A 53160-nucleotide genomic window follows, 5' to 3' on the forward strand; every position below is an offset into this window, starting at 1 on the left:
CAGTAGGCAGTAGGCAGTAGGCAGTAGGCAGTAGGCAGTAGGCAGTAGGCAGTAGGCAGTAGGCAGTAGGCAGTAGGTGTCCTGTTTCCTACTGCCTACTGCCTAAGCCCTACTCCCTTGCTGCTGTTAAGCAGCGAGATCTCGCAGCACGTACTGCAAGATGCCGCCATTCTTGAAGTAGTCGAGCTCGTCCAGCGTATCGATGCGGCAGACGATCGGCACGTTCTTCACCGTGCCGTCGCCGAAGGTCACCTTGGCGACCATCTTCTGGCGCGGCTTGATCGTGTCCAGGCCGTCGATCTCGACCAGCTCGTCGCCCTTCAAATTGAGCGAGGCCCATGAGGTGCCGTCCTCGAAGACAAAGGGGATGACGCCCATGCCGACCAGGTTGGATCGGTGGATGCGCTCGAAGGACTGGGCGATGACCGCGCGGACGCCAAGGAGATTCGTTCCCTTGGCCGCCCAGTCGCGCGAGGAGCCGTTGCCGTACTCGACGCCGGCGAAGATCACCAGCGGCACGCCTTCCTGCTTGTATTCCATGGCGGCGTCGTAGATCGACATCTCCTCCTTCGAAGGATAGTGGATCGTGTAGCCGCCTTCGCGGCCGTTCTCGCCCAGCATGTGGTTGCGGATGCGGATGTTGGCGAAGGTGCCGCGCATCATCACCTCATGGTTGCCGCGCCGCGTGCCGTACTGGTTGAAGTCGGCGACGCCGACGCCATGCTCGGTGAGATACTTGCCGGCCGGCGAAGCGGCCTTGATCGAACCGGCCGGCGAGATGTGGTCGGTGGTGATCTTGTCGCCGAAGAGACCGAGCACGCGCGCGCCCTTGATGTCGCCGATCTTGCCGAAGGCGCGGCCCATGCCGGCGAAATAGGGCGGGTTCTGCACATAGGTCGAACGGTCGTCCCAGGCGTAAGTCTGGCCTTCCGGCACCTTGACCTTCTGCCAATAGGCGTCGCCCTTGAAGACGTCGGCATATTTGCGAGCGAACAGCTCGCGGGTGACGTTCTTCTCGATGAACTCCTGGATCTCGGTCGAGGTCGGCCAGATGTCCTTGAGATAGACCGGCTTGCCGTCGCTGCCCTCGCCGAGCGGCTCGGTCGTCAGGTCCCTGGTCACCGTGCCGGCCAGCGCATGCGCCACGACCAGCGGCGGCGAGGCGAGGTAGTTCGCCTGCACGTCCGGCGAGACGCGGCCTTCGAAGTTGCGGTTGCCGGACAAGACCGCGGCGGCGATCAGGCCCTTGTCGTTGATGGTCTTCGAGATCGGTGCCGGCAGCGGGCCGGAATTGCCGATGCAGGTGGTGCAGCCGAAGCCGACCAGATTGAAGCCGATCTGATCGAGCTCCTTCTGCAGGCCGGACTTTTCGAGATATTCCGCCACCACCTGGCTGCCCGGGGCGAGCGAGGTTTTCACCCACGGCTTCTGCTTCAGGCCGCGCCGGTTGGCGTTGCGGGCCAAGAGGCCGGCGCCGATCAGCACACTCGGGTTCGAGGTGTTGGTGCAGGAGGTGATGGCGGCGATAACGACGTCGCCATGGCCGAGATCGTGATCGGTGCCCTCGACGGCGTAGCGCTTCGAGATCTCGGCGGCCTTCTTGTATTCGGTCTCCATCGCTTTGGCGAAGCCGGCAGGGATGTCCTGCAGGGCGACGCGGCCCTCGGGACGCTTCGGGCCGGCCATCGACGGCACCACATCGCCGAGGTCGAGCTCGAGCAGATCGGTGAACACCGGGTCGGCCGAGCCGGCGTCGCGCCACATGCCTTGCGCTTTCGAATAGGCCTCGACCAGCGCGATGCGGTTTTCCTCGCGGCCGGACATGGTCAGGTAGCGAATGGTTTCGGAGTCCACCGGGAAGAAGCCGCAGGTGGCGCCATATTCCGGCGCCATGTTGCCGATGGTGGCCCGGTCTGCCAGCGTCATGTTGGAGAGGCCGGGGCCGAAGAACTCGACGAACTTGCCGACGACACCCTTCTTGCGCAGCATCTGGGTGACGGTGAGCACCAGGTCGGTGGCGGTGACGCCTTCCTTGAGCCTGCCGGTGAGGCGGAAGCCGATGACCTCGGGCAAAAGCATGGAGACCGGCTGGCCGAGCATCGCGGCCTCGGCCTCGATGCCGCCGACGCCCCAGCCCAACACGCCGAGACCGTTGATCATGGTGGTGTGCGAATCGGTGCCGACGCAGGTGTCGGGATAGGCGACGGTTTCGCCGTCCTCCGAATTGGTCCACACCACCTGTCCGAGATATTCGAGGTTGACCTGGTGGCAGATGCCGGTGCCGGGCGGCACGACGCGGAAGTTGCGGAAGGCCTGCTGGCCCCATTTCAGGAACTTGTAACGCTCTTCGTTGCGCTCATATTCGAGCTCGACATTGCGGGCGAAGGCCATCGGCGTGCCGAACTCGTCGACGATGACGGAGTGGTCGATGACGAGATCGACCGGCACCAGCGGATTGATCTTTTCCGGGTCGCCGCCGAGCGCCTTGATGCCGTCGCGCATGGCGGCGAGGTCGACGACGGCCGGAACGCCGGTGAAATCCTGCATCAGCACGCGGGCCGGGCGATAGGCGATCTCGACGCCGGCGGTGCCCTTGTCGGTCAGCCAGGCGGCGACCGCCTGGATCGATTCCCTGGTGACCGAGCGGCCATCCTCGTTGCGCAGCAGATTCTCCAGCAGCACCTTCATCGAATAAGGCAGCCGGGCGATGCCGGTGAGGCCGTTCTTCTCGGCCTCAACGAGGTCGAAATAAACATAGTCCGCGCCACCTGCGGTCAGGGTGCGGCGGCAATTGAAACTGTCGAGGGATTTCGTCACGGCGATCCGTCCTTGTCTGTTCAGCCTGAAAGGGAACGGACGCCGTTGGCATGCAATCACGCGCAAAGGTGCGGGTACGGCCATTTCCGCTGTCCGCTCCCAAGCAACCCGAGCCGTTCAAGGCGGCGCGTGCGCTGGTTCGGCGCTAATTCTGATCCCGCGCCGACCGCTGGCACGGATGAACCGCATATAGAGAATTTCCCGGAATAGTTCTAGACAGTCGAAAGACGAATTTGCGTGAGGCGGCGAGCGCCGCGAAACGGTGCTTTCGGGACGGGCAAGAATGCGGCTGATCGCCGAAAATCTGGGCGGCGAGCGCGGCGGCGAGACGGTTTTCTCCACCATCAGCTTCGCGCTGGAAAAGGGCGAGGCGCTCATCGTCACCGGGCCGAACGGCGCGGGCAAATCGACGCTGCTGAGAATCGTCGCCGGGCTGCTGCCGGCCGCCGGAGGCAAGGTGCTTGTCGAGGGCGGCGGCGAGGCTTTCCCGACGGTCGCCTCGGCCTCGCACTATCTCGGCCACCTCAACGCAATGAAGACGGCGCTCAGCGTCGAGGAGAATCTCGGCTTCTGGCGCGCCTTCCAGGGCGAGCCGGGGCTGGACGTCGAAGAGGCGCTGGAGACGGTGGCGCTCGGCGGTCTCGGGCATCTGCCCTTCGGCTATCTGTCGACGGGGCAGAGGCGACGCGCGTCGATCGCCAAGCTTTTGGTGAGCCGGCGGCCGGTCTGGCTGCTCGACGAGCCGACGGCGGGGTTGGACAAGGCCTCGGAGAAGCGGTTCGCGGGGCTGATGCGGGGCCATCTGGCGGATGGAGGGATCGTGGTTGCGGCGACGCATCTGCCGCTGGGGCTGGAAGGGGCGAAGGTGTTGAGGATGGGCGATTGATGTCGGCGCGAGGCACCCCCCTCTGCCCTGCCGGGCATCTCCCCCTCAAGGGGGGAGATCAGCAGCTCAGGCGCCCCATTTGCCTTGCTACGCTGGAGATTGGCGAAAGCCGAGGCGACATCCAATCTCCCCCCTTGAGGGGGAGATGGCCGGCAGGCCAGAGAGGGGGGCCTGGGCGCGGGCATCTCAAATCATGCTAGCCCTCTTCCTCCGCGACATGCGCCTTTCCATCCGCGTCGGCGGCGGGGCACTGATCGGCGTCATCTTCTTCCTCGCCGTGATCGTCACCATCCCGTTCGGCGTCGGGCCCGATCTCAATCTGCTCGCCCGCATCGGCCCGGCCATCCTGTGGATCGCTGCGCTGCTTGCCTGCCTGCTCGGGCTCGACCGGCTGTTCCAGGCCGACCGCGAAGACGGCTCGCTGGATCTCCTGGTGCTGAACAACGACCGCCACATGCTGGCGCTGACGGTGCTGACGAAATGCCTGGCGCACTGGACGGGCAGCGTGCTGCCGCTGGTGGTCGCGGCACCTCTGCTCGGCCTGTTCATGAATATGGCGCCGCTGGGCATCGGCGCCACGGCGCTCACGCTTCTCGTCGGTACGCCGGCCATCACCTTCATCGGCGCGGCGGGCGCCGCGGTGGCGGTGGCGCTGCCGCGCGGCGGATTGCTTATTTCGGTGCTGGTGCTGCCTTTGACCATTCCGGTGCTGATCTTCGGCGTTTCGGCAAGCTATGGCGCGGTGGCCGATCCGGCGCCGTTCCTGCAGCCTTTCCTCATTCTTGCCGCGCTGACGCTGTTTCTTGCGGTGCTCGGTCCACTGGCGGCAGCGCTGGCGTTGCGGCACGGGACGGATTGAGGCGACGAAGACGTTGCCTCACTGCGGCACCGCGGCAAATTGCGGACCGGCCGACGCGGGGTTATGGAAAGACATGATCGGAACGGTTGACATGGCTACGAACAGGGAGCGATCGCTATGAGCGCGCACGCCCTGTTCGTCACCGCCGCCTATGCCATCACCGCCGTCGTGCTCGCCGGGCTGATCGGCTGGATCCTGCTCGACCAGCGGGCGCGCAGGCGTGAGCTTGCGGCGCTGGAAGCGGCCGGGGTGCGGCGGCGTTCCGACAAGGCCGTCAAGCCATGAGCCTCGAAACCGAAGCGCCGCGCCGCCGCCTGTTCGTGCTTCTGCCGCTCTTGGTGTTCCTGGGGTTGGCGGGGCTGTTCCTGTCGCAACTTCTCTCGGGCCGCGACACCTCGGAAATCCCCTCGGCGCTGATCGGCCTGCCGGCGCCACGGACCGACTTGCCGCCGCTCGAAGGGACGAGCCTGCCGGGACTCGCGTCAAAAGACTTTGCCGGCAAGGTGACGCTGGTCAACGTGTTCGCGTCCTGGTGCGCGCCGTGCCGCGAGGAGCATCCGGTGCTGCTCGGCCTGTCGCAGGACAAGCGCTTCACGCTCGCCGCGCTGAACTACAAGGACCAGCCGGAAAACGCCCGCCGCTTCCTTGGCGAGCTCGGCAATCCGTATCAGGCGATCGGCGTCGATCCAGCTGGGCGCGCGGCGATCGACTGGGGCGTCTACGGCGTGCCGGAGACCTTCGTCATCGGCAAGGACGGCAAGATTGCCTACAAGCATGTCGGGCCGCTGACGCCGGAGTCTGCGCGGGACCTGCTGTTGCCGCAGATCGAGAAAGCGCTGTCGGCGCCGGGCTGAGGCGCCTCCCGTCCCTCGTCATTCTAGGGCGAAGCAAGGAGCGAAGCGACGCAGCGCAGACCCTAGAATCCATTCCGTTACGTTGATCGTAGAACCCCGCGGTCAAGAACTGGCGCTTGTGGGCGCGCGTGCCTGCACCGCTGCGGCGCTCGAAGGTCACGGCATGGATCCTCGGGTCAAGCCCGAGGATGACGAAAGCGTCGAAGCTCAGCCGTAGATCTGCTTGTGGATCTGGTAGAGCATTTCCGAACGGTCGGCGCGCAGATCGGCGAGATCGCGGCTGGACAGGTTCTCGATTTCGGCGACAAGGCGGTTGTAGTGACGGCGCTTGGCGATGCTGGCGCGGGCGCGGGAGACAAGATTGTCGAACATGACAGGGTTCCTTTCATGCCGCATTGGCGCGGCCGGTTGTTCCTCCCTGACGATTGCGAGCATGACATAGGAATGGTGCGCTGCAAAAGAAAGATGTTGCAATGCACCATTGCAACCAGCGCATAGCCGGTTAACCGCAAGCTAACGGGCCATGCGTCCGGCGTGGCATACGAGACCGGTCCGCTTCACGCAGTTCTCATCCGTTTTGTCATACAAATTGCAGACTGCCGCCTTGCCAGATCGCCTTCGGGCTGGCTTGATCCGCCCGTCACGTGAATGCCGGGAGGAAATTGATGGCGGCCGCAGACTATTACGAAGTTCTCGATCCGCGCTTCGCGCGCCTGTTCAACGGCAACGCACAGGTGGAGAAGTTGTTCACCGGCTGCCGCTGGGCGGAAGGACCTGCCTGGTTCGCCGCCGGCCGCTATGTCGTCTGGTCCGACATCCCGAACAACCGCATGTTGCGCTATGACGAGACCGACGGGAGCGTCAGCGTGTTTCGCCAGCCGTCCGGCAATTCCAACGGCAACACGGTCGACCGGCAGGGCCGGCTGGTGACCTGCGAGCATTCCGGCCGCCGCGTCAGCCGGACGGAGTTCGACGGCTCGGTCACTACCATCGCCGACAAATGGAAAGGCAAGCGGCTGAACTCGCCCAACGACGTGGTGGTGCGCTCCGACGGCTCGATCTGGTTCACCGATCCGAGCTACGGCATCGACACCGACTATGAGGGCGACAAGGCCGAAAGCGAGATCGGCGCCTGCAATGTCTATCGCGTCGATCCCGAGACCGGCGATGTCGAGGCGGTCATCACCGACATGGTGCGGCCCAACGGGCTCGCCTTCTCGCTCGACGAAAGCCTGCTCTATGTCGTCGACACCGGCCGCACGCATGGCGAGAAGAATCCGGCGCATATGCGCGTCTTCAATGTCGGCAAGCACGGCAAGAAGGTTTCCGGCGGCAAGGTGTTCGCCGACTGCACCGCCGGCCTGTTCGACGGGTTCAGGCTCGATGCGGACGGACGCATCTGGACAAGTGCCGCCGACGGCATCCATTGCTACGACCCCGACGGCACGCTGATCGGCAAGGTGAAGGTGCCGGAAGTGACCGCCAACTGCGTGTTCGGCGGCAACAAACTCAACTGCCTCTACATCGCCGGCACCACCTCGCTCTACATGGTGCGGCTCATGGTGAACGGGGCCAAGACGTACTGACAGCGAGGCATATCAGCGGGAGAGAAAAATGCCGTTCGTCAACATCCGCATCGTCAAGGAAGTGATCGCCGCCGATCCGGCCGGCAAGAAGGCTGACATCGCCAGGAAGGTGACTGCGGCCATCATGGACGCCACCGGGCTCGGCAACGACGACGTCTGGGTGGTGTTCGAGGAGGTCAACGCCCGCGACTGGTATGTCGGCAAGACCGATGTCGAGACGCGGAGGAAGGGGTAGGTTCCTCCTTCTCCCCTTGTGGGAGAAGGTGGCCTCGCGAAGCGAGGTCGGATGAGGGGTGTTCCAGCTGGGAGACGCCGTTTGTCCAGCGACGAGGTCGCCGTCGTCTCACTCCGCTGGAACACCCCTCATCCGTCGCGGCGCTGCGCGCCGATCCACCTTCTCCCACAAGGGGAGAAGGGAAAGCGGCGCCACTCACCGCCCGCGTATAAATTCCACAAAATCCCGCACCGCACCACGCATCGCCTCCCGGTTCGCATCCTCGCTGAGGATCGCCTCCACCTCCGCCGGCTTCTTGCCCAGCAGCGCGATCTCCAGCGCCGTCTCCTCGTACATCGCGAAGGACATCGTCCGCATGACCTCGGCAAGCGCTGCCCGCGCATAGAGCGAACGGGGCGAGGCATGGACCAGCATTGCCGGCTTGCCAACCGCCGCGTCGCGCGAGACCAGCCAGTCGAGCGCGTTCTTCATGCCGCCGGGCACGCCATGCGCGTATTCCGGGCAGGAGACGATGACGCCGTCGGCGCGGGTGATCATCTCGATCAACTTAGCCGCTTCGGGCGGCATGCGCTCGCCCTCGTCGTCGGGGTTGAAGATCGGCAGCCGGCCGAGGCCATCATAGACCTGGACACGGCCGCCCGCGGGCGCGTTGGCGGCCAGCGCCGTGACCAGGGTCGAGTTGGTCGAGGCGGCGCGCAGGCTGCCCGATATGGCGATGATCTCGATCAAGGGAGAGCCGGACAAAGGGTTGAGTCGTCCGGCAAGCCTACCACATGGTCTGGCGGTAATCGTGGTCCAGCTCGCGGTCGACCGGCGCTTTCGCTGAGTGCCAGCTGGTCGCGGATGATCTGGCCGAGCGTCGGCAGGGTCGCGCGGTCATACCAGGTCTCCGGCTTCCACAAATCGGAGCGCATAAAGGCCTTGGCGCAGTGCATATAGGCGGCCTTGACCGTCACCAGGATCACGCTCTGCGGCTCCTTGCCGTCGACGGCCAGCCGTTCGCGCAAGGTGGGGTCGACAGTGATGCGGGCATCGCCATTGACGCGTAGCGTCTCGTTCATGCCGGGAATGAGGAAGAGCAGTCCGACCGATGGGTTGCGGATGATGTTTTCCAGCGTGTCCAGCCGGTTGTTGCCTGGACGGTCGGGAATGCGATGGTGGCGTTGTCGAGGATGGCGGTGAAGCCGGGCTTGTCGCCTTTCGGCGTCACGTCGGCATTGCCGGCGCCGTCGGAGGAGCCGATCAGCACGAAGGGGCTCTTGCCGATGAAGGATCGGCAATGGCCGTCGAGGACTTTGAGCTCCTTGCGGATAGAGCCGTCGGTCGGCCGGGGCGTCTTGTAGATCGTCCTCAGCTCGTCATGCGTGGTGAGGAATTCCATGCTGCCCCTCATTCTGGCGCAATTCCGGACGGAAACCGCTGCACTCTTTTCCTGGAATTGCTTTAATTCCCGGCCTTCTCTTCCTTGGCTTTTTCCTCCAGCGAGTGGCGCATGATCAGCGGCATCTGGCTGAAGGTGAACAGCAAGGTGATCGGGATCGTGCCCCAGACCTTGAAATAAAGCCAGGTCGCCTCGGAAAAGTTGCGCCACACGACCTCATTGAGCACGGCGAGGAACAGGAAGAACAGCCCCCAGCGGAAGGTCAGCTTGCGCCAGCCTTCGGCATCGAGCTGGAAGGCGGAATCGAAGACGTAGCCGAGCAGCGAGCGGCCGAACAGCAGCCCGCCGAGCAACGTGACGCCGAACAGCGAATTGATGATCGTCGGCTTCATGAAGGCGAAGGTCTTGTCCTGCAGGTAAAGCGCCAGCGCGCCGAAGACGAAGACGACGATCGCCGAGACCAGCGGCATCAGCGGCAGGCTGCGCGTCAGCAGCCAGGAGGCGCCGAGCGAAAGCGCGGTCGCCACCATGAAGAAGGCGGTGGCGATCAGGATCGGCTCGCCGAGATGGGCAAGCACCGGGAATTTCTCAGCCAGCCACTCGCCGCGAATGGTGGTGAAGAAGAACACCAGGCCAGGGCCAAGCTCGAGCAGGAACTTCAAGCCGGGGTTGATCGGCTTGCGGCGTGGATCGGACGGGTCGCGTTCGATGATGTTCATAAAAGTCCTTCTTGCGCACGATCTGGCCGAAAAGCAGGCGGCCTTGCAAGATCGCGCCTTGTTCAAGCCACGCCGGCGATGGCTCTCGCGAATTCGCTGGCGGAAAACGGTTCAAGGTCGTCGACCTGCTCGCCGACGCCGATGAAATAGACCGGCAGCCGGTGCTTGGCGGCGATCGCCACCAGAATACCGCCGCGCGCCGTGCCGTCCAGCTTGGTCATCACCAGGCCGTTGACGCCGGCGACGTTGCGGAAGATCTCAACCTGGTTCAGCGCGTTCTGGCCGGTGGTGGCATCGACCGTCTGCAGCACCGTGTGCGGCGCTTCGGGATCGAGCTTGCCCAGCACGCGCACGATCTTCTCCAGCTCGGCCATTAGCTCGGTCTTGTTCTGCAGGCGCCCGGCCGTGTCGATGATCAGCACGTCGGAGCCGGCCTCCTTCGCCTTCTCGAAGGCGTCATAGGCGAGGCCCGCCGCATCGGCGCCGAGCTTGGAGGCGACGACCGGCGATTTCGTGCGCTCGCCCCAGATCTTGAGCTGCTCGATCGCGGCGGCGCGGAACGTGTCGCCGGCGGCCAGCATCACCTTGAGGCCGCCATCGGTGAGCTTGGCGGCCAGCTTGCCGATGGTGGTGGTCTTGCCGGTGCCGTTGACGCCGACGACCAGGACGACATGCGGCTTGTGGCTGAGGTCGAGCTCGAGCGGCCTGGCGACCGGCGCCAGCACCTTCTCCACCTCCGCCGCCATCACGGCGCGGACTTCGACGTCGGAGACGTCGCGGCCGTAGCGGCTGGAGGCAAGCGAATCGGTGACGCGCAGCGCGGTTTCCAGGCCAAGATCGGCGCGGATCAGCACGTCCTCCAGGTCCTGCAGCGTGTCTTCGTCCAATTTGCGCTTGGTGAAGACGCCGGCGATGTTGCCGGTGAGCTCGCGCGAGGAGCGGGCAAGCCCTTCGCGCATGCGCTGGAACCAGGAGCGCCGCGGCGCCGGCTCCGGCGCCTTCACCGGCTCGGCCTTCTGCTCGACCTTTTTTGAGACCGTTACCTTGCCGACAGAGGGCGCGGGTGTCGGCGGCGACGGCAAAGTCTCCGGCTCCGGTGCGATCTCGGCATGGATCGGCTGCAGCTCGACGGGCGCGGGCTGTCGAATAGGAGGCGCGATTTCCGCTACGGCTTCGGCGGACGGTTCCACAGAGGGCGGCGCCGCTGGTGGCACCTCGATGGGCACTGGCGTTTCGACCGGGACTTCGGCAGGCGGCGTCGGCACTTCGACCGGTGGCTGCTCAGGCAGCGGTTCCGGACGCGAAGGCTCGATGTCAGGTTGCGTCGGCGCAGGTGCGGGCACTTCCTGCGGAGCAGGTTCGGGCGTCGGCGCAGGTAGAGGCTCGGGTTGTGCCGGCGGCACTTCCTCGGGGGCCGGCGGCTCCGGCTTCTCGGGCGTCGGCTGCGGCTCTTCTTCCGGCTCAGGCTGCGGCAGCGGTTCCGGCTCGGCGGGAATGGTGGGCTCTGGCACCGGCGGGATGGATGGAGCAGGCTCGGGCTTCGGCTCTTCGGGAACCGATTGAGGCTCAGTCTCCGGCTTCAGCGCGTCCAGCGCGTCCCACTTGATCGGCGGCAGCGCTTCGTCGACGCGCTCCTCGACGACCTCTTTCCTGCCGAACGAAAATATCTTCTTGAAGAAACCAGCCATACGTCTCGCAGTTCTCAGGCGGCTTGCGCGGCAAGCGGGGCCGCAATCAGCCGGGCGCCGTCATGGCCGGCGACCATGGCATCGACGATCTCGCCGGGCGCGCCGGCGTCGATCGCGGCCAGCGTAAAACCTTCGGTGCGGCCGAGCCCGTCGCGCTCGACCAGAATCGATTGCCGTGTGCCGGAGAGCGACGACAAATGACGGCGATAGGCGGCCTCGCCGGCGGCGCGCAGCCTGGCGGCGCGCGCCTTCACCACCTCACGGCGGACCTGCGGCATGCGCGCGGCCGGCGTGCCTTCGCGTGGCGAGAACGGAAAGACGTGGAGATGCGTCAGGCCGCATTCCTCGACGATTTTCTCCGAATTCTCGAACATCGCCTCGGTCTCGGTCGGGAAGCCGGCGATGATGTCGGCGCCGAAGACGATGCCGGGACGCAGCTTGCGCACGTCCTCGCAGAAGCGGATCGACTGGTCGCGCAAATGCCGGCGCTTCATGCGCTTCAGGATCATGTCGTCGCCCGACTGCAGCGACAGATGCAGATGCGGCATCAGCCTTTGCTCAGTGGCGATGGCATCCAGCAGGTCGTCATCGGCCTCGATGGAATCGATGGAGGACAATCTTAGCCGCTTCACGTCAGGCACCTGGCGCAGGATGGTCTTCACCAGCTTTCCCAACTTTGGTGTGCCCGGCAGGTCGGCGCCGAAGCTGGTCATGTCGACGCCGGTCAAAACGATCTCGGCATAGCCGTTGCCGGCCAGGCGCTTGACCTGCTCCACCACCGCGCCCATAGGCACGGAGCGCGAGTTGCCGCGGCCGTAAGGGATGATGCAGAAGGTGCAGCGATGGTCGCAGCCATTCTGCACCTGCACGAAGGCGCGCGCGCGGCCCTCGATGGCGTCGACCATGTGGCTTGCCGTCTCGCGCACCGAAAAAATGTCGTTGACGCGCGCCTTCTCGGTGTCGTTGACGCCGAAATCGGGCAGCGCGCGGTAGGAGTTGGCCTTGAGCTTCTCCTCATTGCCGAGCACCAGGTCGACCTCGTCCATTGCGGCGAAATTCTGCGGCTCGGTCTGCGCCGCGCAGCCGGTGACGATGATGCGGGCCGAAGGGTTCTCGCGGCGGGCCTTGCGGATCGCCTGCTTGGCCTGGCGCACCGCTTCGGCGGTGACGGCGCAGGTGTTGAAGATGAAGGCGCCGCCATTGAGCTCGCCCAGGCCGGCGCTTTCGGCCTCGCGGCGCATCACTTCCGATTCATAGGTGTTGAGGCGGCAGCCGAAGGTGACGACGTCGATACCTGTCGTGGTGGAGGCTTGGGATACCACGCCTTTTTGAAGGGCGGACATCAGGCGGCGCTTTCGGTGTCGCGGGCCCAGGCGCCGGTCGAGGGATCGAAGCTGCCGGAAAATTCCCATTCGGCGGCACCTGTCAGGATGACGTGATCGTCGTCGCGCCATTCGACATTGAGCTCGCCGCCGCCGGGCGCGAGCAGCGAGACGCTGCGGCCGGTGCGCCTGGTGCGAGCCGCCGCGACCGCGGCGGCGCAAGCCGCCGAGCCGCAGGCCTTGGTGAGGCCGGCGCCGCGCTCCCAGGTACGGATGATCATCGTTTCGGGCGAAGTCACCTGGGCAATGGTGATGTTGGCGCGCTCGGGGAAGATCGGATGGTTCTCAAGCAGCGGGCCGAAGCGGTCCAGCTCATAAGACCAGACGTCGTTGTCGACCCAGAAGATCGCGTGCGGGTTGCCCATCGACACCGCCGAGGGCGAATGCAGCACCGGAGCGTCGATCGGGCCGATCTGCAGCTCGATCATGCGGGTGTCGCGGAATTCTTCCGCCAGCGGGATCTCCTGCCAGCCGAAACGCGGCTTGCCCATGTCGACCGAGATAAGACCGTCCGCATGCTCCTGCGCGTTCAAGACGCCGGCGCGGGTCTCGAAGGTGAAGCTCTTGTTGCCCGTCTCGGCGGCCAAAGCCTGCACGACGCAGCGCATGCCGTTGCCGCAGGCCTGCGCGCTGGTGCCGTCGGAGTTCAGGATGTCGATATAATAGGCCGTGCCCGGCGTCTTCGCGTCGTGGATCGCCATGATCTGGTCGAACTTCGTCGCCGCGTCGCCATTGAGGGCGATCGCGGCCGCCGCCGTCACCTTGTCGGCGCGGCCGCGCATGTCGGCAACGATGATCTCGTTGCCGATGCCGTTCATCTTGGCGAAGGGGGCGCTGCCTGCCATCTAAACCGGTCGTTCCAATCCGTTGGCCAATCCGTTTGGGCGCTATATGGCGGAAACGGGCGGGAATTACCAGTCCGGCGTGGCTCTGGCGACGACGAAGAAGAGGCCGCGCAGCGACCGGTCGCGCCGCGACGACCTGGCGGTCGCGCCAGCGACGACCAAGTGGTCGCGCCAGCGACGACCAAGTGGTCGCGCTTATGTTACCGCGAAGACGCCGAGCACGATCAGCAGGAAGATGATCAGCACGATGCCGATGAGGATGCGCGCGCCGGTAGCGGCCGCGCCTGCCAAAGCCGGCATGCCGAGCAGGCTCGCGGCGGCGGCAATGATGAGAAGGATGATGATCCACCTGATCATGGGGAAGCTCCAGCGGTTTGCGTCGTCCGATCAACGCGTTTGGCCGGTTTGGGTTCCTTTGTAGATGGCCGGCACGTCCCATAGCTCTCCCGGTCGCATGGCACGGAAACGTTCTGGCGGCAGGTCTTCGGCGGCCAAAGCCTCGGCCAGTTTCCGGGCCGGCTCATCGACCGGCTCGTCGGTGAGGTGGAAGGTGCCCCAGTGGCAGCCGGCGGCGAAGGCGGCGTTGCACAGCTTCATGCCCTGAACGGCCTCCTGCGGATTCTGGTGCTGCGGCGCCATGAACCAGCGCGGCTCATAGGCTCCGATCGGCAGGATGGCGAGGCGGAAGCCGCCATGCTTTTCTCCCATCAGCCGGTAGTTGATGCCGTCATGGAAGCCGGTGTCGCCGGCGAAATAGATATTGCCGGCCATCGTCTCGATGACGAAGCCCGCCCACAGCGCCATGCGGCGGTCGCGCCCGCCGCGCGCCGACCAGTGATGCGCCGGTTCGACATGGATGGCGGCCGTGCCGGCATCGAGCCTGTCGCCCCAATCATGCACGCTGAGCCGCATGCCGGGCGCCGCGCGGCCGATGATGGCGTCATTGCCGAGCGGCGCGATCACCAGCGGGTCGTGTCTCTCCCTCAGCCGCTTCAGTGTGGCGAGGTCGAGATGGTCGTAGTGATTGTGGCTGATCAGGACCAGGTCGATCGGCGGCAGGTCGGCAAAGGCAATCCCCGGCGCATTGACCCTCTTCGGCCCGGCGAAGGCGAAAGGCGAGGCGCGCTCCGACCAGACCGGGTCGGTCAGGATATTCAACCCCGCCGTCTGGATGAGAAGCGAAGCATGGCCGACCATGGTGAGTCTCAGCGCGCTGCCTTCCACCCGTCTATCCGGCTTCGCCGGGGGAAACGGGCTCGGAACCGAAGCCGGCCATTTCGCCCGCCCGCCGCCGAATTGCCATTTGAGGAGATCGGTGAAGCTCCCGGGCGGCCTGCCGCCGGGATTGAAGAACAGGGTGCCGTCGAAATGATCGCTGGGCGGCCCGCTGTAGTAGCGGTTGGCGGTTCCTTTCCTCGCGGCCATTCTGTCTCCCGCCCGCTTGTGTCGTCTCCTGAGATAAGGACGCGCCGGCCTGGCGCAAGCATTTTGCCGCCGAATGCCAATGGCCGAAGCCGGGCTCGTCTAGGATCGGACAGGGGTGATCGTCATGGTAATGAAGCGAACCAAGACACCGTGGATGAAGGCGGAGGATTTCGGCCGCTCGCTGCCGCCTGGGGTCGGCATCAACCTGCTGGTTACCGACCTGACGGCGATGGAGGCTTTCTGCCGCGACGTGCTTGGCGCCCGGATCATCTATGGCGACGAGGATTTCGCGGCGATCGAGCTGTTGGGCTCGATCTTCATGCTGCACGCCGATCATTCCTATCTGGACAATCCGATGATCGGCGTCACCGCAGGCGCCGAGACTCGCGGGGCCGGTATCGAACTGCGCCTTTACGGCGCCGATCCGGACTCGGTCGAGAAAAAGGCGGCCGCGCTCGGCCACATCGTGCTGGCCGGCTCGATCGACAAGCCGCATGGCTTGCGCGAATGCTACATCGTCGGCCCAGATGGTTATGTGTTCGTGCCGAGCACCAGGATTTAATATTGATATTTCAATAGATTACAAGGTTTTCAATGGCGGCTTCCCGACTGTGGCCCTCCGCTGCGATAAATTTGCAACAGCCATTTCGAAAACCCTATTTTAACCATATCGGGTTGAAATTCTGCCACCTTCGCCGTCTTGGTGAAGCGGAGATTACGCGGATGGCTCCCCCCGGCCAGATCCGACGGAGGTGGTAAATGCATTTTTCAAGGACTGGCCTTGTGGCCGTATCGCTGGCCGCGCTCGTTGCGAGCGGCTGCTCGACTTCGCGCTTCTCGTCGATGGACGACCAGCAGCCGACACCGCTGACCCCGGCACCCTCCGGCACGGTGACGCAGAATCAGCTGCCGCCGCCGGCTTCCCCCGGCACCGCCGATCCGTCGCAATTTCCGACCGCTCCGAAGAACACTCAGGTCGCGTCGCTGCCGCCGGACGGCACGGCGCCCGCCGGCGCCACCGATCTCACCGCGGCCAGCGTCGCCGGCGTCTGGAACGTCAATGTCTCCGGGCAGAGCTGCAAGGTGGCGACGCCGCAGACCAAGTTCGGCGCCGGCTACCGCGCCGGTCCGCTGCACTGCCCGGCGCCGATCGACGGCATCAAGTCGTGGAATGTGGCCGGCAAGCAGCTGACGCTTTACGACGAGAACGGCGGCACGCTGGCCAGGCTCTATTCCTCCGGCGGCGAAAAGTTCGACGGCCAGACTTCCAACGGGCAACCTATCTCGCTTACAAGATAACGCGAGGGTGTGCTGATGTTCAGGTGAGGCCGGCCTGCAAATGCCGGTTTCCTGCGCTTCCGGCCTTCGCCGGCCGAAGCACTTAGGAGTGGCGTGGTAGTTGAATTAAGGCTATGGCCGGCGTAGACCGGTGCTCACGTACTTCAAGTACGCTCCGCTCCGGTTCTTGGAACCCGCCATTTTCGACTCGGCCTGACCTGAAGCTCAACACACCCTGGCCTTTCCTCAGGCGTTCCGCGCAAAAGAATGCAAAAGACCGGACCCATGCACCTGCGCGACGGTATCCAGACCCACGCCACCGTCAGGCAGCGCTACGAGCATCTCGTCCAAAGCGGCGCGGCCGAGCGCGACCCGGCGCAGGAGCGGATCGTCGCTGCGCTCGACCGGTTGATAGACGAGATCTCGGCCAAAAGGCTGGCGCATAAATCGAGCGCACTGGGCTGGCTGTTCGCGGCCAAGCGTCAGCCGCGCGAGCCGGTCAAGGGCCTCTACATCCATGGCGGCGTCGGTCGCGGCAAGACCATGCTGATGGACATGTTCTTCGAGCTGTTGCCGGTCCGGCGCAAGCGCCGCGTGCATTTCAACGACTTCATGGCCGATGTGCAGGATCGTATCCACAAGCACCGGCAGGCGCGCAAGAATGGCGACGTCAAGGAAGACGACCCGATCCCGCCGGTGGCGCGGGCGCTGGCCGATGAAGCCTGGGTGCTGTGCTTCGACGAATTCTCGGTCACCGACATCGCCGACGCGATGATCCTGTCGCGCCTGTTCTCGGCGCTGTTCGGCAACGGCGTGGTGCTTGTCGCCACCTCCAATGTGGCGCCGGAGAACCTTTATCGCGACGGGCTGAACCGCCAGCTCTTCCTGCCGTTCATCTCGCTGCTCGAGCGCAATGCACAGGTGATGACGCTGGATGCCGAGAAGGACTACCGCCAGGAAAAGCTCAACCGCCAGCCGGTTTATGTCACGCCGGACGACGCCGCGGCCGAGCGCGCGCTCGACGAGGCCTGGAAGGCGATGACGCATGGCCAGCCGATCGGCGAGGTGACGCTGACGCTGAAAGGCCGCCAGCTCGTCGTGCCGCGCGCCGCCGGCGATGCGGCGCGCTTTTCCTTTGCCGACCTCTGCGAAAAGCCGCTCGGCGCGCGCGACTATCTGGCGATCGCCGGCCGCTTCTCGACCGTTTTCATCGACCATGTGCCGGTGCTGGGCGAAGGCAAGCGCAACGAGGCCAAGCGCTTCATCCTTTTGATCGACACGCTCTACGACCACCGCATGCGGCTGGTGATGAGCGCGGCGGCGCCGCCCGAACGGCTTTATACGGCCAAGCGCGGCACGGAAGTGTTCGAATTCGAGCGTACAGCCTCGCGCCTTGTGGAGATGCAGAGCCGCGACTGGCTGGACGGCTGGGCGGAACGGCGAAAAAAGGAGGTGGCGGCTGCAGAGGTGAGGCAGGCGAAGGGGTAGAAGGGGATTACCTTCGTCATTCTAGGGCGGAGCGACGCAAAGCGTCGCGGAGACCCTAGAATCCATTCCGTGACTTAGGACATGGAATGCAGCGGTTCAGAATGGGACTCTTGTGGACGCCTCTCTGTCAGATCGTTCTGCCTCGTGGTATCGCTTTTATGTCACGGAATGGATTCTAGGGTCTGCGTGCGTCGCTTCGCTCCTTACTCCGCCCTAGAATGACGACTTGAAGGGACGGCTCCGTCAACCGCCCTAGGAGGAAGATGCAGTTTCGGCCAACTTCGAAAGCCGATATACATACATCACGAAATCCTCCGCCTTCCCATGCGGCTCCTCCCTCGTTTCATAAAGCGCCCGCGCCGGTCCGTTGTCGGGCTCGGTGCCGACCCAGGCTTCCTCACAGCCGTGCTCACGGCCGATCTCGAACGTCGCGTCGAGCATCTTTCGCGCGATGCCCTTCCGCTGGAAGGCCGGCGCCACGCCGATCTCGTCGATATAGAGCTCGCTCATCTTGTCGGGATGGCGATGAACGACGGCGGCGCACTGGCCGACCACGATTTCGTCGACGATCGCCACGATCATGAAATGGCCGGGCGAGTTGAGATAGGCAGCGAGACGGTCCGGTCGCACCGGCTCGTCGAACACCTCCTCGGCCACCCGCATCACAACCGCGTCATCGCCCGGATGAAGCCTTCTGATTTCGACGTTCATTGTGTAAATTCTCCTCAGTCGGCTCATAAACTTTGACGTTTACGTAATTCCCAGTGCATCTAACCGATTGAAAACGTTAGGCTCAAAATAATCGTTTGAATTTCTTGCGCGCCGGAGTTATTCGGTGCGGCCAAATCTCGCGGTTTCCCGCATCCTTTCGGCCCCTCCGGCCCGTCACGACTTCGTCACAGACAAAGGAAAACATCCTCACATGGCACGCAACAAGATAGCGCTCATCGGCTCGGGCATGATCGGCGGCACGCTCGCCCATATGATCGGCCTCAAGGATCTCGGCGACGTGGTGCTGTTCGATATCGCCGAGGGCATTCCGCAGGGCAAGGGTCTCGACATCGCGCAGTCTTCGCCGGTCGACGGCTTCGATTCCCGGCTGACCGGCGTCAACGACTATGCCGGCATCGAGGGCGCGGATGTCTGCATCGTCACCGCCGGCGTGCCGCGCAAGCCCGGCATGAGCCGCGACGACCTTCTTGGCATCAACCTGAAGGTGATGGAACAGGTTGGCGCCGGCCTCAAGAAATATGCGCCGAAGGCCTTCGTCATCTGCATCACCAACCCGCTCGACGCCATGGTGTGGGCGCTGCAGAAGTTCTCCGGCCTGCCGACCAGCCATGTCGTCGGCATGGCCGGTGTGCTCGACAGCGCGCGTTTCCGCTATTTCCTGGCCGAAGAGTTCAAGGTCTCGGTCAAGGACGTCACCGCCTTTGTGCTCGGCGGCCACGGCGATTCCATGGTGCCGATGATCCGCTATTCGACCGTCTCGGGCATCCCGCTGCCCGACCTCGTCAAGATGGGCTGGACCTCAAAGGAGAAGCTCGACCAGATCGTGCAGCGCACCCGCGACGGCGGCGCCGAAATCGTCGGCCTGTTGAAGACCGGCTCGGCCTATTACGCGCCGGCGGCTTCCGCGATCGCGATGGCCGAATCCTATCTCAAGGACAAGAAGCGCGTGCTGCCCTGCGCCGCGCATCTCTCGGGCCAGTATGGCGTGAAGAATACCTATGTCGGCGTCCCGGTGGTGATCGGCGCCGGCGGCGTCGAGCGCGTCATCGAGATCGATCTCTCCAAGGCTGAGCAGAAGATGTTCGACAATTCGGTGGCGGCCGTGCAGGGCCTCACCGAGGCCTGCACCAAGATCGCCCCGCACCTCGCCGGCAAATAAAACGTCCTTCCCCCGGAGACCACGCGCATGAACATCCATGAGTATCAGGCCAAGGCGCTGCTGAAGACGTTTGGCGCGCCGGTCGCAAGCGGCGTTCCGGTGTTCAAAGCCAGCGAGGCGGAAGCCGCGGCAGAAGCGCTGCCCGGCCCGCTCTATGTCGTGAAGAGCCAGATCCACGCCGGCGGCCGCGGCAAGGGCAAGTTCAAGGAGCTCGGCCCCGATGCCAAGGGCGGCGTGCGCCTGGCGAAGTCGGCGGCGGAAGTCGTCACCAATGCCAACGAGATGCTCGGCCACACGCTGGTCACCAAGCAGACGGGACCTGCCGGCAAGCAGGTCAACCGCCTCTATATCGAGGACGGCGCCGACATCGAGCGCGAGCTCTATCTGTCGATCCTGGTCGACCGCTCGGTCGGCCGCATCGCCTTCGTCGTCTCGACCGAGGGCGGCATGGACATCGAGACGGTCGCGCACGACACGCCGGAAAAGATCATCACCGTTGCCATCGATCCGGAAAAGGGCGTGAGCGCCGACGACGTGAAGAAGCTCAATGCCGCGCTGAAGCTCGACGGCGATGCGGCGAAGGACGGCGGCACGCTGTTCCCGATCCTCTACAAGGCCTTTGTCGAGAAGGACATGAGCCTGCTCGAGGTCAACCCGCTGATCGTCATGAAGGACGGGCATCTGCGTGTGCTCGACGCCAAGGTGTCGTTCGACAACAACGCGCTGTTCCGCCATCCGGACGTGATGGAATTGCGCGACACCACCGAAGAGGACGAGAAGGAGATCGAGGCGTCGAAATACGACCTCGCCTATGTCGCGCTCGACGGCAATATCGGCTGCATGGTCAACGGCGCCGGCCTTGCCATGGCGACGATGGACATCATCAAGCTGTATGGTGCTGAGCCGGCTAACTTCCTCGACGTCGGCGGCGGCGCTTCCAAGGAAAAGGTCACGGCGGCGTTCAAGATCATCACCAAGGATCCGGCCGTCGAGGGTATCCTGATCAACATCTTCGGCGGCATCATGAAGTGCGACGTCATCGCCGAGGGCGTGATCGCCGCGGTCAAGGAGGTGGGCCTCAAGGTGCCGCTGGTGGTTCGGCTGGAAGGCACCAATGCCGAGCTCGGCAAGAAGATCATCAACGACAGCGGCCTCAATGTCGTGTCGGCCGACGATCTCGACGACGCAGCCAAGAAGATCGTGGCGGCGGTGAAGGGCTAAGCGGATGCCTCCGCGCAAGATAAACCTGGTCGAGGCGGCGGATCGGACGATCACTAAGGTCTTCGATCCGCATATCGCCGGCGACGTCAACGATGCCCAGGCCAAGGTCGCCAAGTTCGGCGAGGTTTTCGACTGGCATGCGCATGACAATGAGGACGAGGCCTTCCTGGTGCTGCGCGGCAGGATCGCCATCGATTTCCGCGACGGGCCGGTCGAGCTTGGCGAGGGCGATTTCATCGTCGTGCCGCGCGGCGTCGAGCACCGGCCGCGTTCGCTGACGAAGGAGCCGGTGGTGCTGATGTTCGAGCCGGCGACGACCTTGAACACCGGCAACGCCCGGAGTGACCTCACCGTCACCGACCTGAAGCGGCTCTGAGCCATGAACGCGTCACCCTTCTCTTCCCTCTCTGACGGTCACCAACGCCTGCAGGCGCTGGTCGGCGCGTGGCGCGGCGAGGAAGAGGTCGCGGCCACGCAATGGACCGATGCCGGCACGGCAACGTCAGAACTGCAGGCCGAGGCTGAGTTCGGCGGCTTGTTCGTGGTGCAGCGCTATCGCCAGCGCCGCGACGGCACCGTCTCGTTCGGCGCGCATAATGTGTTCGGCTTCGACCAGGAGAGCGGCCTCGTCACCATGCATCAGTTCGACTCGATGGGGTTCGTGCCGATGTCGCCGGCTACCGGCAGGTGGAACGGCAACGAGCTGATGCTGGAACGGTCGTCGCCGCGCGGCGCCGCGCGCATGGCGTACAGCTTTGACGGCGCTGACGCCTACCGCATGAAACTTCAGTTCAACTCCGCCGGCAGCGATGCATGGCAAGACATGGTGAGCGGCCTCTACCGGCGCGTTCCGCCTTCCGAGATGAAGGAAGGCTGAGCGATGGAGATCAGGACGGTTGAAGGGTCACACATAATCACACATATTGTACCTGTGTATTTATGTGGAGAACGGACAATGAAGAACGTCACCTTGGCCATTGACGAGGCCCTCCTTGAAAAGGCGCGCGGCCTCGCTGGGCGTCGCCAGACGACGCTCAATGCCCTTATTCGCACGCTGCTCGCGCATGAGGTCGAGCAAGAAGACCGGATCGCCTGGGCGCGGGAAGGCATGCGCAGGTTGATGAAAGAATCGCCGCTCGATCTAGGCCCTGCATACAAATGGAACCGGGACGAGATCTATGCCGAACGAGAGGATAGAATGCTTTCTCGACTCGAACGTCCTCCTGTACGCGGCTTCGGAGAGGACGAGTGATCCTCGCCGCCACGATATCGCGCAAGGCCTTGTCCTCGGGACCGTGTTCGGCGTCTCTGGCCAGACCTTGGCAGAGTTCGCCAACGTGGCAAGGCGGAAGTCGGTCTCGGCCGATGCTGTGGTCGACCAATGGCTGGTCTTTCTCGGCACGCTTCCTTTTGTCCCGGTCGATCAGGCCTATGTCATCGCGGGGCTTCATCTCGCGCGTCGCTATCAACTCAAATATTACGACGCGGCGTTGCTTGCAGCCGCGGAACGGCTCGGCGCGCCGATTTTCTACACCGAGGATCTCAACCACAACCAGGTCTATGGCTCGGTCCGGGCCGTCAATCCTTTCTTGTAATCGCTGAATTCAGAGGCGTTCCCACCCATGTCCATTCTCGTCGACAAGAACACCAAGGTGCTGGTCCAAGGCCTGACCGGCAAGACCGGCACGTTCCACACCGAGCAGGCGCTGGCCTATCACGGCACCAAGATGGTGGGCGGCATCCATCCGAAGAAGGGCGGCGAGACCTGGACCGGTTCCAAGGGCGAGACCCTGCCGATCTTCGCCACCGTCGCCGAAGGCAAGGCAAAGACCGGCGCCAACGCTTCCGTCATCTACGTGCCGCCTGCGGGAGCCGGCGAAGCCATCATCGAGGCGATCGAGGCCGAGATCCCACTCATCGTCTGCATCACCGAAGGCATCCCTGTGATGGACATGGTCAAGGTCAAGGCGCGGCTCGACCGCTCCACCTCGCGGCTGATCGGCCCGAACTGCCCGGGCGTGCTAACGCCCGACGAATGCAAGATCGGCATCATGCCCGGCAACATCTTCCGCAAGGGCTCGGTCGGCGTTGTTTCGCGCTCGGGAACGCTTACCTATGAGGCAGTCTTCCAGACCACCAATGTCGGCCTCGGCCAGACCACAGCGGTGGGCATCGGCGGCGACCCGGTCAAGGGCACCGAATTCATCGACGTGCTGGAGATGTTCCTCGCCGACGACGAGACCAAGTCGATCATCATGATCGGCGAGATCGGCGGCTCGGCCGAGGAAGACGCCGCGCAGTTCCTCAAGGACGAAGCCAAGCGCGGCCGCAAGAAACCGATGGCGGGCTTCATCGCCGGGCGCACTGCGCCGGCCGGCCGCACCATGGGCCATGCGGGCGCGGTGATCTCCGGCGGCAAGGGCGGCGCGGAAGACAAGATCGCGGCGATGGAATCGGCCGGCATCAAGGTGTCACCGTCGCCGGCGCGGCTCGGCACGACGCTGGTCGAGGCGATCAAGGGTTAAGTGAGTAGCGAATAGTGAGTAGCGAATAGCGAATAGGAAAAACAGAGTAGCAGCGCGATCCGGGCAGTCCCTACTCGCTATTCGCTACTCACTATTCGCTCCAAAAAGGAGACGGAGCCAGGCTCCGCAGACGAAAATGGCAAGACAAGATCAGGCCAACGACCAATTCTCGCTCACCTCATTTCTTTATGGCGGCAATGCCGATTACATCGACGCGCTCTACGCGGCCTATGAGGACAATCCCGCCTCCGTCGATCCGGAGTGGCAGGATTTCTTCGCGGCGCTGAAGGATGACGCGGGCGATGTCCGCAAGAACGCCAAGGGTGCGTCCTGGGCGAAGCCTTCCTGGCCGCTGCAGGCCAATGGCGAGCTGGTCTCGGCGCTCGACGGCAATTGGGGTTTGGTCGAAAAGGCGATCGAAAAGAAGGTCAAGGAAAAGGCCGTCGTCAACGGCGCCGTGCTTTCCGACGCCGACGTGCATCAGGCGACGCGCGATTCCGTGCGCGCCATCATGATGATCCGCGCCTATCGCATGCGCGGCCACCTGCACGCCAATCTCGACCCGCTCGGCATCGCCAAGCCGCTCGAGGACTATAACGAGCTGTCGCCGGAGAATTATGGCTTCACCGAAGCCGATTACGACCGACCGATCTTTCTCGACAACGTGCTTGGGCTCGAATTCGGCACCATCCGGCAGATGCTGGATATCCTGACCCGCACCTATTGCTCGACGCTCGGCGTCGAGTTCATGCACATCTCCGACCCGGAAGAGAAGGCCTGGATTCAGGCGCGCATCGAAGGTGCCGACAAGGAGATCACCTTCACCGCCACCGGCAAGAAGGCGATCCTGTCGAAGCTGGTCGAGGCCGAGGGCTTCGAGCAATATATCGACGTCAAGTACAAGGGCACCAAGCGTTTCGGCCTCGATGGCAGCGAGTCGCTGATCCCGGCGCTGGAACAGATCGTAAAGCGCGGCGGCCAGCTCGGCCTGAAGGAAATCGTGCTCGGCATGGCGCATCGCGGCCGCCTCAACGTGCTCTCCCAGGTAATGGCCAAGCCGCACCGCGCCATCTTCCACGAATTCAAGGGCGGCTCGGCGGCTCCCGACGAAGTCGAAGGCTCGGGCGACGTCAAGTATCACCTCGGCGCCTCGTCGGACCGCGAGTTCGACGGCAACAAGGTGCACCTGTCGCTGACGGCCAATCCCTCGCATCTGGAAATCGTCGACCCTGTCGTGATGGGCAAGGCGCGCGCCAAGCAGGATCAGTTGTCCGGCCGTGAGCGCGGCGAGATCGTGCCGCTGTCCGAGCGCGCCAAGGTCATGCCGCTGCTTTTGCACGGCGACGCCGCCTTTGCCGGCCAGGGCGTGATCGCGGAAATCCTCGGCCTGTCGGGCCTGCGCGGGCATCGCGTCGCCGGCACGTTGCATTTCATCATCAACAACCAGATCGGTTTCACCACCAATCCGCGCTTCTCGCGCTCCTCGCCCTATCCGTCGGATGTGGCCAAGATGATCGAGGCGCCGATCTTCCACGTCAATGGCGACGATCCGGAAGCGGTGGTGCATGCCGCGAAAGTTGCGACCGAATTCCGCATGAAGTTCCACAAGCCGGTGGTGGTTGACATGTTCTGCTACCGCCGCTTCGGCCACAATGAGGGCGATGAACCGTCCTTCACCCAGCCGATCATGTACCGCAACATCCGCAGCCATAAGACGGTGGTGCAGATCTATGCCGACCGGCTGATCGCCGAAGGCCACGTCACCCAGGCCGAAGTCGACAAGATGCGGGCCGACTGGCGCGCACATCTGGAAGCCGAATGGGAAGTCGGCCAGCACTACAAGCCCAACAAGGCCGACTGGCTGGACGGCGCGTGGTCGGGCCTTCGCACCGCCGACAACCAGGACGAACAGCGGCGCGGCAAGACCGCCGTGCCGGTGCGCACGCTGAAGGAGATCGGCAAGAAGCTGACCGAGGTGCCGAAGGACTTCGAGGCGCACAAGACCATCCTGCGCTTCCTCGAAAACCGCCGCCAGGCGATCGAGTCGGGCGAAGGCATCGATTGGTCGACGGCCGAGGCGCTGGCTTTCGGCGCTATCCTGCTCGACGGCAATCCGATCCGGCTTTCCGGGCAGGATTCGGAGCGCGGCACCTTCTCGCAGCGCCATTCGGTGCTTTACGACCAGCGCGACGAGACCCGCTACATTCCGCTCAACAATCTCTCGGCGGCGCAGGCCGGCTACGAGGTCATCAACTCGATGCTGTCGGAGGAGGCGGTGCTCGGCTTCGAATACGGCTACAGCCTGGCCGAGCCCAAGGCGCTGACGCTCTGGGAAGCGCAGTTCGGTGACTTCGCCAATGGCGCCCAGGTGGTGTTCGACCAGTTCATCTCGTCGGGCGAGCGTAAGTGGCTCCGCATGTCGGGTCTCGTCTGCCTGTTGCCGCATGGCTATGAGGGCCAGGGGCCGGAGCACTCGTCGGCGCGGCTGGAGCGCTTCCTGCAGCTCTGCGCGGAAGACAATATGCAGGTCGCCAACGTCACCACGCCGGCTAACTATTTCCATATCTTGCGCCGACAGCTGAAACGCGACTTCCGCAAGCCGCTGATCCTGATGACGCCTAAATCGCTGCTGCGCCACAAGCGCGCGGTGTCGACGCTGTCGGAGATGGCGGGCGAAAGCTCGTTCCACCGACTGCTTTGGGACGATGCGCAGCTCTTGGCCGACCAGCCTATCAAGCTGGTGAAGGACTCCAAGATACGCCGCGTCGTGCTGTGCTCGGGCAAGGTCTATTACGACCTCTATGAGGAGCGCGAGAAGCGCGGCATCAACGACATCTACCTGCTGCGCGTCGAACAGCTCTATCCGTTCCCAGCCAAGGCGCTGATCACCGAGCTGTCACGCTTCCGCAATGCCGAGATGGTGTGGTGCCAGGAAGAGCCCAAGAACATGGGCGCCTGGTCGTTCATCGATCCCTATCTCGAATGGGTGCTGGCGCATATCGACGCCAAGCATCAGCGGGTGCGCTACACCGGACGGCCGGCCTCGGCCTCGCCGGCGACAGGGTTGATGTCGAAGCATCTCAGCCAGCTGGCCGCGCTGCTCGACGACGCTCTCGGCGAATAGGGCGCCTGGCGCGCAAACAGGCCGGACGAAACAGACCTCAAGAAGACAACGGACAGGCACAATGGCTACCGAAATCCGCGTCCCCACTCTCGGCGAATCCGTCACCGAGGCGACTGTCGGCAAGTGGTTCAAGAAGGTCGGCGACGCGATCGCCGCCGACGAGCCCCTGGTCGAGCTCGAAACCGACAAGGTGACGGTGGAAGTGCCCGCCGCGGGCGCCGGAACGCTGGCCGAGATCGCCGTCAAGGAAGGCGAGACGGTCAATGTCGGGGCGCTGCTCGGCTCGATTTCGGCCGGCGGCGCGGCTGCAGCGCCCGCCACCAAGCCGCAGGCGGTGGCGCAGGCGTCCAGCCCGGACGCCGCGTCCACCACCAAGCAGGCGGCGGCCGAAACCGCCAAGATGGCCGGCGACGCCGGTCCGGTCGAGCCGCGCACCATGCCGCCGGCGCCGGCCGCGGCCAAACTGATCGCGGAACACAATCTGTCGGTCGACCAGCTGTCCGGTTCCGGCAAGCGCGGCCAGGTGCTGAAGGGCGACGTGCTCGATGCAATCGCCAAGGGCGCCCCTTCCCAGCCGGCCGAGACGCCGAAGGCCGCTCCGGCGCCCGTCGCGGCCCGCGCGCCGTCCACCGCCGAGGATGCGCCGCGCGAGGAGCGTGTGCGCATGACCAAATTGCGCCAGACCATCGCGCGCCGCCTGAAGGAGGCGCAGTCGACCGCCGCCATGCTCACCACCTTCAACGAGGTGGATATGAGCGCGGTGATGGCGCTGAGGGCCAAATACAAGGACGTGTTCGAGAAGAAGCATGGCGTGAAGCTCGGCTTCATGGGCTTCTTCACCAAGGCTGTGACGCATGCGCTGAAGGAGATCCCGGCGGTCAATGCCGAGATCGACGGCACCGACATCATCTACAAGAACTTCGCCCATGTCGGCGTCGCCGTCGGCACCGACAAGGGGCTGGTGGTGCCGGTGGTGCGCGATGCCGACCAGATGTCCATCGCCGAGATCGAGAAGGAGATCGGCCGGCTGGGCCTTGCCGCGCGCGACGGCAAGCTGTCGGTGGCCGATATGCAAGGCGGGACGTTTACGATTTCCAACGGTGGTGTTTACGGCTCGCTGATGTCGACGCCGATCCTGAACGCGCCGCAGTCGGGCATTCTCGGCATGCACAAGATCCAGGACCGGCCGATGGTAGTCGGCGGCCAGATCGTCATCCGGCCGATGATGTATCTGGCGCTCAGCTACGATCACCGCATCGTCGACGGCAAGGAAGCGGTGACCTTCCTGGTGCGGGTCAAGGAAAGCCTGGAGGATCCCGAGCGGCTGGTGCTCGATCTGTGATCGGAGCTGATCCGCAATGAGCGGCTGGCTGGAACGGTTCGGGGTTGCGCTGGGTCGCGCGCTTCGGACTTTTCGGCCAACTGCCTCGGTTGCCACCGCTTCACCGGCGAAATCGATTGAATCGGATGCGCCGCCGGAAAGCAGTAATCTGGGCGTCTTCGCTCTTTCCGACGCTGAAATGGCGGAACGGAAGATCAGCGCCATCACGATCGGTGAACTCGAGTTGCCAACCGGCGAAATCGTTGCCTGCGACCCGCTCATCACCGGACTAAGCCGGCCTGCCTTCAGCCGCAAGGTGAAGCCGGGACGCTATCCGGTCATACTGCTTCAGGCGCAGGGCTGCATTGCGGCAGCGGTCTTGCGGTTCGGCCCCGGCTTGCCAATACGCTGGGAATGGGCGACCTTCGTTCCCGATCGCCCGCCGGTCTATAAGTCAGAATTTCTTGAATTTATCGTCGATGACGCGGTTGCGTCGTTTATGGACAAGTCGTTCCTGACGATAATGTCTGACCAAGAGGAACTTGACGACTATCTCGCCGACGTCGCGTGCACTATCGACAGGTTTTGTATCGACAGTCCGATTGAAGGCAACCCGATCAATGTAGCCATGTTCGACACTGGCTATGGCGACGGCGCGTATCGGTCTTTCTGGGGGTTGGACGCATCCGGCGAACCACTGCTCCTGATGACCGACTTCGAAGTGCTCGAAAACGCCGATGGCCGTGAAAACAACCAGGTCACTGATGGCTAACGAAATCGCACCCATGATCGGATTTGCGGCCGAGTCGCCAGCCTCGATTACGAGCGGTCGGCTGCAACGGTTCAAGCTAGGCCAGACGGTGCACGGCCTGCAGCGGACTTTCCGGCGCGGCATCATCCTGCTCGGCCTATTTGCCACGCCCTCGCTGGCCATCGCCGCCGATTGGGATCCGGCGACGGCGAGCAGCAATTTCGGCATCTTCGCGCTCAGCGACGCACAACTGGCGGAGCGCAAGATCACCGTCACGCAGATCGGCGAGCTCGAACTCCCGACCGGCGAGATCATCGCTTGCGATCCTCTGATCACGACCGACGACTGGCCGGCGCTGGCCCGCAGGGTGAAGCCCGGGCACTATCCGGTCGCGCTGTTCGAGGCGCAGGGTCGCGTGGCCGCGGCTTTCCTTCGCTTTCGACCCGGCGTGCCGGTGCGCTGGGAGCTCGCCACTCTGCCCGGCCAGGACGTCTCGACGCTGAACGGCGACGAGATCTTCGGCTATCCCGTCGACGCCGGCCTCGGCTCGTTCATGGACAAGGCGGCGATGGCCTTGATGACGGCCGCGCAGGACAAGCTGAAGCCCGATCAGAACTATTATGACGATGTGCTGGCGGCCGAGTTCGCGCCCAACCAGGACCGGTTCGTCATGCACCGTCCGGCCGCCGGCAATCCGGTCAACATCGCGATGTTCTGGAGCGGCTGGGGCGATGGGTTCTATCCGTCCTTCTGGGGGCTGGACGCTGCCGGCGAGCCGGTGGTCCTGATGACCGATTTCGGCGTGCTCGAAAACGCCGACGGCCGCGAGAGCGACCAGGCCAAGTGATGACGGATGCCGCCTCGCCCATGATCGGATTGATGGCCGGATCGCTGGCGCTTACGGCTGCGAATTCCAGCGCCTATGCCGCCTGCCCGATCCAGCTTGCCGTCTATGGCGAGGTGCAGAGCGGTGCCGAGATCGACTTCACGCCGGCCGGCAGTTCGGCGACGATCACCAACGCCTTCCGCATGATCCTCGACAACAATGTCGTGCTCGACGGCATCGTGATGTGGACCGAAGGCAGCGCCGCGCGGCCGCACGGCTCGCTGATGTACAAATGCCCGACGGGCGACGTCACCGGCGAGGAGCTTGCCGCCTGCACGGTCTGGGAAGGCGTCGTCTACAGCGCCGACGAAAAGGGCGGCGTTGGCCTGCTGCCGGCCGAAGGCGCCGACGCGCCGAAAAGCCTGATCTTTCCCGATCTCGGGCCGTCGCTCGAAATGTCGGCCGCCTATGGCCCTGCCGGCTTCTCCAAAGTGCCATGGGACATTTTCGTGCTGAAAGGCTGCCAGGAATGAGCGCGCACAGAAAGACGCTGCTGGTCACTGGCGGCAGCCGCGGCATCGGCGCCGCCATCTGCCGGCAGGCGAACCAAGCCGGCTACCGCGTGGCGGTCAACTATGTTTCCGACCAGAACGCGGCGGACAAGCTGGTCGCCGAGCTGAAAGCCGTTGGCGGCGATGCTTTCGCGGTTAAGGGCGATGTCGGCAACGAGGCCGATGTAATTGCGATGTTCGAGGCGGTGGACAGCGCCTTCGGCCGGCTCGACGCCTTCGTCAACAATGCCGGCATCGTCGACGTCAAAGCGCGGGTTGACGAGATGAGCGTGGCGCGGCTGGAGCGCATGATGCGCATCAATGTCGTCGGCTCCTTTCTCTGCGCCCGCGAAGCGGTGAAGCGCATGTCGACGCGACACGGCGGCCAGGGCGGCGCCATCGTCAACTTGTCCTCGGCAGCGGCTAGGCTGGGCTCGCCCGGCGAATATGTCGACTATGCCGCCTCCAAGGGCGCGATCGACACCATGACCATCGGTCTGGCGCGTGAGGTGGTGCTCGAAGGCATTCGCGTCAACGCGGTCAGCCCCGGCATCACCGAGACCGAAATCCATGCCTCGGGCGGCCAGCCCGATCGCGTGGCGCGGATGCAGGATTTGCTGCCGATGAAACGCGCGGGAACGGCCGACGAAGTCGCCAGCGCGGTTCTCTATCTTTTGTCGGATGCGGCCTCCTATATAACGGGCGCGATCCTGAATGTGAGCGGCGGCCGCTGAGGGCCAGACCAGAAGGACACCATCATGGCTTATGACGTCGTTATCATCGGATCGGGCCCGGGCGGCTATGTCTGCGCCATCAAGGCGGCGCAGCTCGGGCTGAAGACGGCGGTGGTCGAGAAGAACGCCACCTTCGGCGGCACCTGCCTCAATATCGGCTGCATTCCGTCGAAGGCGCTGCTCCACGCCTCCGAGATGTTCGCGGAAGCCGGCCATGCCTTCGATACGCTGGGCATCGAGCTACCGGCGCCGAAGCTCAATCTGAAGAAGATGATGGCGCATAAGGACGCGACGGTGACGTCCAACGTCAACGGCGTCGCCTTCCTGTTCAAGAAGAACAAGATCGATTCCTTCCGCGGCACCGGCAAGGTAGTCGGAGCCGGCAAGGTTTCGGTGACCGGCGAGGACGGCAAGGTCGAGGAGATCGAGACCAAGAACATCGTCATCGCCACCGGCTCGGATGTCGCCGGCATTCCGGGCGTCAAGGTCGATTTCGACGAGAAGGCGATCGTCTCCTCCACCGGCGCGCTGTCGCTGGCCAAGGTGCCCGCCAGCCTCGTCGTCGTCGGCGGCGGCGTCATCGGGCTGGAACTCGGCTCGGTGTGGGCCCGGCTCGGCGCCAAGGTCACGGTCGTCGAGTTCCTGGACACTATCCTGGGCGGCATGGACGGCGAGGTGTCGAAGCAGTTCCAGCGGTTGCTTTCCAAGCAGGGTTTCGAGTTCAAGCTCGGCGCCAAGGTCACCGGCGTCGCCAAGGTCAAGAAGGGCGCCAGCGTCACCTTCGAGCCGGTCAAGGGCGGCGCGGCCGAAACCATCGAGGCGGATGTCGTGCTGGTCGCCACCGGGCGGCGCCCCTATGCCGACAGCCTGGGGCTGAAGGAAGCCGGCGTCGAGCTCGACGAGCGCGGCCGTGTCAAGACGGATGGGCATTTGAGGACCAATGTACCCGGCATCTATGCCATCGGCGACGTCATTGCCGGGCCGATGCTGGCGCACAAGGCCGAGGACGAGGGCGTCGCGGTGGCCGAAACGATCGCTGGCCAGGCCGGTCATGTGAATTACGACGTCATCCCGAGCGTCGTCTACACCAGCCCGGAGATCGCTTCGGTCGGCAAGACCGAGGAGGAGCTGAAGAAGGCCGGCATCGACTACAAGGCCGGGAAATTCCCGTTCAGCGCCAATGGCCGCGCGCGCGCCATGCTGCATACCGACGGCTTCGTGAAGATCCTGGCCGACAAACAAAGCGACCGCGTGCTCGGCGTCCACATCGTCGGCTTCGGCGCCGGCGAGATGATCCACGAGGCGGCGGTGCTGATGGAGTTCGGCGGCTCCTCGGAAGACCTGGCGCGGACCTGCCACGCGCATCCGACGATGTCGGAAGCGGTCAAGGAAGCGGCGCTGGCCACGTTTTTCAAGCCGATTCATATTTAGCTGCGCACCAGCGCCATCGCTTCGGCATCCTAGGGCGAAGCAAGGAGCGAAGCGACGCGCGTAGACCCTAGGATCCACGCCGTGACGCTAAGGCGTTGCAACGCTTGCAGAATTTTGCGCTGTTGCGCTCTACGGCAACGGTCACGGCATGGATACCCGGGTCAAGCCCGGGTATGACGAAGGCGCCGTAGTTGCTCCCCAACCAAACGGCCCGCCCATCGGCGGGCCGTTTGTCAAGCTATAGCCCGGTTACTGAGCCGGCGCAGGTGCCGGAGCCGGTGCAGGGGTCGGCGAGGGTGCAGGAGCTGGGGCTGGCGCCGGAGTGGGCGTAGGCGCAGGAGCCGGAGTTGCCGGCGCTGGTTCAGGCGTTGCAGGCGCCGGAGCCGGCGTGCTGGCGGCCGGCGGCTCAGACGGGGCGGGCGCATGCTCGCCGCCGCTTCTGCCAAAGACATAATACGCAACCACGGCCAGGATAATGACAACAAGGGCGATGAGCCAGCCGCTGCCGCCGCCACCGCCACTCGAGGTGGGAGGCGTGCTCGAAGGGGTGAACGGGTCGTTAGGGTTCGCCATGAAACGTGTCCTCCTTGGATGAAAGTCATCAAAATAACAGCCATCAACGCGCTGAGCCCGCATCGGGTTTCACGCGGACGGACGGAAAGCGCTGAAAAACCGGCGTTTTCAGGTCCGCCAGCCGCCAGACGACTCAGTTGACGGCGGTAACACTATACCCTGCCTTGCGAAAATCCTCGACCAGTCCTTCCGGACCGGGCAGATGCATGGCGCCGACGGCCATGAAGACGTTGCCCTTGGCCAGAATCGGCCCGGCATGCGCCGCCATCACCTTGTTGCGGCTGATGATCATGGTCTGCTCGAAGGCGGCATAGCCGGCCTTGTCGTCCGCCGTCTCCGGCAGCACGGCGCGGAACAGCGGCCAGAACATGCCGACCTCGCCACGCTGATAGAGCACGATCATCGTCTCGTTGACGTCGTTCACCTTGTCGCCGAGCTTCATCGTCTCGACCAGGCTCTTCATGTGGAATTCGATCGGCAGCGAAGCCATGGCGCGCAATTGATCGACGGCGGTTTCGAGCCCTTCGACGTCCTTGCCCGAGGCCTTGGCGTCCGAGGCAAGCTTGACGTCCAGCACGGGTTCGCCGGCGCTCTGGCGCGCCACCTCGCAGGCCGGCAACGCCATCATCGCCGACAGGATCCACGGCTTCATCTTGGCGACCGTCGCCGGCGGGATGCCGCGCGCGTCGAGCCCCTTGTCCAGCGCCGCCGCATCGTCCGGCGACAAGAGCGACGACAGGGTGGTGTTGTCGGTGAACATCATCAGGCCGGGTTCGCTGGCCATCGCGGCCATCATCTTGGCCTTGTCCATCGCATCGGTGGTTTCAATGACGATTGTGCCCGCGCCGTCATAGGCTTTCTGCGCCGCGGCCGGCAGCGTCGTGACGCGCGTATCCGTCATGTGCATGGTGCCGAACAGATAGGACGGTTTTTCGCCCGGTTTCTCCAGCTTCCACAGCAGGCCCTTGCCGTTGGGTACGGCCGCGGCCTCGGTCTCGACCTTCTTGAAGGCGGCCGGATCGTTCTTCTCCAGCGCCGTCAACAGATCGGCTCCGGCGCAATTGGGCGCTGCGGCAAGCGCCCGGCCGGCAAGCAGCAGGACGGCCAGGAAAGACAAGAAGAACAGCAGGTTGAGCGCTGCAAGCAGCTTCAACGAGACTAAGGCCGCGCGGTCGGCGATGGCGATGACGCGTTTCATGAAGAAGCATCTTAGCGCCGAAAAGCGGCAAAACGGTTAATCGGATCGGGGAAATTGTCTTCGGTCGGTTCTGGTTTGCGGCGTAGACGTTCTGCGGGTTGGCGACGCGTATGGACATGGCGCGCCTTGGTGGTTAGCGGAAACGCCCATCACGTCGTCATCCACGGGCGGAGCAAGGAGCGAAGCGACGCGCGCAGACCCGAGGATCCATGCCGTGCCTTCAAAGCGCCGCTGCGGCCCAGAATTCTGCACCGTTGCACCCCACGGCCTAGTGCACGGCATGGGATTCCAGGGTCTGCGCGCGTCGCTCCGCTCCTTGCTTCGCCCTAGAATGACGAGTTCGGAGGGCTCCGAATGGCCTCAGAAGCGATCACGCCCTTGGATGCGCCTTCTCGTAGATGTCGAGCAGCCTGGCGGTGTCGACGCCGGTATAGATCTGGGTGGTCGACAGGCTGGCGTGGCCGAGCAGTTCCTGGATGGTGCGCAGGTCGCCGCCGCGGCCGAGCAGGTGGGTGGCGAAGGAATGCCGCAAGGCATGCGGCGTCGCGGTGTCGGGCAGGTTGAGCGCCGAGCGCAGTTTCGCCATCTCGCGCTGGACGATGGCCGGGTTGAGCGGGCCGCCACGGGCGCCACGGAACAGCGGGCCGTCGGGACCAATATGGAAAGGGCAGAGCCGGCGGTATTCGGCAACCGCCTTGCGGGCCACCGGCAGCACCGGCACCAGCCGCGTCTTGCCGCCCTTGCCGGTGACGCGCAGCACACTGTCGGCTTCCGTTGCGAGGTCGGCGCCGGTCAGGCCCAGCGCCTCGGAGATGCGCAGGCCGGAGCCGTAGAGCAGCGTCAGCACGGCGGCGTTGCGTGCGGCGATCCACGGCTCTTCCGCCAGTTGGCCCTCCATCGCCACGACCTGTTTCGCGTCGCTTGCCGTCAGCGGCTTGGGCAACGATTTCGGCTGGCGCGGCGCGCGCAGGGCTGCGGCGCCTGCCGCGTTGACCATCCCGCGTTTTTCGAGAAAGCGCAGCAGCGAGCGGATGCCGGCAAGGCCGCGCCCCAGCGTGCGGGCGCCGGCGCCTTCATTGCGCCGCGCAGCGAGGAAGCCGCGCAGATCGGCCGGCCGCAGCTCGGCAATGTCGGAGATGCCCGGCGCGCCGCCGCAATGGCCGGTCAAGAAATGCAGGAACTGGCGGGTGTCGCGCTCATAGGCCTCGACCGTCTCCGGCGACAGGCGGCGCTCACGCGCCAGCGTTTTCAGCCAGGTCTCGCGGGCCGCCTGAAGGTCGGGTTTTGCCGGGATGAGGAATTCCTGCATGGGCTTTTTCCGTTTTTGGCAGTTTCGGACGTACGGGTTAGGAAGCGGTGAAGAGGCCGTCATTGAAATGACGGCTTGAGGGGATTAGAGCAGGGCAAAGGAAGCGCCGCCGATGCCGAAGCTCGAAAACCCCGTACAGATGGCCGTGATCGGTGCCGCGCACGGCATCAAGGGCGAATTGCGGGTGAAAACCTTCACCGGAGACCCGCTGGCGCTGGCCGATTACGGCCCGCTTTATGCCAGGGACGGCCGCGCCTTCCAGATCACCGATATCAGGCCGGCCGGGACTGTGGTGGTCGTGCGCTTCAAGGGCGTCGGTGACCGCAACGCCGCCGAGGCTTTGGCCGGCACCGTGCTTTTCGTCGACCGTTCGGTGCTGCCCGACGACGGCGAGGAGGACGAGTTCTATCACGCCGATCTCATCGGCCTCGATGTCAGGGATGATACGGGCGTCATCGGCAGGGTCGTCGCCGTGCATAATTTCGGTGGCGGCGACATACTCGACGTCACGCTTGCCGGTCGCAAGGGCGTGCTGATCCCGTTCACGCAGGCCGCGGTGCCGCATGTCTCGATCGCCGACGGATTCGTCGAGGTCAACCCTCAGGCGGCGGGGCTGGTCGAAGACGAAGAAGGCGACGAAGCGCCCAGGGATGCCGGCTTCGACCCGAAGGGTCGGCCGCGCGGACCGAAGGATGCCGGGGGCAATCGGTGAGCTTTGCCGCCTCGGTGCTGACGCTCTATCCGGAGATGTTTCCAGGCGCGCTCGGCCTGTCGCTGGCCGGCCGCGCGCTGGAGGCCGGAACTTGGTCGCTCGAAGCGATCCAGATCCGCGATTTCGCCACCGACAGGCATCGCACCGTCGACGACACGCCGGCCGGCGGCGGCGCCGGCATGGTGATGCGCGCCGACGTGCTGGCCAAGGCCATCGACCACGCCTCGCCGCCGGGCGACGAGCGCCCAAGGCTGCTGATGAGCCCGCGCGGCAAACCGCTGACCCAGGCGCGTGTGCGCGAGCTCGCCGCCGGGCCGGGCGTGGTCATAGTGTGCGGTCGCTTCGAAGGAGTCGACCAGCGGCTGATCGAGGCGCGAGAACTGGAAGAGGTCTCGATCGGCGATTTCATCCTGTCGGGCGGCGAGCCGGCAGCACTTGTGCTGCTCGATGCCGTGGTGCGGCTGCTGCCGGGCGTCATGGGCAATGCCGTGTCGGGCGAGGAAGAAAGTTTCGAGAACGGCCTGCTCGAGCATCCGCACTACACGCGGCCACAGGAGTTCGAAGGCAGGCCGATTCCGGACGTGCTGATCTCCGGCAACCACAAGAAGATTGCCGAATGGCGGCGCGCCGAAGCCGAGAAGCTGACGCGGGAGCGGCGGCCTGACTTGCTGCGCGCTCAGCCCTTGGTGAAATAATAGAAGGCCAGGAACAGGCCGACGGCGACGACGAAGCCGCGCACGATGCCTTGCGGCACGCGCTTGGCGATCCAGACGCCGGCATAGCCGCCCAGCGCGCCGCCCGGGATCATGACGATCGCCTGCGGCCAGGCGACGACGCCGCCCGAAACGAAAACCAGGATGGCGATGGCCGCGATGACGACAGCCAGCATGTTCTTCAGCGCGTTGAGACGGTGGTAGTCGCCGGCCTGCGTCAGGCCGAGCGTCGCCAGCATCATCACGCCCATGCCGGCGCCGAAGAAGCCGCCATAGACGGAGGTCGCGAACTGGGCGAGCGATCCGGCGAATGAGCCGGCCCCAGGCTTGGGCGCCGGTTTCAGCCACGGCCCGGCGGCGAACAGCGCGGTGGCGGCGATCAGCAGCCAGGGCACCAGGGCGCGGAAGGACGGATTGGAGAGCGCAAGCAGGATGAGCGAGCCGGCCAGTGCGCCCAAAGCGGAGATGACGCAGAGCAGCAGCGCTTGGCGCCAGAAATGCCTGATGTCGTCGAGATAGGCGAGCGTCGAGGTGATGTAGCCGGGAAACTGCGTTACGGAGGAGGTGGCATTGGCGACGATCGGCGGCAGGCCGACCAAGCTCATGGCGCCGAAGGTGACGAAGGTGCCGCCACCGGCGACGGCATTGACCGCGCCGGAGACAAAACCTGAGAGAAAGAGTAAGGCGGCATCGAAAAAAGTCATTTTCCCCGCTTAGGAAGCTTGCAAGCCGCGCGCAACCCGGCACGGCCGCAGTAAATGTGGGCCATTGGCGCAAATATGCCGCAACGCCCTTGTCTTGATGCATGTCGGGGTCCCCGAACCGCGCGCACTGCCGGGCGACATGCATTAGGGCGTGACAAAGCGGCAAAATGGCTGTATGTGCCCGCCCGAACCGGAAGAACAATCTTTCGGACCCGTCAACAAGTGCGGTGTAGCCGTCCCTGCCCGGTGTTTCGACAAAGGGCATAGCCGAGCGGTCATTGGAACTGCAAGGCGAGCTGAGGACGCTCTGACTGTCGGAAGAACAAGAAGTGGATATTTGAGATGGATCTCATCCGTCAGCTCGAGGCCGAACAGGCCGCCAAGATCGAAGCCAAGCGCAAGCTGCCCGAATTCCAGCCGGGCGACACCGTGCGCGTCCAGGTGCGCGTCACCGAAGGCACCCGCACCCGCGTCCAGGCCTATGAGGGCGTCGTCATCGCCCGTGCCGGCTCGGGCTTCCAGGAGAATTTCACCGTACGCAAGATTTCCTACGGCGAAGGCGTGGAGCGCGTTTTCCCGGTCTACTCGCCGATGGTCGAGGGTGTCGAGATCGTGCGCCGCGGCAAGGTTCGCCGCGCCAAGCTCTATTATCTGCGCGACCGTCGCGGCAAGTCGGCCCGCATTTCGGAAAATACCGGCGTGCGCGCCCGCAAGCTGAACGATGAAGAGCGCGACGCGCTGAACGCCGAGCGCGCCCGCATCGAGGCCGAAAAGGTCGCCGCCGCCCAGGCGCTGGCCGCTGAGACGGCCGCCAAGGAAGCCGCCGAGAAGAAGGCTGCCGCCGAGGCCGCTTCGGCCGAATAAGGTTTTTGCGAGACAGGTTTCGGAAAGGCGGCTTCGGCCGCCTTTTTTCGTTGTGCAGCTGTCGCAAGCGTGCGGAATTTGATCGAAGCCTTCGCGTTTCGAAACCATCCTTGAAGAGCACTGGATTGCGCATTCACGCGCCGCGGCAGTGCGGAGCGGCTTGCAAGGCGCTTGCGGCAAGCTAAAGTCGGCGCCGGATTTTCTCTTGGCGCGTGAACATCGCGCGGCCAATCATCTTCGGGGAGTTTGTCATGACCAAGTCGAAACTGCTGCTGGCCGCCATGGTGGCCTGGCTTCTCGCGCCTGTCGCGGCGCTCGCCGACAATTTGCCGGACCTCGGCGGCAGGAAGGTCGTGGTGGTGACGGAAAACGCCTATCCGCCGCTGCAGTTCATCGACAAGAAGACCGGCAAGCAGATCGGCTGGGAATATGACGCGATGGACGAGATCGCCAAGCGGCTGAACTTCAAGGTCGAATACCAGAACACCTCCTGGGACGCGATGATCCAGGCGGTCTCCGACAACCAGTACAACATCGGCATGACCGGCATCACCATCAAGGACGACCGCAAGGAGAAGGTCGACTTTTCCGATCCCTATATGCGCTCGGAGCAGTTCATGCTGGTGCGCGGCGACGAAAGCCGCTTCACCGACGCCAAGAGCTTCGCCGCCTTCAAGGACGGGCTGATCGGCGCCCAGCCCGGTACCACGCCCTTCTACACCGCCGTCTACAGCGTGCTCGACGGCAATGAGCAGAACCCGCGCATAAAGCTGTTCGAGACGTTCGGCGCGACCGTGCAGGCGCTGAAATCGGGCGACGTCGACGTTGTGCTCACCGACGGCACCGCCGGCCAGGGCTATGTCGATGCCTCCGAAGGCAAGCTAAAGCTGATCGGCGGACCGCTCGGCACCGAGGATTTTGGCTTCATCTTCCCGAAGGGCTCGGACCTGGTGAAGCCGGTCAACGCCGCCATCGCCGCGCTCAAGGCCGACGGCACGTTCGACAAGCTCAACAAGAAGTGGTTTCTCGATTACAAGATGGGGCAGTGAGCCCGTCTTGTTGCGCGCAGTGAGTTTGCAGGAAATTGCGCTGACATTGCGCCAAGGCCCCCCTCTCTGCCCTGCCGGGCATCTCCCCCTCAAGGGGGGAGATTGGCAGCTCCGCCGACGATGCTCCTCATTTAACGTTGGTGATTGGCGAAAGCCCACGCGAAGTTCGATCTCCCCCCTTGAGGGGGAGATGGCCGGCAGGCCAGAGAGGGGGGCCTGGGCGCTACCTTCTCGAGACGTCCGCTCCATCGGCATCACCTGATGCCACCCGCGTCCAAATCCAAACCCGAATTCCCCTGGTGGCTGGCGGCCGCGGCCATCCTTGCCTTGGCCGCCGCCCTCGCCATCGCTTCCAGCGACCTCTATGCGCAAGTCTTCGCCACAGTCGCCAAGGGCATCGGCATCACCATCTTCGTCACCGCGGTCGCTTTCGCTTTAGCCTCCGCCTTCGGGCTTGGCATCGCGCTGATGGCGCTGTCGGGATCGCAGTGGCTGCGCCAGATCGCGCGCTTCTATGTCGAGATCATCCGCGGCGTGCCGATCCTGGTGCTTTTGTTCTGGATCGCCTTTGCCGGCGCGCCGGCCTTCGTCGCCGCCTGGAATGCGCTGACCGCGCCGCTGCAGGGCGCCGGCCTGATGGGCGAGCTGCTGGTGCGCGACGTCTCGCTGCTCTGGCGCGCCATCATGGCTTTGACCATCGGCTACTCGGCCTTCATTTCGGAAGTGTTCCGCGCCGGCATCCAATCGGTCGAGAAGGGCCAGATCGAGGCGGCCAAGGCGCTCGGGCTCAGCCGAGTCCAGCGCTTCCGGCTGATCGTCTTCCCGCAGGCGATCCGCACCATCCTGCCGCCGCTCGGCAACGACTTCGTCGCCATGGTCAAGGATTCCTCGCTGGTCTCGGTGCTCGGCGTCGCCGACATCACCCAGATGGGCAAGGTCTATGCCGCGGGCTCCTTCCGCTTCTTCGAGACCTATTCGATCGTCGCCTATATCTACCTGATCCTCACCGTCGGCCTGTCGCTGGCGCTAAGGGCGCTGGAACAGCGGCTACGTCGCCAGCATCAGGAATAGCCGGCAGCAAAAGTCCGCGCTGCCTCTTTGTTTTTGACGCAATTCCGGACGGAAAACCGGTTCCCACTTTTCCTGGAATTGCTCTAGCTTGGGTCATGTGCATCCGGCGGAGGAGACGCCCATGAATTTCGACAAGGCCAATGCGGCGCTGGATTCCGTCTATTCGGCCGATTCGCCGGAAGGGCTCGCAAAGGCCTATGCCGACTGGGCGGCGACTTACGACAGCGAGACCGCCTCGCTGGGCTACCTTCTGCCTTTCCTCATCGCCGCCTGGGTGGCGCGGCACGTGCCGGCGGGCGAAGGTCCGCTGCTCGACGCCGGCTGCGGCACGGGCCTGTCGGGGCCGTCGCTGAAGGCTTTGGGCTATGGCGACATCGCCGGGCTCGACCTCTCCGACGACATGCTGAAGATCGCCGGCAGCCGTCAGGCCAATGGCAGGCCGGCCTATAGCGAGCTGAAGAAGGCGATGCTCGGCGGCCGGCTGCCCTGGCCCGACCGGCATTTCCGCGCCTTCTTCTCGACCGGCGTCTTCACCATCGGCCACGCGCCGGCTTCGGGCCTGCATGAGCTGGTGCGTATCACCAAAAGCGGCGGCCACGCCATCTTCACCGTGCGCGACCAGGTTTTCGAGAGCGGCGGCTTCCAGGCAGTGTTCGACGAGTTGGCAGAGGCGGGGAAATGGCGGCTGGTCGAGGAGAGCCCGTGGTTCCGCTGCTATGCCATCGGCGATCCGGAAGCGCTGGTGAAGACGTTTGTGTTCGAAGTGGTGTGAGCGCAGCCTTCCCCTTCTCCCCTTGTGGGAGAAGGTGGCCGCGAAGCGGCCGGATGAGGGGTGCTCCAGGGAACGCCGACGCCCCAATTCGCTGGAACACCCCTCATCCGTCTCGGCGCTACGCGCCGATCCACCTTCTCCCACAAGGGGAGAAGGGGAAGTCGTGCTAATTGCCGAAAAGCCAAAACATTGCTATCTACCGCGCCATGGAAAAGCTTTTCAGCGATCCGGCCTATAAGGGTTTCGTGCTGCAGGACAGAAAGCGCCTGCCGTCGCGTTTCTCCGCGCGCGTCTGCGGCGCGCTCACCAGCCGACTTCGCTGAACCGACCGATCGCAGTCGTCGCGCCGGATTGCCGGCGTCCTTTTCCCATTCTCATATCGACGGATTTACGCACATGAGCGCACCGCGCACCCTCTACGACAAGATCTTCGACGACCACACGGTCGACCGCCAGGACGACGGCACCTGCCTGCTCTATATCGACCGCCACCTCGTGCACGAGGTCACCAGCCCGCAGGCCTTCGAAGGCCTGCGCATGAGCGGCAGAAAAGTCCGGCATCCGGAAAAGACGCTGGCCGTCGTCGACCATAACGTGCCGACCTCGCCCGAGCGCAAGTTCGGCATCAAGAACGAGGAAAGCCGCATCCAGGTCGAGGCGCTCGCCAGGAATGCCAAGGATTTCGGCATCGATTATTATTCCGAGAACGATATCCGCCAGGGCATCGTCCACATCATCGGGCCCGAGCAAGGCTTCACGCTGCCCGGCATGACCATCGTCTGCGGCGACAGCCATACCTCCACGCATGGGGCGTTCGGCGCGCTTGCGCATGGCATCGGCACGTCCGAGGTCGAGCATGTGCTGGCGACGCAAACGCTGATCCAGCGCAAGGCCAAGAACATGCTGGTGCGCGTCGACGGCCAGCTGCCGGAAGGCGTCACCGCCAAGGACATCATCCTCGCCATCATCGGCGAGATCGGCACCGCCGGCGGCACCGGCTACGTCATCGAATATGCCGGCGAAGCGATCCGCTCGCTGTCGATGGAAGGCCGCATGACGATCTGCAACATGTCGATCGAGGGCGGCGCCCGCGCCGGCCTGATCGCGCCGGACGAGACGACCTTTGCCTATGTCAAGGACAAGCCGCGCGCCCCGAAGGGCGCCGCCTGGGATGCGGCGCTCGCCTATTGGAAGACCCTGCAGTCCGACGAAGGCGCGCATTTCGACAAGGTCGTGGTGCTCGACGCGCAAAAACTCCCGCCGATCGTCTCCTGGGGCTCCTCGCCTGAGGACGTCGTCTCGGTGCAGGGCACTGTGCCCGATCCGCAGGAGATTGCGGACGAGAACAAGCGCACGTCGAAGATCCGCGCGCTCGACTATATGGGGCTGACGCCTGGAACCAAGATCACCGACATCGAGCTCGACCGCGTCTTCATCGGTTCCTGCACCAATGGCCGCATCGAGGACTTGCGCGCCGCAGCCAAAGTGGTCGAGGGCAAGAAGGTCAATCCGCGCGTCAATGCCATGATCGTGCCGGGTTCGGGCCTGGTCAAGGAACAGGCGGAGGCCGAGGGCCTCGACAAGATCTTCGTCGCCGCCGGCTTCGACTGGCGCGAGCCGGGCTGCTCGATGTGCCTGGCCATGAACGACGACCGGCTGAAGCCGCATGAACGCTGCGCCTCGACCTCGAACCGTAATTTCGAGGGCCGGCAGGGCTTCAAGGGCCGCACTCATCTGGTGTCGCCGGCCATGGCGGCGGCCGCGGCGATCGCCGGCCACTTCGTCGACATCCGCGACTGGAAGTAACAGCCGGCCGCGTCTCTCAACAAGGGCCCGAACACGACGTCCGGGCCTTTTGCTTTCAGCGATCTATCTGCGAATGATCTCGTGAAACTCCTCGCGCCGGCCGGGCTCGTCGGCGGCGACGACCAAGGCCAGCTGCCGCTCGTCGAAAATCCTGAACCACTCGTCCCACTCCACGAGTTCGTAGCCGCCGCTGTTGATCGGACGCTCCGGGCGGTCGGTGTCTTCATAGGCCTGCTGCCCAAAAACCAGCCGCAGCATGGGCTGCGTTCCGGCTTCGGGCGAGACGTCGACGATGGCCGGGAAGCCGGCGCGCGCCGCCGCCCAGGAGCGGATTTCATCGTGGTTCGTCAAAGTGATCGTGCCCGCCATCTCGATCGTCTCCCGTCTGGCGTCTCCTGTCTGGCCGGACAACGCCGCTCCGGCAGGCCGGTTCCGCGTGGCATGCGATGTATCTATCGAGACTTAACCGCTTGTTTGGGCTTGCGTCCTAGTATCTCCCGTTGGGTAAGTTGGGAAAAGTCGCAGTCTTTTGGACACCGGTCTGCTCATAGCGCTGCTCAATCCGACGATAGCGCTGGCGCTCGGCGCTGCGTTCCTCGTGCTGTGGTCCTATCAGCGCCATCGACCGTATCTGGCTGTGCTCGGCGCGAGCTACTGCCTGTCGGCACCGGGTTTCCTGCTGCAATATTTCACGCTTCCGATCGGCGTGGCGCTGACCAAGCTCGTTTCCAACATCTGCTTCACGATCGCGGCCTGCTGCCTCTCCAGCGCGATCATCGCGCGCTACGGGCGGCGCGTGCCCTATGTCGGGATCGGCATCGTGACCGGCGGCGGGCTCGCCGCCTTCATCTGGTTCATGTTCGTTCAGCCGGACCTCACCTGGCGCGTGCTTGCGATGAATTTCGGCTTCGGCGCGCTCAGCCTGCTGGTCGGCGCCGAGCTGAGAACGGTGCGCCACAACGGCCCAACCGAGAAAATCCTGCTCGTGCTGTCGCTGCTTTCCGGGCTGAACTTCATTGCCCGCACGCTGGTTGTCGTCATCGCGCACGGCCCGTTCCCCAGCTATGACGGGTTCTACGGATCGTCCTACTGGACGACCGCGCTGCTTTCGCACGCGCTGTTGTCGCTGCTGATCGCGCTTTGCCTGTTCACAGCGGCGGCGCTCGATGTGATGAGGGCGCTGAAGGACGAGACCCATACCGACCCGCTCTCGGGCATCCTCAATCGCCGCGGCTTCGAGGAGCGGGCGAACCTGTTGCTCGACCAGTGCGGCAAGGCCGGATTTCCCGTCGCGCTGGTGCTTGCCGATCTCGATCACTTCAAGGCGCTGAACGACCGGCACGGCCATGAGGCAGGCGACCGGGTGATCGCCGACTTCGCCGCCAAGCTGCGTTCCGCCACCGGCGCGCGCGGGGCCGCCGGCCGCATCGGCGGCGAAGAGTTCGCCGTGCTTTTGCCGCTGAGCGACCTGGCGTCGGCAAGGCTCTTCGCCGAAGCGATCCGTTCCTTCTATTCGGCCGGCGCGATCGAGGGCCTGCCGCCCGACACGAGGGTCACCGCAAGCTTCGGCGTTGCCGCCCGCACCGGCAGGGAAGGGCTGATGCCGCTGATGCGGCGCGCCGACGAGGCGCTCTACAAGGCCAAGAAGAACGGCCGCGACAGCGTGCGGCTTTCCTATGAGAGACCTGAAACCGCCTTCGCTGCCGAGCCGCTCGCCGTCGGCTGAGGCAAAGGCGATCGCAACGTTCGCGATTGCCCGAAGCTCCTGCAATTTCGTCATCCTCGGGCTTGACCCGAGGATCCATGCCGTTACCTCCGTTGTAGAATGCTGCGGCGCAAATTCCGTAACCGCCGCAATGACTTAATGGAACGGCATGGATTCTAGGGTCTGCGCGCGTCGCTCCGCTCCTTGCTTCGCCCTAGAATGACGACAGGCCGGGCCTTGCCGGCCGCGATTGCGTGCGCGTGTCAGGCTGCGGCGGAGCCAAACGCCGACGGCCTTCAGCGGCAAGGATTGAGATTGGGCATCTCGCCGTCGGAAAGCCCGTACATATAGGAACGGCCCTTGACCAGCACCGGCGGCTGGTAGCAGCCGGGCGCGCCAGCCTCGTCCGCATCGTCATAGATCACATCCGGCTGGCCGCCGGTGTATTGGGAAAGTTCTTTCGCGAGTTTGCCTTCGCCGACGATGATGCGCTTGTAGCCGGCGGCGCTGTCGATGACGAGATTGCCGAAGGAATCGGCATAGACGCGGTCATGGTGGCGCAAGCCGGCTTCCGCCGGCGCGGCGATTGCCGTCACCAGCCCCGCGAACGCCGCGGCGGCAACGCCTGCCCGCACTGAATTCGAACGCATGTCGCTCTCCCTTGATGACGCAATGAATCGCGCCTGAATTCCGGTTCGAATCGGAAATTAACCCTTTCTTAACCTTTGTTAAGAGGCGGAAGGCTTTCGGAGCCGGTTGTTAAGGAACATGGTTAATTTTCGAAAGCGGGCTTTCCCGACGGCGAGGGCGACCCTGGCGCAGGGCTGACTCCGGGTCAGCTTGATCTTGCGTCGCCGCGTGGCTACAGCGGTCCACCGTTTCACGGAAAGGCAACCGCCTCTCTCTTTGTTTCGACGCAATTCCGGACGGAAGGATACGGCGAAGGCGCCCGACCCAGCCGTTCACACTTTTCCTGGAATTGCTGTAGCGTGCCGCACACGAAAGGGCAGCGCATGAGCTTTGGCCACACGGTTCGGGTGTCGATCACCATCCCGCTGCTTCTCGCGGCCGCGGCTTGCGTGCCGCAGGACGGCGCGCCGAAGGCGGCGAATGCCGCCCCACCCGCTCGCTCGACTGCTCCGGCCCCGCAGTCCGCTGCACCCGTGGTGCCGCCAGCAGCTGCAACACCCCCGATACCTGCAACAGCCCCGGTAGCTACAACCGCGCCGGCACCTGCAACGACCAAGACCCCCGCAACCCGCGCGCCCGCAACCAAGATCGTCACAGACCTTACCGTGCCGCGGTCCGGCATCGGCACGGCCAACTATAGATGCGGCAATGGCGGCATGATCACCATCCAGAATCTCGGCTCGTCGTTACGCCTGGTCCGCCCGGACGGCTCGACCGAGGAATTCGCGGCCTCACCCACCAACCAGAGCAGCCGTTACCAGGAAGCGGCGACGCATGACGCAATCGTGATCGACGGACGCGAAGCGCTGGTGATGAAGAGAGGATCGACGCCGCAGACTTGTCGGAGATAGCGCTCTTTGTTGCACTGCAACGAATGCTGAGCCGGCGTCGGAACAGCCGCTAATCGATTGAAGCGCGTGAAGGCCAATTTCTCACACTAAATGATGTTTCCAAAACGATTTTCCGGCTTTGACGCGGTGCAAAAAGAGCATTAGAAACCGGCTGTCCGGAGCCATATATGAGGGCGGCAAAGGCCGCATCGCGGCTCCAGGATGCCGAACTGGGGGAGCCATGAGCAAATCACCAGCCACCCGCGCAGTTGCCAGACGTGAACGGCCGCTCTCGCCGCATCTGACGATCTACCGGCCGCCGATCACGATGACGATGTCGATCATCCATCGCATCACCGGCGGCGCGCTCTATTTCGGGACGCTGCTGGTGGCGGCCTGGCTGATTGCCGCTTCGAGCTCGCAGGCCGCATTCGACTGGGTCAACTGGGCCTTCGGCTCCTGGCTCGGCCGACTTGTTCTCTTCGGCTACACCTGGGCGCTGATGCACCACATGCTGGGCGGGCTGCGCCATCTTATCTGGGACACCGGCGCGGGACTGGAAAAACACACCGCGTCCAGGATCGCCTGGGCCACGCTCGCCGGTTCGATCGTGCTGACGCTGCTGATCTGGATCGCCGGCTATATGGCGCGGGGAGCTTTCTGATGGCCGCCAACAATTCGGACATGCGCACGCCGCTGGCGAAGGTCCGCGGCCTCGGTTCGGCCCGCGAGGGCACCGGTCATTTCTGGCGGCAGCGGCTGACCGCCATCGCCAACATTCCTTTGATCCTGTTCTTCGTCGGCTTCCTCATCGCGGTCAACGGCCATGACTACACGGATGTGCGGGCGGCGCTTGCGAACCCGTTCGTGGTGGTCATGCTCGGGCTGGTGCTGATCTCGCCGCTTTACCACATGCGCATCGGCATGCAGGTGATCATCGAGGATTACGTGCATGGCGAGGGCATGAAGCTGGCGCTGATCGCGCTCAACACCTTCTTCTGCGTGGCAGTCGGCGTCGCTTCGCTGTTTGCCCTGCTCAAACTCGCATTCGGAGGCTGACGTCTTGGCCAACGCAAATACAGCCAGCACGGCTTCCGCCTATACTTTTGTCGACCACAAGTTCGACGTCGTCATCGTCGGTGCCGGCGGCGCCGGCCTGCGCGCCACGCTCGGCATGGCCGAGCAGGGGCTGCGCACCGCCTGCATCACCAAGGTTTTCCCGACGCGCTCGCACACCGTCGCGGCGCAAGGCGGCATCGCCGCCTCGCTTTCGAACATGGGGCCGGACTCCTGGCAATGGCACATGTACGACACCGTCAAGGGCTCGGACTGGCTGGGCGATGTCGACGCCATGGAATACATGGTGCGCGAGGCGCCGGCCGCCGTCTACGAGCTCGAGCATTATGGTGTGCCGTTCTCACGCACCGAGGAAGGCAAGATCTACCAGCGGCCGTTCGGCGGCCATATGATGAACTATGGCGACGGTCCGCCGGTGCAGCGCACCTGTGCGGCCGCCGACCGCACCGGCCACGCCATCCTGCACACGCTCTACGGCCAATCGCTGAAGAACAACGCGCAGTTCTTCATCGAGTATTTCGCGCTCGACCTGATCATGGAGCCGGACGGCACCTGCACCGGCGTCGTGGCTTGGAACCTCGATGACGGCACAATCCACCGCTTCTCGGCCAAGATGGTGGTGCTGGCGACCGGCGGCTATGGCCGTGCGTATTTCTCCGCCACCTCGGCGCATACCTGCACCGGCGACGGCGGCGGCATGGCGGCCAGGGCCGGGCTGCCGCTGCAGGACATGGAGTTCGTGCAGTTCCATCCGACCGGCATCTACGGCGCCGGCTGCCTGATCACCGAGGGCGCGCGCGGCGAAGGCGGCTATCTCGTCAATTCCGAGGGCGAGCGCTTCATGGAGCGCTACGCGCCGTCGGCCAAGGACCTCGCCTCGCGCGACGTCGTCTCGCGCTGCATGACGCTGGAGATCCGCGAGGGCCGCGGCGTCGGCAAGAACAAGGATCACATCTTCCTGCATCTCGACCATCTTGACCCGGCGGTGCTGCACGAGCGGCTGCCGGGTATTTCCGAGTCGGCCAAGATCTTTGCCGGCGTCGACCTCACCAAGGAGCCGATCCCGGTGCTGCCGACGGTCCACTACAATATGGGCGGCGTGCCGACCAATTACTGGGGCGAGGTCCTCAATCCGACCTTCGACAATCCGGACCGCGTGTCGCCGGGCCTGATGGCGGTCGGCGAGGCCGGCTGCGCCTCGGTGCACGGCGCCAACCGGCTCGGCTCCAACTCGCTGATCGACCTCGTCGTGTTCGGCCGCGCGGCGGCGATCCGCGCCGGCCATGTGATCGACCGCAAGTCGGCGATCCCGTCGCCCAACGCGGCCTCGGTCGAGAAGATCATGGAGCGCTTCGACAGGCTGCGCCACGCCAACGGCTCGACGCCGACGGCCGTGCTGCGCGAGAAGATGCAGCGCGCCATGCAGGAAGACGCCGCCGTATTCCGCACGCAGGAATCGCTGGAGAACGGCTGCAGGCGCATTTCGGAACTCTGGCGCGAGCTCAAGGACATCAAGGTCACCGACCGCTCGATGATCTGGAATTCCGACCTCGTCGAGACGCTGGAGCTGGAAAACCTGATGGCCAACGCCATCACCACGGTCTACGGCGCCGAGGCGCGCAAGGAGAGCCGCGGCGCGCATGCGCGCGAGGATTTCTCGGCGCGCGACGACGCCAACTGGCGCAAGCATACGCTGGCCCATCTGAGCGAGGACGGCAAGGTGACGCTGACCTACAGGCCGGTGCATACCGAGCCGCTGCTGGCCGAAAAGGACGGCGGCATCAGCCTGGCCAAGATCGCGCCGAAGGCGCGGGTGTATTGACCATGGCGCAGGCGACCACGGGATATTCCGGCACGCCGCTCCCGGCCAAGCTTGGCCTCAGGGACGGCATGGTCACCGCCTTCATCGCGCTGCCGCCGGAGCTCGATGCGCTTACCGAGGCGGTGTCCTTTGCCGGCGTCGACAGGCTCGCCGAGTGGTCGGCGATCTCGGGCAGCCGGAAATACGATGCCGTGCATGCCTTCACCCGGCAGCGCGCCGAGGTCGAGGACGGCCTGGCCGGCATCGAGACGGCGATCAAGCGCGACGGCATGGTCTGGGTCTCTTGGCCGAAGAAGGCATCGAAAGTGCCGACCGACGTCACCGAGGACGTCATCCGGTCGGAGGCGCTGAAGCGCGACCTGGTCGACGTCAAGGTCGCCGCCGTGAACGAAATCTGGTCCGGGCTGAAGCTCGTCATCCGAAAGGACCGCAGGTAATGGTCGAACTCACGCTTCCCAGGAACTCGAAGGTCCAGCAAGGCAAGATCTGGCCGAAGCCGGAAGGCGCGACCAACCTGCGCGAATACCGCATCTACCGCTGGTCGCCGGACGATGACGCGAATCCGCGCATGGACACCTATTTCGTCGACATGGACGATTGCGGGCCGATGGTTCTCGACGCGCTGTTGTGGATCAAGAACAAGATCGATCCGACGCTGACGCTGCGCCGTTCCTGCCGCGAAGGCATTTGCGGCTCCTGCGCCATGAACATCGACGGCTCCAACACGCTGGCCTGCACCAAGGGCGTCGAGGATATTTCCGGCGCGGTGAAGGTCTATCCGCTGCCGCATATGCCGGTGATCAAGGACCTGGTGCCCGACCTCACCAATTTCTATGCCCAGCACGCCTCGATCGAGCCGTGGCTGAAGACGGTCTCGCCGACGCCCGCCAAGGAATGGCTGCAGAGCCACGAGGACCGCGAGAAGCTCGACGGGCTCTACGAATGCATCCTGTGCGCCTGCTGCTCGACCTCCTGCCCGAGCTACTGGTGGAACGGCGACCGTTATCTGGGCCCGGCCACGCTGCTGCAGGCCTATCGCTGGCTGATCGACAGCCGCGACGAGGCGACGGGCGAGCGGCTCGACAATCTCGAAGACCCGTTCCGGCTCTATCGCTGCCACACCATCATGAACTGCGCGCAGACCTGCCCGAAGGGGCTCAATCCCGCCAAGGCGATCGCCGAGATCAAGAAGATGATGGTGGAGAGAAGGGTATAGTTCTCGCGGCCTTACTCGCAGGTAGCGACCCTTCGCGCCCCCCTCTGTCCTGCCGGACATCTCCCCCACAGGTGGGGAGATTGGCTGTCACCGCCGCTTTCGCCAATCTCCAAGGTTGAAGGATGAGGCGCCGTCGGCGAAGCTGCTAATCTCCCCCCAAGTGGGGGAGATGTCCGGCAGGACAGAGGGGGGCGCTGTCCCGCCAGCGTCAGAAAGGATAGGCAACCCATGACCGATCTCCCCGTCCTCTCTCCCACCGAAGCCCGAGTCCTCGGTTCCCTGATTGAGAAGAAGGAGCTGACGCCGGACGTCTATCCACTGACGCTCAACGGCGCGCACGCCGCCGCCAACCAGAAGACGGCGCGCGAGCCGGTGATGGCGCTGGAGCTGACGGAGGTCCGGCGGGCCTTGAGCACGCTCGAGCAGAAAGGCCTCGTGCGCCAGGCCTTCGCTTCGCGCGTCGAGCGCTACGAGCATCTGATGGCGCAGCGCTTTTCGCTGACCACGCCGCAGATCGTGGTAATCGGGCTGCTGCTGTTGCGCGGGGCGCAGACGGCGCATGAACTGCTGGCCCGTTCGGAGCGGATGGCGCGCTTTGCTTCGATTGAGGAGTTGCGCGGCAATCTCGACCTGATGATCGGCCGCCGGCCGCCGCTGATCCAGCTGCTCGAACGCGCGCCCGGCCAGCGCGAGGAGCGCTATGTGCATCTGCTGAGTGGTCCGGTGGAAGCGGCAGCGGTGGCGACGGCGCCCTGGCAGCCGGCGGCGACATCCTCGGACGCCGACCTCGAGGCGCGGGTCAAGGCGCTGGAGGAAGAGGTCGCTGGGTTGCGCGCCAAGATCGAGGCGCTGGGCGGTTAGCTCACTGGAAAGGCTGGCGCGAGCCGCCCCCCTCTGTCCTGCCGGACATCTCCCCCTCAAGGGGGGAGATTAGCAGTTCCGGCGCCGGCGCCCTTCTTTCACCGTCGGCGATTGGCGAAAGCCGACGCGACATCTGATCTCCCCCCTTGAGGGGGAGATGCCCGGCAGGGCAGAGAGGGGGGCGAAGGATCGCCAGCCTTTGCGGAGAAGTTTCTCACCCCAGCCTGGCATCCAACGACACATTGATCGCTCCCAGCGCCTTCGACACCGGGCATTCGGCCTTGGCCTTCTCGGCCAGCTCCTTGAACTTCGCCGCGTCGATGCCCGGCACCTTGCCGACCAGGGTGATGGCGCTGCCGGTGATGCCGGTGCCGGGCACCAGCGTCACCACTGCCTTGGCGTCGAGCTCGGCGGCCGGCGTGCCGTTTTCGGCCAGGAAGTGCGACAGCTGCATGGTGTAGCAGCCGGCATGCGCGGCGGCGATCAGCTCTTCCGGATTGGTGCCGGATTTGCCGCTTTCGTCCTCGAAACGCGCCTTGAACGAATAGGGCGTGCCCTTCAAGGTGCCGCTCTGGGTGTCCAGCGTGCCGTTGCCTTCCTTCAGATTGCCTTTCCAGACGGCGTTTGCGGTGCGGTCCATGGAATCCTCCTGCCTTGTCGGGGTTTGCGCCGGCGGGCGCCGACGTTCCCCGGAACTATAGCGCGGGCGCGGCGGAAGACCATCCATGGCCCGACATGATTGTGCTTGCGCGAGGCGCTTCGAAAAATTCTCGAAAAAAGCGCATGCAAAAATGTCGACTTCCCGTCTGCCCGACCGTCCTGCGGGCGGCCACTCCCGGCCGATGGAGGTTAAGATGGATAATCTGTTTCTTGCGGTCTGGGGAAAGCCCGAGCGAAAAGGGAGGCGACTTGAAGAGTTCTGGCTCGATCCGCCGGCGCTTGGCTTCGGCCGGCTGGCGGCGGCCATCGCCATCATCGGCGTCGCGACATGCCTGCTCGACCATGCGGCGACGGCAGCCAAGACCGACACCGTCGCCTCCTATAATGCGTCGACGAAAGGAAGCTCGAAATGAAATATGTGCTGCTGGTCTATGGCGAGGAAAAGGATCTCTACGCGCTGACCCCCGAGCGCATGGCCAAGCTCGATGCCGACTCGCTCGGCTATGACCGGGAGCTCGACCGGCAAGGCAAGCTGGTCATCGCGCAGGCGCTGCAGTCGGTGACGACGTCGAAATCGCTCCGGCGGCGCAAGGGCAAGGTGCTGGTGACCGACGGCCCCTTCGCCGAGACCAAGGAGCAATTGCTGGGCTTCGTCATGGTCGAGGCGGCGGACCTTGCCGAGGCGCTCGATATCGCGGCCAAGATCCCGTTGGCGGAGCTCGGCACGGTCGAGATCAGGGCGATCTACGACGTGCCGGGGTCATAGCCGCCGGTCAGCATGGGCGCGACGCCGGTTGAAGTTATCTCTTAGGATACATCTTCAGGGTTTCTTCACGGACGCAACCGTTGCGTGTTGAAGCGATGCCGCGCTTCTTTTATCGTCGCCGCGATTTCGGGGGAATTCGGCATGCCTTTCCTGATCGCCATCCTCGGCCTGCTCGGAGCGGCCGCCATCTGGTGGTACCGGCTGAAATATATGAGCGACGCCGCGCGCGAGGTCGCCGATGTCGTCGGGCGCGTCCGGGGCAACATCCGTCGCAAGAAATTGCGCAATCAGGCCGCGCTCTCACCGCTGACCGCGATCGACGATCCGGTGGTGGCGGCGGCGACGCTGATCACCGCGATCGTCGCGGAGCACGGTCCGGTCCTGCCGCAGCGCGAGGCGGTCATTCGCGAGGTGATCGCGCAGATCGCGGACAGCCAGAAGAAGACCGACGAGGCGGTCGTCTACGCCAAATGGGCCGCCGCGCAGATCGACGACACCACGATCGTCATCGACAAGCTGGCGCCGTTCCTGCGCGAGCGCCTCGATCCGCATGAGCGGGACGACCTGCTCAGGATGTTGAACCGCGTCGCGCAAGGCGGCGGGCAGAGCCTTAGGATCGCCGACCAGCGGATGCTGAAGCTGCGGCAGAAGCTGGGATTCGAGGTGAACTAGAATTCAGGTGAGGCCGGCCTGCAAATGGTGGCTTCCTGCGCTTCCGGTGCTCACGTACGGAAAGTACGCTCCGCTCCGGTTCTCGGAAGCCACCATTTTCGACTCGGCCTGACCTGAATTTGCCACGGCGCCACAAGGCGATCAGATCGCCTGCCTTCGTGATTGGCCGAACGCCCATCGCGATCGTCATTCTATGGCGGAGCAAGGAGCGAAGCGACGCGCGCAGACCCTGGAATCCTGTGTGTTGGTTCTGGTGTATGGTTGAAGTGGGA

General features: G+C 64.5%; 58 protein-coding genes and 1 pseudogene. 42 read left to right on the forward strand and 17 right to left on the reverse strand.

What is annotated here, in order from left to right; genetic code table 11:
* Positions 1 to 126 precede the first annotated feature (126 nt).
* On the reverse strand, positions 127 to 2817 hold the full coding sequence (acnA, locus tag LB552_RS27995) for an aconitate hydratase AcnA (RefSeq protein WP_224611350.1): 2691 nt from the start codon (positions 2815 to 2817) through the stop codon (positions 127 to 129).
* Positions 2818 to 3100: 283 nt separating this feature from the next.
* Here acnA and ccmA point away from each other — a divergent pair, with 283 nt between their 5' ends.
* The 4 genes from ccmA to LB552_RS28015 all read left to right on the forward strand — a co-directional run bounded on the left by ccmA (position 3101) and on the right by LB552_RS28015 (position 5416).
* Entirely contained in the window at positions 3101 to 3703 is a 603-nt protein-coding gene (gene ccmA, locus LB552_RS28000; RefSeq protein WP_224611351.1) for a heme ABC exporter ATP-binding protein CcmA, read from the forward strand.
* 193 nt (positions 3704 to 3896) lie between these two features.
* Positions 3897 to 4562, forward strand: coding sequence for a heme exporter protein CcmB (gene ccmB, locus LB552_RS28005; RefSeq protein WP_224611353.1), 666 nt, complete (start codon positions 3897 to 3899; stop codon positions 4560 to 4562).
* Positions 4563 to 4679: 117 nt separating this feature from the next.
* Positions 4680 to 4847, forward strand: a complete 168-nt coding sequence (gene ccmD, locus LB552_RS28010; protein ID WP_140700683.1) for a heme exporter protein CcmD — start codon at positions 4680 to 4682, stop codon at positions 4845 to 4847.
* The gene (locus LB552_RS28015) at positions 4844 to 5416 is read left to right on the forward strand and encodes a DsbE family thiol:disulfide interchange protein (protein WP_224611355.1); all 573 of its coding nucleotides are present in this window, start codon (positions 4844 to 4846) and stop codon (positions 5414 to 5416) included. The genes ccmD and LB552_RS28015 overlap by 4 nt, the downstream gene beginning before the upstream one ends.
* Positions 5417 to 5623: 207 nt before the next feature.
* Here the strand turns inward: LB552_RS28015 and LB552_RS28020 are convergent, their stop codons facing one another.
* Positions 5624 to 5788: a hypothetical protein gene (locus LB552_RS28020; RefSeq protein ID WP_224532113.1), complete on the reverse strand. Its 165-nt coding sequence runs from the start codon at positions 5786 to 5788 to the stop codon at positions 5624 to 5626.
* A 293-nt stretch (positions 5789 to 6081) separates the two neighbouring features.
* On the opposite strand from LB552_RS28020, the gene LB552_RS28025 reads away from it, so the two are divergent.
* Both LB552_RS28025 and LB552_RS28030 read left to right on the forward strand, forming a co-directional pair.
* Entirely contained in the window at positions 6082 to 7002 is a 921-nt protein-coding gene (locus LB552_RS28025) for an SMP-30/gluconolactonase/LRE family protein (RefSeq protein WP_224601841.1), read from the forward strand.
* Between the two features lie 28 nt (positions 7003 to 7030).
* Positions 7031 to 7237 carry a tautomerase family protein gene (locus LB552_RS28030; protein ID WP_140740220.1) on the forward strand — a complete coding sequence of 69 codons (207 nt, stop codon included), beginning with the start codon at positions 7031 to 7033 and terminating at the stop codon, positions 7235 to 7237.
* A 195-nt stretch (positions 7238 to 7432) separates the two neighbouring features.
* On the opposite strand, the gene LB552_RS28035 is transcribed toward LB552_RS28030, so the two are convergent.
* The 8 genes and pseudogenes from LB552_RS28035 to LB552_RS28070 all read right to left on the reverse strand — a co-directional run bounded on the left by LB552_RS28035 (position 7433) and on the right by LB552_RS28070 (position 14677).
* Positions 7433 to 7966: an NADPH-dependent FMN reductase gene (locus tag LB552_RS28035; protein WP_224611357.1), complete on the reverse strand. Its 534-nt coding sequence runs from the start codon at positions 7964 to 7966 to the stop codon at positions 7433 to 7435.
* A gap of 37 nt (positions 7967 to 8003) precedes the next feature.
* Positions 8004 to 8618: pseudogene (locus LB552_RS28040) on the reverse strand (pyridoxamine 5'-phosphate oxidase family protein).
* 62 nt (positions 8619 to 8680) lie between these two features.
* Positions 8681 to 9337 (reverse strand): septation protein A, encoded by a 657-nt coding sequence (locus LB552_RS28045; protein WP_224611359.1) that lies wholly within the window; start codon positions 9335 to 9337, stop codon positions 8681 to 8683.
* A 62-nt stretch (positions 9338 to 9399) separates the two neighbouring features.
* Positions 9400 to 11025 (reverse strand): signal recognition particle-docking protein FtsY, encoded by a 1626-nt coding sequence (gene ftsY / locus LB552_RS28050; RefSeq protein ID WP_224611361.1) that lies wholly within the window; start codon positions 11023 to 11025, stop codon positions 9400 to 9402.
* A 14-nt stretch (positions 11026 to 11039) separates the two neighbouring features.
* Entirely contained in the window at positions 11040 to 12368 is a 1329-nt protein-coding gene (gene mtaB / locus LB552_RS28055; RefSeq protein WP_224611362.1) for a tRNA (N(6)-L-threonylcarbamoyladenosine(37)-C(2))-methylthiotransferase MtaB, read from the reverse strand.
* Positions 12368 to 13252 (reverse strand): diaminopimelate epimerase, encoded by an 885-nt coding sequence (gene dapF, locus LB552_RS28060; RefSeq protein ID WP_140846342.1) that lies wholly within the window; start codon positions 13250 to 13252, stop codon positions 12368 to 12370. The genes mtaB and dapF overlap by 1 nt, the downstream gene beginning before the upstream one ends.
* A 195-nt stretch (positions 13253 to 13447) precedes the next feature.
* Positions 13448 to 13609, reverse strand: coding sequence for a DUF1328 family protein (locus tag LB552_RS28065; RefSeq protein WP_031195454.1), 162 nt, complete (start codon positions 13607 to 13609; stop codon positions 13448 to 13450).
* A 30-nt stretch (positions 13610 to 13639) separates the two neighbouring features.
* Positions 13640 to 14677 carry an MBL fold metallo-hydrolase gene (locus LB552_RS28070; protein ID WP_224611363.1) on the reverse strand — a complete coding sequence of 346 codons (1038 nt, stop codon included), beginning with the start codon at positions 14675 to 14677 and terminating at the stop codon, positions 13640 to 13642.
* A gap of 124 nt (positions 14678 to 14801) precedes the next feature.
* On the opposite strand from LB552_RS28070, the gene LB552_RS28075 reads away from it, so the two are divergent.
* The 3 genes from LB552_RS28075 (at position 14802) to zapE (ending at position 17443) form a co-directional block, all read left to right on the forward strand.
* On the forward strand, positions 14802 to 15239 hold the full coding sequence (locus LB552_RS28075) for a VOC family protein (protein WP_224601857.1): 438 nt from the start codon (positions 14802 to 14804) through the stop codon (positions 15237 to 15239).
* 197 nt (positions 15240 to 15436) lie between these two features.
* A complete protein-coding gene (locus LB552_RS28080; RefSeq protein ID WP_224611364.1) occupies positions 15437 to 15976 on the forward strand; it encodes a protease inhibitor Inh/omp19 family protein in 540 nt (179 codons plus the stop codon).
* A 264-nt stretch (positions 15977 to 16240) separates the two neighbouring features.
* Positions 16241 to 17443 (forward strand): cell division protein ZapE, encoded by a 1203-nt coding sequence (zapE, locus tag LB552_RS28085; RefSeq protein WP_224611365.1) that lies wholly within the window; start codon positions 16241 to 16243, stop codon positions 17441 to 17443.
* Between the two features lie 252 nt (positions 17444 to 17695).
* On the opposite strand, the gene LB552_RS28090 is transcribed toward zapE, so the two are convergent.
* Positions 17696 to 18154, reverse strand: coding sequence for a GNAT family N-acetyltransferase (locus LB552_RS28090; protein ID WP_224611366.1), 459 nt, complete (start codon positions 18152 to 18154; stop codon positions 17696 to 17698).
* Positions 18155 to 18365: 211 nt separating this feature from the next.
* Between LB552_RS28090 and mdh the strand changes: the two genes are divergently transcribed.
* From mdh to lpdA, 14 genes are all read left to right on the forward strand, one after another.
* Positions 18366 to 19334 carry a malate dehydrogenase gene (mdh, locus tag LB552_RS28095; RefSeq protein WP_224611367.1) on the forward strand — a complete coding sequence of 323 codons (969 nt, stop codon included), beginning with the start codon at positions 18366 to 18368 and terminating at the stop codon, positions 19332 to 19334.
* A 27-nt stretch (positions 19335 to 19361) separates the two neighbouring features.
* On the forward strand, positions 19362 to 20555 hold the full coding sequence (gene sucC / locus LB552_RS28100) for an ADP-forming succinate--CoA ligase subunit beta (protein ID WP_224611368.1): 1194 nt from the start codon (positions 19362 to 19364) through the stop codon (positions 20553 to 20555).
* Positions 20556 to 20559: 4 nt separating this feature from the next.
* On the forward strand, positions 20560 to 20931 hold the full coding sequence (locus tag LB552_RS28105; RefSeq protein WP_140846349.1) for a cupin domain-containing protein: 372 nt from the start codon (positions 20560 to 20562) through the stop codon (positions 20929 to 20931).
* Between the two features lie 3 nt (positions 20932 to 20934).
* Positions 20935 to 21432, forward strand: a complete 498-nt coding sequence (locus LB552_RS28110) for a DUF1579 family protein (RefSeq protein ID WP_224611370.1) — start codon at positions 20935 to 20937, stop codon at positions 21430 to 21432.
* Between the two features lie 78 nt (positions 21433 to 21510).
* Complete coding sequence (locus LB552_RS28115) at positions 21511 to 21807, forward strand: hypothetical protein (RefSeq protein ID WP_140846351.1); 297 nt, start codon at positions 21511 to 21513, stop codon at positions 21805 to 21807.
* Entirely contained in the window at positions 21734 to 22150 is a 417-nt protein-coding gene (locus LB552_RS28120; protein WP_224601868.1) for a PIN domain-containing protein, read from the forward strand. Before LB552_RS28115 ends, LB552_RS28120 begins: the two co-directional genes overlap by 74 nt.
* 27 nt (positions 22151 to 22177) lie before the next feature.
* Entirely contained in the window at positions 22178 to 23080 is a 903-nt protein-coding gene (sucD, locus tag LB552_RS28125) for a succinate--CoA ligase subunit alpha (protein ID WP_095769537.1), read from the forward strand.
* Between the two features lie 136 nt (positions 23081 to 23216).
* Complete coding sequence (locus tag LB552_RS28130; protein WP_224611372.1) at positions 23217 to 26204, forward strand: 2-oxoglutarate dehydrogenase E1 component; 2988 nt, start codon at positions 23217 to 23219, stop codon at positions 26202 to 26204.
* Between the two features lie 61 nt (positions 26205 to 26265).
* Positions 26266 to 27546 (forward strand): 2-oxoglutarate dehydrogenase complex dihydrolipoyllysine-residue succinyltransferase, encoded by a 1281-nt coding sequence (gene odhB / locus LB552_RS28135; protein ID WP_224611374.1) that lies wholly within the window; start codon positions 26266 to 26268, stop codon positions 27544 to 27546.
* Between the two features lie 16 nt (positions 27547 to 27562).
* Positions 27563 to 28297, forward strand: coding sequence for a DUF4241 domain-containing protein (locus LB552_RS28140; protein WP_224611376.1), 735 nt, complete (start codon positions 27563 to 27565; stop codon positions 28295 to 28297).
* Positions 28298 to 28310: 13 nt separating this feature from the next.
* A complete protein-coding gene (locus tag LB552_RS28145) occupies positions 28311 to 29123 on the forward strand; it encodes a DUF4241 domain-containing protein (protein WP_224611378.1) in 813 nt (270 codons plus the stop codon).
* Positions 29123 to 29635: a hypothetical protein gene (locus LB552_RS28150; RefSeq protein WP_224611381.1), complete on the forward strand. Its 513-nt coding sequence runs from the start codon at positions 29123 to 29125 to the stop codon at positions 29633 to 29635. The genes LB552_RS28145 and LB552_RS28150 overlap by 1 nt, the downstream gene beginning before the upstream one ends.
* Positions 29632 to 30387 (forward strand): SDR family oxidoreductase, encoded by a 756-nt coding sequence (locus tag LB552_RS28155; protein WP_224611383.1) that lies wholly within the window; start codon positions 29632 to 29634, stop codon positions 30385 to 30387. Before LB552_RS28150 ends, LB552_RS28155 begins: the two co-directional genes overlap by 4 nt.
* 24 nt (positions 30388 to 30411) lie before the next feature.
* Positions 30412 to 31818 carry a dihydrolipoyl dehydrogenase gene (gene lpdA, locus LB552_RS28160; protein ID WP_224611385.1) on the forward strand — a complete coding sequence of 469 codons (1407 nt, stop codon included), beginning with the start codon at positions 30412 to 30414 and terminating at the stop codon, positions 31816 to 31818.
* Positions 31819 to 32524: 706 nt separating this feature from the next.
* On the opposite strand, the gene LB552_RS28165 is transcribed toward lpdA, so the two are convergent.
* Positions 32525 to 33589 (reverse strand): TraB/GumN family protein, encoded by a 1065-nt coding sequence (locus tag LB552_RS28165; RefSeq protein WP_224611387.1) that lies wholly within the window; start codon positions 33587 to 33589, stop codon positions 32525 to 32527.
* Between the two features lie 370 nt (positions 33590 to 33959).
* Entirely contained in the window at positions 33960 to 34898 is a 939-nt protein-coding gene (locus LB552_RS28170; RefSeq protein ID WP_224611389.1) for a tyrosine recombinase XerC, read from the reverse strand.
* 112 nt (positions 34899 to 35010) lie between these two features.
* On the opposite strand from LB552_RS28170, the gene rimM reads away from it, so the two are divergent.
* A complete protein-coding gene (gene rimM, locus LB552_RS28175; RefSeq protein WP_224611391.1) occupies positions 35011 to 35610 on the forward strand; it encodes a ribosome maturation factor RimM in 600 nt (199 codons plus the stop codon).
* Entirely contained in the window at positions 35607 to 36305 is a 699-nt protein-coding gene (trmD, locus tag LB552_RS28180) for a tRNA (guanosine(37)-N1)-methyltransferase TrmD (protein WP_224611393.1), read from the forward strand. The genes rimM and trmD overlap by 4 nt, the downstream gene beginning before the upstream one ends.
* Here trmD and LB552_RS28185 read toward each other — a convergent pair.
* Positions 36287 to 37027: a sulfite exporter TauE/SafE family protein gene (locus LB552_RS28185; protein ID WP_224611395.1), complete on the reverse strand. Its 741-nt coding sequence runs from the start codon at positions 37025 to 37027 to the stop codon at positions 36287 to 36289. The two genes, trmD and LB552_RS28185, sit on opposite strands and share 19 nt — an antisense overlap.
* Before the next feature lie 342 nt (positions 37028 to 37369).
* On the opposite strand from LB552_RS28185, the gene rplS reads away from it, so the two are divergent.
* The 6 genes from rplS to leuC all read left to right on the forward strand — a co-directional run bounded on the left by rplS (position 37370) and on the right by leuC (position 42589).
* Positions 37370 to 37891: a 50S ribosomal protein L19 gene (gene rplS / locus LB552_RS28190; protein ID WP_095769549.1), complete on the forward strand. Its 522-nt coding sequence runs from the start codon at positions 37370 to 37372 to the stop codon at positions 37889 to 37891.
* Between the two features lie 251 nt (positions 37892 to 38142).
* A complete protein-coding gene (locus LB552_RS28195; protein WP_224532136.1) occupies positions 38143 to 38940 on the forward strand; it encodes a basic amino acid ABC transporter substrate-binding protein in 798 nt (265 codons plus the stop codon).
* Positions 38941 to 39201: 261 nt separating this feature from the next.
* Complete coding sequence (locus LB552_RS28200) at positions 39202 to 40011, forward strand: amino acid ABC transporter permease (protein ID WP_224611397.1); 810 nt, start codon at positions 39202 to 39204, stop codon at positions 40009 to 40011.
* Positions 40012 to 40132: 121 nt separating this feature from the next.
* Positions 40133 to 40783, forward strand: a complete 651-nt coding sequence (locus tag LB552_RS28205) for a class I SAM-dependent DNA methyltransferase (RefSeq protein WP_224611399.1) — start codon at positions 40133 to 40135, stop codon at positions 40781 to 40783.
* A 170-nt stretch (positions 40784 to 40953) separates the two neighbouring features.
* On the forward strand, positions 40954 to 41106 hold the full coding sequence (locus LB552_RS28210) for a hypothetical protein (protein ID WP_181174941.1): 153 nt from the start codon (positions 40954 to 40956) through the stop codon (positions 41104 to 41106).
* A gap of 73 nt (positions 41107 to 41179) precedes the next feature.
* Positions 41180 to 42589, forward strand: coding sequence for a 3-isopropylmalate dehydratase large subunit (leuC, locus tag LB552_RS28215; protein WP_224601896.1), 1410 nt, complete (start codon positions 41180 to 41182; stop codon positions 42587 to 42589).
* Positions 42590 to 42652: 63 nt separating this feature from the next.
* On the opposite strand, the gene LB552_RS28220 is transcribed toward leuC, so the two are convergent.
* Positions 42653 to 42958, reverse strand: a complete 306-nt coding sequence (locus LB552_RS28220) for a hypothetical protein (RefSeq protein ID WP_095769553.1) — start codon at positions 42956 to 42958, stop codon at positions 42653 to 42655.
* Between the two features lie 160 nt (positions 42959 to 43118).
* Between LB552_RS28220 and LB552_RS28225 the strand changes: the two genes are divergently transcribed.
* Complete coding sequence (locus LB552_RS28225) at positions 43119 to 44315, forward strand: sensor domain-containing diguanylate cyclase (RefSeq protein WP_224611401.1); 1197 nt, start codon at positions 43119 to 43121, stop codon at positions 44313 to 44315.
* Between the two features lie 275 nt (positions 44316 to 44590).
* Here LB552_RS28225 and LB552_RS28230 read toward each other — a convergent pair whose 3' ends face one another.
* Positions 44591 to 44944, reverse strand: a complete 354-nt coding sequence (locus LB552_RS28230; RefSeq protein WP_224611403.1) for a hypothetical protein — start codon at positions 44942 to 44944, stop codon at positions 44591 to 44593.
* 363 nt (positions 44945 to 45307) lie between these two features.
* Here LB552_RS28230 and LB552_RS28235 point away from each other — a divergent pair, with 363 nt between their 5' ends.
* The 7 genes from LB552_RS28235 (at position 45308) to LB552_RS28265 (ending at position 50790) form a co-directional block, all read left to right on the forward strand.
* Entirely contained in the window at positions 45308 to 45835 is a 528-nt protein-coding gene (locus tag LB552_RS28235; protein ID WP_224611405.1) for a hypothetical protein, read from the forward strand.
* A gap of 220 nt (positions 45836 to 46055) precedes the next feature.
* Positions 46056 to 46478 (forward strand): succinate dehydrogenase, cytochrome b556 subunit, encoded by a 423-nt coding sequence (gene sdhC, locus LB552_RS28240; RefSeq protein WP_224601902.1) that lies wholly within the window; start codon positions 46056 to 46058, stop codon positions 46476 to 46478.
* Positions 46478 to 46873, forward strand: a complete 396-nt coding sequence (gene sdhD / locus LB552_RS28245) for a succinate dehydrogenase, hydrophobic membrane anchor protein (RefSeq protein ID WP_224611408.1) — start codon at positions 46478 to 46480, stop codon at positions 46871 to 46873. The genes sdhC and sdhD overlap by 1 nt, the downstream gene beginning before the upstream one ends.
* Positions 46874 to 46877: 4 nt before the next feature.
* Positions 46878 to 48713 (forward strand): succinate dehydrogenase flavoprotein subunit, encoded by a 1836-nt coding sequence (gene sdhA / locus LB552_RS28250; RefSeq protein WP_224611410.1) that lies wholly within the window; start codon positions 46878 to 46880, stop codon positions 48711 to 48713.
* Between the two features lie 2 nt (positions 48714 to 48715).
* Positions 48716 to 49150, forward strand: coding sequence for a DUF3052 domain-containing protein (locus tag LB552_RS28255; RefSeq protein ID WP_224611412.1), 435 nt, complete (start codon positions 48716 to 48718; stop codon positions 49148 to 49150).
* On the forward strand, positions 49150 to 49929 hold the full coding sequence (locus LB552_RS28260; RefSeq protein WP_224611415.1) for a succinate dehydrogenase iron-sulfur subunit: 780 nt from the start codon (positions 49150 to 49152) through the stop codon (positions 49927 to 49929). The genes LB552_RS28255 and LB552_RS28260 overlap by 1 nt, the downstream gene beginning before the upstream one ends.
* A gap of 228 nt (positions 49930 to 50157) precedes the next feature.
* The gene (locus tag LB552_RS28265) at positions 50158 to 50790 is read left to right on the forward strand and encodes a YceH family protein (protein WP_224611416.1); all 633 of its coding nucleotides are present in this window, start codon (positions 50158 to 50160) and stop codon (positions 50788 to 50790) included.
* 214 nt (positions 50791 to 51004) lie between these two features.
* Here the strand turns inward: LB552_RS28265 and LB552_RS28270 are convergent, their stop codons facing one another.
* Positions 51005 to 51430 (reverse strand): OsmC family protein, encoded by a 426-nt coding sequence (locus LB552_RS28270; protein ID WP_224611417.1) that lies wholly within the window; start codon positions 51428 to 51430, stop codon positions 51005 to 51007.
* Between the two features lie 214 nt (positions 51431 to 51644).
* Here LB552_RS28270 and LB552_RS28275 point away from each other — a divergent pair, with 214 nt between their 5' ends.
* The 3 genes from LB552_RS28275 to LB552_RS28285 all read left to right on the forward strand — a co-directional run bounded on the left by LB552_RS28275 (position 51645) and on the right by LB552_RS28285 (position 52888).
* On the forward strand, positions 51645 to 51863 hold the full coding sequence (locus LB552_RS28275; RefSeq protein ID WP_224611418.1) for a hypothetical protein: 219 nt from the start codon (positions 51645 to 51647) through the stop codon (positions 51861 to 51863).
* Positions 51860 to 52216 carry a YciI family protein gene (locus LB552_RS28280; protein ID WP_224611419.1) on the forward strand — a complete coding sequence of 119 codons (357 nt, stop codon included), beginning with the start codon at positions 51860 to 51862 and terminating at the stop codon, positions 52214 to 52216. Before LB552_RS28275 ends, LB552_RS28280 begins: the two co-directional genes overlap by 4 nt.
* Before the next feature lie 141 nt (positions 52217 to 52357).
* Complete coding sequence (locus tag LB552_RS28285; RefSeq protein WP_224611420.1) at positions 52358 to 52888, forward strand: hypothetical protein; 531 nt, start codon at positions 52358 to 52360, stop codon at positions 52886 to 52888.
* Positions 52889 to 53160 lie beyond the last annotated feature (272 nt).

Origin of the sequence: Mesorhizobium sp. CA7 (assembly GCF_020165015.1) — a bacterium.
Lineage (GTDB): Bacteria > Pseudomonadota > Alphaproteobacteria > Rhizobiales > Rhizobiaceae > Mesorhizobium.

Coding starts and splice junctions, on each gene's coding strand:
- LB552_RS28255 (WP_224611412.1), top strand. CDS start 48,716: ATGGCGCAGGCGACCACGGGATATTCCGGCACGCCGCTCCCGGCCAAG.
- LB552_RS28265 (WP_224611416.1), top strand. CDS start 50,158: ATGACCGATCTCCCCGTCCTCTCTCCCACCGAAGCCCGAGTCCTCGGT.
- LB552_RS28275 (WP_224611418.1), top strand. CDS start 51,645: ATGGATAATCTGTTTCTTGCGGTCTGGGGAAAGCCCGAGCGAAAAGGG.
- LB552_RS28075 (WP_224601857.1), top strand. CDS start 14,802: ATGGTAATGAAGCGAACCAAGACACCGTGGATGAAGGCGGAGGATTTC.
- LB552_RS28235 (WP_224611405.1), top strand. CDS start 45,308: ATGAGCTTTGGCCACACGGTTCGGGTGTCGATCACCATCCCGCTGCTT.
- LB552_RS28280 (WP_224611419.1), top strand. CDS start 51,860: ATGAAATATGTGCTGCTGGTCTATGGCGAGGAAAAGGATCTCTACGCG.
- LB552_RS28205 (WP_224611399.1), top strand. CDS start 40,133: ATGAATTTCGACAAGGCCAATGCGGCGCTGGATTCCGTCTATTCGGCC.
- sucC (WP_224611368.1), top strand. CDS start 19,362: ATGAACATCCATGAGTATCAGGCCAAGGCGCTGCTGAAGACGTTTGGC.
- mtaB (WP_224611362.1), bottom strand. CDS start 12,368: ATGTCCGCCCTTCAAAAAGGCGTGGTATCCCAAGCCTCCACCACGACA.
- LB552_RS28285 (WP_224611420.1), top strand. CDS start 52,358: ATGCCTTTCCTGATCGCCATCCTCGGCCTGCTCGGAGCGGCCGCCATC.
- sucD (WP_095769537.1), top strand. CDS start 22,178: ATGTCCATTCTCGTCGACAAGAACACCAAGGTGCTGGTCCAAGGCCTG.
- LB552_RS28165 (WP_224611387.1), bottom strand. CDS start 33,589: ATGAAACGCGTCATCGCCATCGCCGACCGCGCGGCCTTAGTCTCGTTG.
- LB552_RS28145 (WP_224611378.1), top strand. CDS start 28,311: ATGATCGGATTTGCGGCCGAGTCGCCAGCCTCGATTACGAGCGGTCGG.
- ftsY (WP_224611361.1), bottom strand. CDS start 11,025: ATGGCTGGTTTCTTCAAGAAGATATTTTCGTTCGGCAGGAAAGAGGTC.
- odhB (WP_224611374.1), top strand. CDS start 26,266: ATGGCTACCGAAATCCGCGTCCCCACTCTCGGCGAATCCGTCACCGAG.
- ccmB (WP_224611353.1), top strand. CDS start 3,897: ATGCTAGCCCTCTTCCTCCGCGACATGCGCCTTTCCATCCGCGTCGGC.
- rplS (WP_095769549.1), top strand. CDS start 37,370: ATGGATCTCATCCGTCAGCTCGAGGCCGAACAGGCCGCCAAGATCGAA.
- LB552_RS28110 (WP_224611370.1), top strand. CDS start 20,935: ATGAACGCGTCACCCTTCTCTTCCCTCTCTGACGGTCACCAACGCCTG.
- ccmA (WP_224611351.1), top strand. CDS start 3,101: ATGCGGCTGATCGCCGAAAATCTGGGCGGCGAGCGCGGCGGCGAGACG.
- sdhD (WP_224611408.1), top strand. CDS start 46,478: ATGGCCGCCAACAATTCGGACATGCGCACGCCGCTGGCGAAGGTCCGC.
- LB552_RS28130 (WP_224611372.1), top strand. CDS start 23,217: ATGGCAAGACAAGATCAGGCCAACGACCAATTCTCGCTCACCTCATTT.
- LB552_RS28230 (WP_224611403.1), bottom strand. CDS start 44,944: ATGCGTTCGAATTCAGTGCGGGCAGGCGTTGCCGCCGCGGCGTTCGCG.
- LB552_RS28025 (WP_224601841.1), top strand. CDS start 6,082: ATGGCGGCCGCAGACTATTACGAAGTTCTCGATCCGCGCTTCGCGCGC.
- zapE (WP_224611365.1), top strand. CDS start 16,241: ATGCACCTGCGCGACGGTATCCAGACCCACGCCACCGTCAGGCAGCGC.
- LB552_RS28115 (WP_140846351.1), top strand. CDS start 21,511: ATGAAGAACGTCACCTTGGCCATTGACGAGGCCCTCCTTGAAAAGGCG.
- LB552_RS28015 (WP_224611355.1), top strand. CDS start 4,844: ATGAGCCTCGAAACCGAAGCGCCGCGCCGCCGCCTGTTCGTGCTTCTG.
- LB552_RS28270 (WP_224611417.1), bottom strand. CDS start 51,430: ATGGACCGCACCGCAAACGCCGTCTGGAAAGGCAATCTGAAGGAAGGC.
- ccmD (WP_140700683.1), top strand. CDS start 4,680: ATGAGCGCGCACGCCCTGTTCGTCACCGCCGCCTATGCCATCACCGCC.
- LB552_RS28090 (WP_224611366.1), bottom strand. CDS start 18,154: ATGAACGTCGAAATCAGAAGGCTTCATCCGGGCGATGACGCGGTTGTG.
- LB552_RS28065 (WP_031195454.1), bottom strand. CDS start 13,609: ATGATCAGGTGGATCATCATCCTTCTCATCATTGCCGCCGCCGCGAGC.
- dapF (WP_140846342.1), bottom strand. CDS start 13,252: ATGGCAGGCAGCGCCCCCTTCGCCAAGATGAACGGCATCGGCAACGAG.
- lpdA (WP_224611385.1), top strand. CDS start 30,412: ATGGCTTATGACGTCGTTATCATCGGATCGGGCCCGGGCGGCTATGTC.
- LB552_RS28200 (WP_224611397.1), top strand. CDS start 39,202: ATGCCACCCGCGTCCAAATCCAAACCCGAATTCCCCTGGTGGCTGGCG.
- LB552_RS28140 (WP_224611376.1), top strand. CDS start 27,563: ATGAGCGGCTGGCTGGAACGGTTCGGGGTTGCGCTGGGTCGCGCGCTT.
- LB552_RS28260 (WP_224611415.1), top strand. CDS start 49,150: ATGGTCGAACTCACGCTTCCCAGGAACTCGAAGGTCCAGCAAGGCAAG.
- LB552_RS28120 (WP_224601868.1), top strand. CDS start 21,734: ATGCCGAACGAGAGGATAGAATGCTTTCTCGACTCGAACGTCCTCCTG.
- LB552_RS28150 (WP_224611381.1), top strand. CDS start 29,123: ATGACGGATGCCGCCTCGCCCATGATCGGATTGATGGCCGGATCGCTG.
- rimM (WP_224611391.1), top strand. CDS start 35,011: ATGCCGAAGCTCGAAAACCCCGTACAGATGGCCGTGATCGGTGCCGCG.
- leuC (WP_224601896.1), top strand. CDS start 41,180: ATGAGCGCACCGCGCACCCTCTACGACAAGATCTTCGACGACCACACG.
- LB552_RS28185 (WP_224611395.1), bottom strand. CDS start 37,027: ATGACTTTTTTCGATGCCGCCTTACTCTTTCTCTCAGGTTTTGTCTCC.
- mdh (WP_224611367.1), top strand. CDS start 18,366: ATGGCACGCAACAAGATAGCGCTCATCGGCTCGGGCATGATCGGCGGC.
- LB552_RS28020 (WP_224532113.1), bottom strand. CDS start 5,788: ATGTTCGACAATCTTGTCTCCCGCGCCCGCGCCAGCATCGCCAAGCGC.
- LB552_RS28030 (WP_140740220.1), top strand. CDS start 7,031: ATGCCGTTCGTCAACATCCGCATCGTCAAGGAAGTGATCGCCGCCGAT.
- sdhC (WP_224601902.1), top strand. CDS start 46,056: ATGAGCAAATCACCAGCCACCCGCGCAGTTGCCAGACGTGAACGGCCG.
- LB552_RS28220 (WP_095769553.1), bottom strand. CDS start 42,958: ATGGCGGGCACGATCACTTTGACGAACCACGATGAAATCCGCTCCTGG.
- LB552_RS28105 (WP_140846349.1), top strand. CDS start 20,560: ATGCCTCCGCGCAAGATAAACCTGGTCGAGGCGGCGGATCGGACGATC.
- LB552_RS28195 (WP_224532136.1), top strand. CDS start 38,143: ATGACCAAGTCGAAACTGCTGCTGGCCGCCATGGTGGCCTGGCTTCTC.
- LB552_RS28080 (WP_224611364.1), top strand. CDS start 15,437: ATGCATTTTTCAAGGACTGGCCTTGTGGCCGTATCGCTGGCCGCGCTC.
- LB552_RS28155 (WP_224611383.1), top strand. CDS start 29,632: ATGAGCGCGCACAGAAAGACGCTGCTGGTCACTGGCGGCAGCCGCGGC.
- LB552_RS28045 (WP_224611359.1), bottom strand. CDS start 9,337: ATGAACATCATCGAACGCGACCCGTCCGATCCACGCCGCAAGCCGATC.
- LB552_RS28170 (WP_224611389.1), bottom strand. CDS start 34,898: ATGCAGGAATTCCTCATCCCGGCAAAACCCGACCTTCAGGCGGCCCGC.
- LB552_RS28070 (WP_224611363.1), bottom strand. CDS start 14,677: ATGGCCGCGAGGAAAGGAACCGCCAACCGCTACTACAGCGGGCCGCCC.